This is a genomic window from Litoribacterium kuwaitense (assembly GCF_011058155.1).
GTDB classification, from domain to species: domain Bacteria; phylum Bacillota; class Bacilli; order Bacillales; family DSM-28697; genus Litoribacterium; species Litoribacterium kuwaitense.
On sequence record NZ_JAALFC010000030.1, the window covers coordinates 1 to 41,672 of the forward strand.

A 41,672-nucleotide genomic window follows, 5' to 3' on the forward strand; every position below is an offset into this window, starting at 1 on the left:
GTAAAAGTCCATACTTCGTCCCCAGAAGGTGAGATTTTCTTTACAGTATTGTCCTGCGCCCCACTATAGACGTACCCATCTGCATCTACTGCTACTGCATAGACATTGTGTGTGTGCCCTGTAAAAGTCCATACCTCAACACCTTGTGGCGAGATTTTCTTTACTGTATCGTCCAATGACCCACTATAGACGTACCCATCTGCGTCTACTGCTACTGCCCAGACAGAGCCAGTGTGCCCCGTAAAAGTCCATACTTCGCCCCCAGAGGGTGAGATTTTTTTCACTGTGTTGTCCTGCGCCCCACTATAGACGTACCCATCTGCGTCTACTGCTACTGTATAGACAGCGCTTGAATGCCTTGTAAAAGTCCATACCTCAACACCTTGTGGCGAGATTTTCTTTACTGTATCATCCGATGCCCCACTATAGACGTACCCATCTGCATCTACTGCTACTGCATAGACATTGTGTGTGTGCCCTGTAAAAGTCCATACCTCAACACCTTGTGGTGAGATTTTTTTCACTGTGTTGTCCTGCGCCCCACTATAGACGTACCCATCTGCGTCTACTGCTACTGTATAGACAGCGCTTGAATGCCTTGTAAAAGTCCATACTTCGTCCCCAGAAGGTGAGATTTTCTTTACAGTATTGTCCTGCGCCCCACTATAGACGTACCCATCTGCATCTACTGCTACTGCATAGACGTAACTTGTATGTCCCGCAAAAGACCATATCACAGGCAAATACTCAAAGTTTTTATCTTGTATAAAATCCCCTAGGCTATAATCCCCCCCTTCACCCTGTAATATAAAAGCATTCGTACTTGCGTTATACCTCACCGTATAAATGCCGTTAGCTTTAAGATCGTCAACCTGTTTGCCGTCCGACTTACGAATAGGCTTAGCGCCCTTACCGTTAACATTTAACGTCGTCACGCCCGTCGCCGCGTTATTTACCCGGAAAGACACCGACATACCGTCCGTCAACGAACCGGCGCCGGGTTAAGCGTTACAGCGTAGTTGTTCGTTCCGGTGGCTGACGCGTACGGCGTGTGGTTTACGTAGTCTGATACGTGGTTGTTGAACTCTACCTCACTCGCCTGTCTGACGTTTGTTACGTTGCCAAGCCCGACCTGCGCCTTCGTCACGCCATGCGGATTGTCCGTCTTGTCTGCGTGTCTCTTCACCTGCTCCGCCGCGTTTTCGCCTTGTAGGTAAAACACGTCGTCTACCGCACTAAAGCGCACCGGATATACGCCGCCTGCGCTGAGAATGACGTCCGTACCGTTGCCGTTTTTAATCGGTTTTGCCGGCTCATTCGTCAGCTTGAGCGTTACGGCGCCAGTCGAATCTGCGTCTACCTTTAGCGCTAAGGACAAGCCGTCCGGTAACGATGGCATCGGTAGGTGTACGCTGTATTCGTTGCCGTTTGCGGTCGCGTCGATAAACAGCGTGTGAGAAACTATGTCGTTAACGTGATCGGCAAACTGGTCGTAAAATGCGTCATACTCCGCTTTTGAAGCTTGTTTAACGTTATCGACGTTGGATAAACCGACCTGCGCTTTCGTGACGGCGTGGGGGTTCGTGGTGTCGGTGATGTGAGTATCAAGTTGCTCTGCGCTGATAGATTTTTCTACGATTTCTTTTAAAGATTCATAGGTTTGGTGGAAGAACCAGTTATGCCACTGCGCCGGAGGTTTATCCCCTTCTTGCCACCCTGCGTCTAACTTTGATTGCGGCGGCTTAACGCCTTGCGCATTCCATTCTGGAAGTTCTGTATTGAGTTCCATTTAAAAACCCCTTTCTACACAGGAATTTCATCAGGATTATAGAGCGCTCCATAATAACCACCGTTATTAGAATCTATGCTCCCAAATCCTTTGGTTAAATCATTTTCAAGTGGTACACCGCCATATTCAAAAGTGCCTTGCAGATCGACAGATTTGACCGCTACTCCTGCAGCCACCGTTCCTGCGACGAATTGAACGAATTGCTTACTAGACATTCCGACTTCATTTAATCTTTGAATCGGTATTTCGATGATTCTTAACCCGGCTGGCTCAGGACTATCATCTGTCCATGTTTCTTGTATGCTGATCTCTGATGGATCGGCATCTATCGCCATGGACAGAACCTCAATGATTGTATTTGTGTCGCCTTCCGACATGTCACGAGCTGTTTTTGAACGAAGCATGATGCGGTATATCTCATCTGTCGCTTTTCCTCTGTGCTGATCCGAGTCACGACCTATATCATCTAGCGTTTGCCCTTTTGCATTATCAATCACACGCCACGCTTCTATTTTTTCAAATGTGGCTGTCAGTTCGTCCAATTGTGATGTGACAAGACCTATTACCTTCCTTAAATTAGAGTTAGGATTTTTGTTGTAAGCATCTGAAAGAAGATTCAAGAGTTTCATGACACAGTCACCTTTTCGTAATCTGTCATAGCTACTTGAGTAGGGTTAATTTCAATTGTGTTCATCGGCAATAGGTTGTCAGGATCAGTACCTATCTCTAACACAGGAATGCTTGTCACTCCTGTAATTTTGTGTATTTCATAAACAACCATCGTAAAAATCATATCCTGACCTGCTGTTAATCCTGTGTACACATTGCCGTCATAGTCAGTTCCGCCAACATATTGAATAATCGCCGTACGGACTTGCTCATATCCATCGGCAGGGAATTCATTGTCTGTTTCAACTTGCACATTGAAGTAAATATAAACTTCTTCAGCGCGTGAGAACCCAACAGGCACTATGTTCCCTGAATCGTCAACGATGTCTATAGTTATTTGGCCATACGGTTGTATTCCTGCAGCTCTTCTTCTAAAGATCGCTTTTGCAATATCGTTATCTTCTCCGCCAATAACAAACACTTCAAAGCTTCTGCCCGGTCTGCCGCTTTGGTCAGTCTCAAGTGATAGATTTTCCGCTACAGTAGCTGTGCGTACACCTTCAACCCCTAACACCTCAGCCCTTATTCCATTTGTAGAAGGTGAATTACCTGTGCTGTGGGACTGGTCATATCTTTCTTTTAATTCTTCATCTGTTTCCTCATCTCGACCGCCTGAAATTGGGTCAGGGTTAACAACATCACTTACACCAACAAGAGGCGTCACGATGTCTGTTACGGTGTTAGCTTCTGTATTGCTATCACTACCTGCGAGTTGAGCTATAACAGGAATCTCGACAGTGCCTGCTCCGGATATGGTTGCGTTCTCTGTTGTCTCGTACGTTTGTTTTCCGTTACTGACGATAAACCCTGATTCAATTAACGTACCTTCGTCGCCAGTTACTTCAATGAGACCTTTTGCTTTTTCGGCAGGTCTGCGTCTCATCAGGCGATTGTCAACCAAACCGTCGAGAGTTCGGCCAGTAGCTTTGTGTACAAAACCGCCATTGTATACCTTTTCTGCTAGTTTCCATACACCTGATAAACCGAAGGCAATCAAAGAAATAAGTTTTCCGTTGATTCCGCTTTCTGTGCTTGAGTTTTCACCGAACAACCTTTTCCATTCACTTGATAGTTCAGCGCGAATATCGACATAACGCTTACGTTTAAACCCATCTTTCGTAAGACCAAACACTAAAACACCTCCCTCATCTCCAACTCATCACCATTTGTTAAAACAACAATAAAAAAGATCGAAAGCGTTCGTTTGCTCCGATCTGATTCTAAAGTTAAATTTTTTATTCTATCTACTTCTTCAACCTGTTCTGCTACGTCGTCCAAAGCATCTTGAACATACTCTGTGTCTACGTCCTTCCCTTGCACAACCGAATAATCAAGACCTTCTAGTGGATCAAGGAACCACTCATTCTTGTTTGTTTTGAGTGTATCGCGAAACCTTTGCCTGATTTCCTCTTTTTCTGCAACTTCCGTGAGCTGATTATCCACTAAGACTAGATCACCTGTTTCATCTACGTTCAACGCCTTCAAGTCATATCACCTACCAGTCCTGTGATGATCGCTGAGGTTAATCCATGAGGCTCCTTTGAATCGCCGTTGCCTTTTCTGCCTTTTATAGCATCTGACAAATCATAGTCTGGTATAGACACAAGAACTATGTCGCCTTTTTCGTAGAAAGGAAATAAAATCACATCTTCGGTTTGACTGTCTTCATATGAAACGGTTATATCACCGTTGTTAATCGTGTGAGATGTACCCATATCAGGGATTGGAGAATGATTCACCGATCCACCTTCCAAAACAATTTTCTTTGGCATCTTAAACCTTTGCCTTTGAGCGCGTGCATTAATGACCTTCGGTAAAGGACTTCCGTTCTCATCCAGAAACAACGGCTCTAAATCAGCAATTCCGGTAGACTCTTCATATTTTTCGATTTTGCATATAACACTTGTGTGAATCATACAACCACTTCCATTTCAGTGATCATTTCTCTATCTGAATAAGAGTGCGTACCACTCCGCACACGTCCCTTCACCTTCACATCTTTCGCTTCTATGTTAACGATGCTATTCGGTTGAATTCGGTGGTTCAACAAGGCTGATACGTTAAAACCCTTCAACTCATTTTCATCTTCGTCCTCATCGATAAAAGGCTCCGGACTTCCTATCAATCCTCGTTCCGGTGAGAAAATAAACTGCACATCATCACCACTGCCGGGCGGACGAAAATACGCCATACCTTTAGAAATATTGAACTTCGCACCACTATCCTTAGCAAGCAATTTTAACCTCTGTAGTATGACGCCTTGTTCGTTCTTTCCGTTTCTATATTGAACATCTTTAGGTAATTCCAACTTACCGATTGATAGACCTACAATCTGACATAAGTCTGCGATAATCTGAGAAGCTCTTGTTCCTTCTTTGTAAGTTTTATTGACCTTAAGCTTATCCCTTTGATCTGTCGCGTCTACAGCCTTGACTGTGGTCTCCCTATTAACGCCTCTTTTGATTGTATCCATATCATATACCGCGCCTAAAAACACGGTACCGACGTCATTTTCATATCCGGCGTTGATAATGATGGGTGTACCTTTTTTAATCGAGTTGATTCGATCATGAGATAGATTATAAAAAACCACTTCAGCTAAATCTTTTTTGGAAGTGTCGTCGAACTCAACATCAAACTCAAAATCATAGCGCTCTGACGACAGATTCGACGTCCCTAATATGATGTTCGCTTTCCGAATAAACTGGTTCATGCCACTTCCTCCACAAACAGTTTTACTGTCTCCGTGAAATTATCATATGTTATCTCATTTTCTTCACCAGACGGATCAAGGGGTGTGATTATTGATTTCGGTAAACGAATATCGGAGAGCGACTCAAACAATGGTCTTCCGTATACAATTTTTTCGCCCAAAATAATAATCTGCTCATTTTTGAGTAGATCAAAGGTGAAAAAGTCATAATCTCCATTGTAATGAATCTCAAAAGTGAACACCTCGCCTTGAATTTCAGTGTCAAATCTGTAGGGAATCCGATCCTTATATACAGGTAGAATCATGTCAATTGAACCCTCCCTGCATTGCCGATGTCCGATGTATCCGCTTTGAGGCTAACGGGCAAAAGATTTACTGTGGAAGGACGAGCTAAGCGCACTTGTTTGATTGTCATACTGAAGTTAAAACCATTCGCGATTTTTTCATCTACATCTGTTTTGAGCCTTTCTATGATGACGTTTTTAATTGTTGAACGTCCTTTATAATCTAGTAACGTTTTACTTGCTCTCAACCTCAGTAAATCACGGTGTACAGTGCTAGCGTCAGTTGTAACAATACCTTCTATCGCAAATGAAATAGGATCAGGTTTTACGTGGTCTGTTATCGTTTTATCGTCCTCTACTGAATGACTGGTCACTTCGTTGTTGTAGTTACGGCTTTCTGATATAACATTGAAATGTACCCCACCTATACTAGCCAATTCTTACGCCTCCCGAACCTCTATTTCACGGTGAAACTCTTCGTGCCACCTTCTTACTCGACGTTTCCATTCTCTTTCGACATTTCTTTTATCTTCTTCGTTCTCGCTTCCAGTAACGTATATTTCTGTAGAGAAACTATAGGAATTTCCTCTGTTGTAGTTCGTTGATCCACCTTGTCCAGGCGTGTAATAAGAGCTTGGATTTCCCCTTTCGGCGAGTGTTTGAGCGCTCCTGGCTACATTCATAGCTGAATCATCCAGACCTATTTGTAAGCCTGCTCCTATGTCGTCACCGTAACCCATCATAAGCCTTGACGGTGAAGCTATTCCAAAGAAGCTCGTGATACTATCTTTGATACTCGCTCCTATATTCGTCACTGTTTCAATAACTGCTGTAGCTTTGTTTTTAATCCCTTCGATAAGCCCTTGCATAATATCAGATCCTACACTCATCAAGTTAATGCCACCGAAAAAACCCATGACATTTCCCCAAATGTTTTGGATCGTCGTAAAGGCGTTATTCATCCAGTTCGATATTGTTGAAACCATATTGGTGAATATCGTCGTGACGGTCGTCAGCATACCGTTTAAGATTGTTGAAACTGTATTAGATATTGTTGTCCAGATGTTTTGGATCGTCGTCCAAATCGCTGTCATAATCGTCATGATCGTATTTCGTATGAAGTTGAATATACTCACGATGAAATTCCAGATGCTTGTGACAACAGTAATTGTTGCATTGAAAATTGTCATCCAAATGCTTACATAGAAAGTAAAAATTGCTGTGAAAATCGTTACAATTGTTGTCCAAATCCAATTTAGTGCAACACCAACAGCGTTAACGATGCTATTCCAAACGTTAACGAAGAAGTCTTTTATTGCTGTGAATATATCGGTTATAAACGTTCCTATGGCAGTGAATACGCCGATCGCTGTGGTTTTCAGCCATTCCCACGCTGTTATTAACGCCGCCGAAACGGTATCCCAGTTTTTCCATAGAAGTATGACGACGGCTATGAGCGCGACGATTCCTGCGACTATCCATGTGATTGGTGATGTCCACAACGACGCATTAAAGATTTTTGTCGCCACTGATACCGCTTTGATCGCCGGACCAAGAATAAATAATATCGGAACTAATGCTGACGCCGCATTTATCAAATCGCCATATTGATAAGTCATTTCAGATGCTGCATGCTGGAGTTTTTGAAGCACCGTGTATGATTCCGCGTGATTATCTGCATTCCTTTGGATTATATCTGAGGATTCACTCACACTGTTTGAATAGTCGTCAAACGTGTCTTGAGTTATTCCTAGGGTTTCAAACAGCTTCCCCATATCCCCATCTGCTTCATTTACTGCAGAACGAAATTCTTGTCTAGCTGTTCTTCCAGCCATCCCAAATTCATTTTCAAGCACTCCTATGATCGCGGCGGCATCATCTATGTTCATGCCCATATCTCTTAGTTCTGGACCCGTTTTTTCTATAAAATTTAAAAATTCCATTACATTCGAAGTGGTGTTTTCGGTTATATAACCAAACGAAGACAAAGCTTCGGATTCCTCGCCTGCTGCGATACCGACAGATCGCAAACCAACTGACGCTTTACCTAGTTCGGGACCAGCCTGTCCGGTCGCATCCCCTACAGTATCCCAAAACGAAGCGTACTCTTTTAACTGATCAGTGCTCTCTATTCCTTGTTGTCGTCCTGTTTCCATTAGGTCAAGGGCATCTTCGAGAGGAAACGTAACATTGGCGATGTCGATTGCCGCCTGCCTCATTTCTTCACTATTGTTACCTGTGGCCATTGCTAATCGATCTGTTTGCTCTGTTAGCTCATTTTGCGTTTGAGCCAAAGACTCTATCCCTGCACCTGCACCTGCAGCTCCTATGGTTACTTTATCCCAGTTATCAGCGAGAACATCAAATAAACTCTTTGAAGTTTCCTCTAAACCCTCCATGCTACCTTCTGTGTTTTCGGCAGCATCTCCGATATCTCCTAAGGCTCCATCTCCTACTGATCCCATACCTGCCAAATTAGACGTAAGGTCATCCGTGTAATCGTTCATGGAATCTAAAGCGCCTAAATCAGCTTGGAAGTCTATACTTACCATCAAATCTCTTACTGACATTCAAACACCCCTTTTTAAGGGAACTAAAAAAGCACCCTCAAGGAGGATGCTTCTTATTTGTTATATATAACTTTTCTTAATTGCTCAGCGGAGTTTTGAGAACTTTCGATTGCTCGTATAAGTCGTTCTTCAGTTTCTTCGGTGGATTCTTCTATTACATCATTAATGGCGTTTGCTAAATAATCGCTATCAGCGTTCAATTCGTAAAGTGTATCCGCCAAATCCTCACCTTGTATATCCCATTCCATATTTCCGCGTGACATTTTTATCTGCCATTCTTCAAGTTCCTCTTCAGATATTCCAGCTATAGAACCATCTTTCCAGTAATTGTCATTGATGGATTTTATCTTATCTGCATACTCTTCGGCTGATTCGTTCAATTGTTCATTTTCAATCTGGGCAATCAACTCAAAGTTTGTTTCTTCCACCAACGGAATCATTTCGTCTGCGTAGTTATTAACTTTTTCAAATCCCTCTTCATCAAATGAAGGACCACATGCCACTACCAATAACAACAAAGGTAGCAAAACGATTAATCGCTTCATTCCCTCACCCTCTCGATAGCATATATTTACTATTTTAGAGTATACGAGGAATCGTTACAATTATTTCTTCTTCATTTTCTTCTCTTGTTGCTCCGCCGCAATGTCTATTGCTGCATTTAACATATAAACATGATCTGCATCCATTTCTAAAACCTCGCTGTAAGTAACTGACAAGTCTGAAAGGAGTAGCCTTATCCAAGGCCATTCCCTTCTTGCTGCTTGTCGGTATCCCTGTTTACTTTTTCTTGCCTCGAAAGAAGGCGACCGCTTCGCCCACCACCTCTTTAAACTCATTATCCTTAAAGAATTTAGCTGCCTCATCGATCACTTCAAAGAACTCGCCTACTTCATCTGATTCTTCAAAGAAATCAAAGCTCACCTCTTCACCGTCCACTCGAATGATATGCTTCATAAGTTGCTCATGAGTTTTCAATTCAGAAGGCGCGCCTCTACCGTCCTGCATGTCATATTCCATCTCGGCAATCTTTTTCGCTCCCGGATACACAAAAGTGTACTCGGTGTCGTATGGTTTGAAAGTTTTTTCTTTATTCTGTTCAATCTCATCAAAGAAAGAAAAATCAACATTAGGAGAAACAATGACATTCTCCATGATTTTACGATAATACTTCTCTGGAATTAGACGTCCGTTTTGATCTTTGCTGTCGTCTGTCATTTTGCCGACATAAGACAAGGGAGGTCGTTGAAAGATGTATTTTTGTCCGTTTGATTCAAATTCTTTTTGTTTAGCCAATGTTATTCCTCCTTGTAGTCAAACACTTTGATTTCAATTTCTACTTCTCCTATTTCAGTTCCACGCTCGAACCCGGGTGTCTTTAGGATGCGCGCTTCACTTCCACCTGCTTTCATTTTGCTTGAATCGTTTGAATCAACAACAAAACACGGCACAGTTGCTCTTCTATTCACTAAACTGCGAATGTAAGAAATGCTAGGCGAAGTGTGTTGTAAGGTTACTGTAACCGTCCCTAGAGTGTTGTGGCTTTCCGCAACGCTATATTCACCTTGCGCTCCATATGTTGGCGTAAAGTCATCCTCGTCCTTTTCGGCAGATACCATCGTTTCTGCAAAGCCAGCGAGGTAAGTTCCTCCTAAAATGACGTTCACTTCTTTTGGATCGTAGTTCATTGTATAAAACCTCCTTAAACTCTAATGACGCCATGAATTTTCGTCTTATGAATAGCTCCGCTTAACTCAAATTCAAATGTTACATCCGGCAAAACGCGATTTTTTCTGTCAGTGGATGAAATTTCATTCCGACTTGGCGTTGAAACACTGTACAAGGCTTGACCATCGTCATCCGCTGCGATCATGCCGTTGCTGAAGGCGGTTTTCAGCACGCTTTCAATAGCAACTTCAATCATCGCGATTCCTCGGCTGTCATAAGGGACTTTAGGAGCTGAAACAAGGGTCTGAAATACAGATTCTTTAATTCTCTCTTCAATAAAGTGTTGTGACCGAATTACATCGATCCACTCACCGCTTGTCGTGCGTCCGTCGTAAGTGTGCAAAACGCCACCTTGACGAATGTATGTGTTCCCTCCGTCCTCAACAATCTCATCAATTTCTGATGCCGAGTAATCAGCTTCAGTGATACCTGTAATAGTTTTAAACTTCCATGTGATTGATCCTGGGTCTTGAGGAGCGCACACACCAACCCAACCTTCTGCAAGGTATGACTCTGCGTCAGTGTGAAGTGCTGCGACTGTGTAATCACTTTGTAATGTCCCGTGAATAGAAGGGTCATCTGAATTGAAGAAATAGAGCTTTTTATTCGCTTCTGCCCAACCAGACAACTCTTGAACTACTGCTTGAGTTTCTACTTCACAAAACAAGAAATAGAAATCTTTTTGCGCGTTATCATTCAAGGTGGTTGTAAATGCTGTAGGATCAGCAGTTTCAGAATCATAAGCTACCCCCAACACCGCAATTTTTTCTGGTCGTGGATTCTGCGAGAAGATTCTGTTTGCCCTTTTATATATTCCTGTAGATTCATCAAAATCGGCAGATAATGCTTCAATTGTGCTGTATGTGGTGAAAGGGTGATCTTTAGTGCTCGCTAGTATTAGAGGCGTACCGAAACCAGTCTGTGAAACTGATTGAGTCCTTCTGTCAATAACGACCTCGACATCCCTGATGGTCATCGTCTCACTCTCCTATTTGTTCTTTATTGAGATCAACCTTACTAATTAAGTCTATCTCTCTAACTTCTTGATCAACGACACGAATTGTCGCATCAAATCCTACTCTATTGTCATATCTAGTCTCCAAGAATGTTGTGCGATCTTGGATAGCGCTGGTTGAAACAATGATCAATTCGTTCTCTTTTAAGTACTCGTAACCATGAAATGCAAACCACTGCTTTAGTTGGTGCGCCTTGTTAAGCGCGTCGCCTTTGCTAGAGCTGTAAACAGTTAACGAAAGCGTCATGGTTGGGTGAGTTACATAATTAAGGTCATCCGCGTTATTCGCTTCATACCCCTTTTGCGGGATATAAGGACTTGTGAACTTGTGGCTTATAAATGTGTCGATGTCATCTTGATTGTCTGGTCTTGGGTCTCCGTTCTCTAAATCCACAAAAAAGCACCCAAGATCGTTCCAGATGACTGCGCGTAACGTTTCTTTTATTTTATTGTAATCAATCATACAGACTCCCTCTTTATATACACCTTCATAAAATGGCTATATAAGCTGTATGGAGCAATTTTTCTAACTTGGTAGATTTCCCCTTGGACAACCACTTTTTGATCTCTGTGTAAGCTGTAATGATCTGTGTCGATGAGTATCTTCTTATCTTCAACAGTAAGAAGACCACCCTCGTCATTTTTTAGGTCATCATCACCTACTTGGGCGATAATGCCCATCATATTTTCTTCCTTGGGTTCTTGTGGAGGTACATACTCACCAGTTTCTTTGTCGTAATAACCTTCAGTGCCGTTTACCACGGCGACAAACGACTTTCCGTATCGTTTAAATTGACGTTTGTAGTTAAACATATCTATTTCACCCTGTGTGTTATGGAATCCAACAAGCTTCCCTCTCTGCCGACGAGTGGATTACTTGAACCCTTTTGTTCTTCAGTGAACGGGTGGTTAGGCGGGTCTGAAACCTCGATCAATCGATCTTTCAGCCTGCCCACAACTTCAAGACCTATCATATCTATAAATGTCTCTGGGTCTATGTCTAGATCAAGCACTTCCGGTAACAAGTCTTCGATTTTCTTAGATATGTCATCTTCGTTTTCGTCCCACCCTGAGCGTAGGAAGCTCCTTTCCGGAATGCGAATCACCGTTGTGTCTTTACGCAAGTGCAAGCCCATTGCTGATAGATAGCCTCGCATCTCGTCTGTTACATCAATATCGACGCCGTATTCGTTCACATGAGCAATCATGGCTTGTTCGCCGTCTTCAAGCACACCTACTTCTAATTGACGCTTTTTCATGCCGGACAGATTTTTCATGAGGTCAGGAATTTTGTTGTTGTCTTTGATTTTCACACCCATCAGTGAAACACCACCCTCACATATGGCTTAAGATAATGAGAGGCTGTTGCTGTGGTATTAGTGTCATACGAGACAGATAATTCGCCAGCCACACTTTCGCTTGCCACGTTAGGCATTTGTTCAGCGCTTGCCACAAGTACCGCAATGCCTTTTTTAAATCCTGCCGGCGCATCCTCTTTGGTGTAATTAGTTTTACAGTATTGGTTTGCGTACTCTAATGCAGCGTCTACTTCCAAGCGATAAACAGGAGAATCTTCCACGCCTGCTAACGTCAGAATATCTTGATAAAACTGCTCTTCAGGTGACATCTCGAAGCACCTCCACAAGTTCTTTTTTCTTCATGGTGGAGTGACCTTCTATGTCTTGCGCTTTTGCTAATTCCTTTAATTCAGGAACCGTCATTTCTTCGATTTCTTTCGTCGATTCTTTCGGTTTTGCTTGAGTCGCTTGTCCTTCGGTGCTCCGCGTTTCACTCGACCTTTTTTCAATGCGCTCACGCTCCTTTTGCAAGAGCCTCATGCGTTGGAAGCTAGCCAATCCCATTATGCTCCTGCTCCTTCTAAGGCTTCTAAGCGAGAAATGATGTCATTGTATTGTGCTTCTGTTCCAAATCCGTCCGTGCCATCAGCGCCCGGGTCACCTTTGTCGCCTTTTGGACCCTTTGCGCCTGTATCTCCTTGTGGTCCTTGTGGACCTGTATCGCCTTGGGGACCTTGATCTCCTTTAGGTCCTTTTAAATTCCCAACAACATTCCACGACCCGTTTTGATTCTGATAGAAGTCGCCATTTGAATTATTTAAATAAACATCACCGGGTGCACCTAGACTAGCGTCTGGGGCTGTATCACCAAAAAGAAACCTCATGCTAGAACCTCCTCCACCGCCTCCGCCATCGACTAATTTAACTGGCAGAGGATTATTTTCTTGGACAGGTTTTCCGTGCGGATCATGTAATACACTGTGCATTCATCAACCCTCCAATTAAAAAGAGAGCGCAATGCGCTCTCTTACAGTAGTTTGTGTTTAAATGCGACCATACGGATGTTTTTAGGTTCATATACCGCCTGCCAGTTTGTTTGATCTGTTAACTCAGCGTTGGTTGGTGCTTCACCTGCTACACTTTTATCCATGAAACGTACGCCTCGCGGATGCATGATAAAGTGACGGCGGTTGATCAAGATGTCTTCCCCTTGCAAGCTGTCACGATCAGTTTCTGTAGGCACTGGCGCGCCTCCTTCTCCGTATCCGATTGCGCCTTGTCCAAACAAATACGTGGTATAAGCTTTGTAAGGATCGCCCTCGGCAGGTGTAACCTCTTCGACAGTCATAGAATCATCAATGATTAGTCGTTTCCCCATGTAACTAGGAAAGTCAATGTTATTGTCTTGATCTCGAATAAATTCAATCAACCCTTGTTTACGCATTGAGGCATAAGTAGCTGAGTGTACACCTAGAGCCGTTAAACGTGATTCTGCATCACCCATGCGGTGCAAAGCATCAATGAAGCTATCACCATCAAACACGCCGTCCGTCTCTCCTGAAACATCTAGTACATTGTCAGACATAGAAGGTGCAGCGAACACCCCTTCAAGTGTTGCGAGCGTTAGCTTCTGCCATTGACGAGCCCAGTAGTCAGCAACTAAATCGGCGATAGCTGCCATTGGGTCATCTCCACTTAATGCTTTAGCCAAATCGTTAACACCCCAAGCCTTACCTCTCAAATGAAGGACAGCGGCATCTTTACTAGATTCGATTCTATTCGGTTTAAGTGGCGTTTGATCCGAAAGAACCTCATCATCACCGTTCAAATCTTCCCAGAACGGCATGTTGAGGATTCTGCCACCGCTAGTTGCAAGTCGATTCAACTCTTCGTTATTGGAAATAATTCCGCTTTGATAAAAAGCAGAAAGTTCGGCTGTTCTTTCTACGACATAAGGGTTAAAAACATCAGGTACGATTACATCAGCAATTTTTGTTGATGGCATATTGATTCACTCTCCTGTTTTATTTTACGCCTGCTTGCGTTTTTAGTTTTTGTGCTAATTCTGGATTTTCTCGCAATATACGACCTTGTTCCGTGAGATTACGAGTTTCTTTTTTCCATGGGTTGTAAGTTCCTTTATTCTTGGTTCCGACACTCGGTGTGTCTGTTGCTAGTCGTTTGTTCACCTCTGCCTCAATAGCTTCTTGCCATTCCTCTTGAAATGTCACGATATTGTTAAGTGTGTCCTCTGAGTCTTCACCAAGCACGAGAGATGCGAATTGTGGCGGTAATTTGCGCTCGCGAAGCACTTCAACGGTATCCATTTCAAGTTTCTTGCGCTGAAACTCTTTTTCCTTTTCGTTAAGCTCTTCTTCGCGTTGTTTGAGTTGCATCTCTTTCTTCTCAGCTTCTACCTTGAGACGTTCTTCCTCGCTAAGCTTTGCTAGTTCAGCAGCTTCTTTCTTTTCTTGTTCGATTTGCTCACGCATTTCTTTCTCTTGCTTCTTACGTTCTTGTTCGAATTTCTTCTTTTCTTTCGCTAGACGTTGTTGGATAGCGTTGTCCATGTCCTCTTGCGTAAACGTCTTTTCCTCCCCCTCGTCAGGAGTGTCTGTCTGATCTTGGCTGTCTTCCTCTTCGCCTTCTTCGGCAAAGTATTGAAGATTCAACTTTAATAGTCGTTCAAATGTATTTGATTTCATTGTTATTCCTCCATCCGTTTAACGCCCGTCGGCTGATATCCTTACAGCTTTTAACGTCCTCAGTAAGTTTTGGACATAAAAAATACGCCTTATTCGGCGTTTACCATTCATGCTTATTCAATTCAATTTTCTTTTACGGCGTAATCGTCAATCGCGAAACAACGACCAAACCACATCTTCCATACGACGAATCGTTTAACTCCTGTCTCGTCTTTATAATTAGTTCTGTATGTCAAAGGTAATAGCTGTTTTAAATACCACAAGACATTGTTATTAATAAAGATTTTTAAATTTTCCATTGTTATTCCCCTCTCGAATGTTTTAAAAGCTTATTCACCTTCATTTGTATCCGAAAAGTACCACACCCCTTCATGTTCATACATCGCATGACCGCGAAGCGAAGCCTACTTCAAGAGATCATCTCCTTTTGCCATTCTGCAAAAGCTAATTCTTTCGCCCTTGTGTTTTTGGGACGTTTTACCTTTTCGATTCGATATGTGAGGTAGCATCGACAATTTATGTCTAATTCTGCAACTCCGAATTGCGAAGGAGCTTCGGCAGTATAGCCATCGATCTCAAATACACCGTCAACCTTATTAACCTCAACACCATCTAATCTTTCATGCCTTTCGCGCACTCTCTCGTCTTTAACGGTGTTCCAGACTTTTATCGTGATGATGCCTTTTGCTTCAGCGTACGTGGCGCTATTTAAACTAGCGGCCTCCCTGATGCGGTGAGCTTCAGTTCTAACGATACGTTGCGCTTTAGCTCTATCGCCTTCCAGTTCATTTTGAATAAGTTTTATCATCTTGCTATATGTCTGCCCTTCGTGAAGTCCTCGTACTATTGTTTCTCTCATGTTGACAATTAGCTCAGCGCGTCTTTTTGATAATCGGTCATTTAATGTGAGTCCTGTGAAATTCGTATTCACTGCTTCATCGATAACCTCGTCACGTAGAGTTGTATATGACGCCTTAGCTTCCGCTTCTGTTTCGATCAAATAACCTGTTCTGTAGTACGACTCTTTGTATTGATCTGTTAAGTGACCGTGTATTTCGTTTCTTAATCCGGTTTCTTTTGAGTTGACCGCGCGAATGATATCTTTCTCAAGCTTCTTCAAGCGATTGTACTTCGCCATTTCGGTATAGGTGAGCTTACCGTCTTGCTCGTATTCTTTATATCGCTTAGATACCAACGCTTGAATCTCTTTTAGTAACAAAGCGTATCTTTTGGCGACATCCCTTTCTTTTCGATCGGTCAGTTTCTCTAGTCTCTCTTTTAAATCACGGAAGCTCTTCATAAGCCTCGTCCTTTAAAGCTTCTTCGATCGTATATTGTCCTTCTTGTTCTAGTAATTCCTCGTGTTCTTGATCGATTTTCTCTTTTTCTAGCTGAGAATCATCGACAATCGATAGATAATTTCGCAATGTATCCATGCTGACTAACTTAGTGCCTGCGAGCTTAATAACACTATCGATCTCTTCTTTCTCGTTAACAGGAAGGTTGGGTGTAAATGTCATTTGAACATCACGCCAGTTGTAATTGTGACCTTGTTTATTGAGCATGTTTGTGATTAACCGAATACGACGTTGTAAGCCCTTTTTGAATTCCCTTTCCTTTTGAGAACGGTTGTTTTCAAATGGCAGGAGCTTATATCGCATTGATACACCACTAGCATTCCCTGCAAAATTATCATCCGTCACATCAGGAGTTCCGCTTATCTTATGAATATCCTCGACAATGCGGTTTTTGAGATTCTCTTTCCATGCGTCATTGAGTTGTTTGGTTAGCCACTGGACATCTCCGTCTTCTGTTACTTCGATAGCGCGTTTCTCTTTCATTTCAGATACATCTTCAGGCTTAACATCCATACCTTTTATGATCAAATAAGCATCGTTGGAATAATTACTCTCGTTAATGTCGTCAGACTGAAGAAGATTATAAGCGTCATTAAGGCTTAGAATGTCTTCAAAATCGCCCTTTCCGCCTTCTTCCTTATTCCAATAAGGCACGATAGGAACTTCTTCAAAGAAATGTGGTTGCTCATCAACAAAATAAACATCCTCATTCTTTTTCTCATACCGAAAGATACGGTCTTTTGTGTAGACATAAATTTCTGTTGTGTCCTTGTCACTTACAATATCCTCGTACGTGAAAAAACGAATGGCCATGACTATTTTTTCTCAATTGAGCGATCATACACGATGATGACGTTTTGCTCTTCTTGATCTAACTCCGCAAAACGTATTTGTAGCTGCCCGCTATCATCAGTCGTTGTGTATACAATCTCGAATGCTTTTGAACGGATGCTAGCTGTGCGCGCTAGAGTAGCGTTGACTTGTTGCTCGTTATTGAAATTAAATATGTCTTGTAACTGCTGCATGTAATCTTCGTCTTCGCTAGAGTAACTAACAGGAACGCCGATAAAGTTACCTACCGACACGTTAGTGATGTACTTACAGAAGTTCGTCACAATCTTGTTGTTGGGCTTTGAATCATCCTCGAACTTACGTTTGAGAATGTCTTGGTTGCCGTCATAGTAGTTTTGCAGTTTTTCTGCAGTCGAATCATCGTACTCATCTATTAACTTCTTAATAACCTCTACTGTTGGTTCTTCAATGTCCAATCGATACACAAACTCACCACCTTATAATCCAAATGCTGATTTGTTTCTGATTTTCAATCTATTGTTTTTGTTACTAAACCTATTCAACGCCTGTGACATACCGTCAACTTGGTCGTCATTAGCTCCATTAGGGAAGGACGCCGTTTCCTCTACAAAATCATTAATCCAAGGCGCTATGGTCGGATCAGGTAAATAAACATTTCCTGCCTCCACCTCAGGCGAAACAGCTTGGGCGCGAACTACCTTACCACCCTCCGGATTGACTGGAATAAGCCCTGTGATCTCACGTTTAAGCATTTGAATAACAGCCGGACCATTTGCTTTATCCTCAATCAATTTACTTTTTGCCTCAGGGTATTCGCTCGTCAGGTTACGTATCGCCTGCATGGTTGTTGGTAAATCCATACGGCCGCGAACTTGATCGATTAAGTAACGATCAGCACCTACACGCCCCCACACTTGACCGACTACATAGTCAGAGCTGTCACTATCTTTAAACGTACAATCCCAAGACTGCAAGACCTCATCAAAACGTGTCGGAAGCTTCTTATAATACTTCCACCATCCGCGATTGAAGATGTTCCCTTGACCTGGCGACGGCCTTTGTTGATAAAGTGCCGTCCAAGTACGACTTCCGACCTCTATTTTCTTGTTTTTCGCCCATTCCTCGTCAAACCCAAGTTCTGGGCATAGAGGCTCGTCAACCTGACGTCCGAGCAGGTCGTCTGAATCCTCGGCAAGTGCCGGCATCCGAATGCGCTCCCAGTTGTAAGGGCTTCGCTCTAAGAGACGTCCCACAAGATCATCCTCGTGCCACCGCGTCATGATGACGATGACAGAGCCACCTTTGTGAAGCCTTGTTGAGAGTGTTGCTTCCCATTCTCCCCATACTTTTTCGCGAATTGTTTGAGAGTCGGCTTCTTCTTTGTTCTTAAATGGGTCATCGATGAGTAGGAGGTCTGCCCCTTCACCGGTGATTGAACCACCGATACCTGTTGCAATCATTCCGCCTCGATACCCCTCGATACCCCAGTTATTTTGCGCTGCATTAATTGTCGATAAAGATACAGAAAAAAGACGACTACCGTACTCATTGAGTTTTTCACGGTTTAGTCGTCCGAATTTGCGTGCTAATGAATCTGAATATGAAGCTGTGATAACACGTTTGCTAGGGTTTTTCCCTAAATAATACGAAGGAAACGATTCTGTTACGGTCATTGATTTACCATGACGCGGCGGCATTTCTATAATGATGTGCTTCTGCTCACCGTTGGCGATAGCTTCAAGTCGTTCCGCGACATATGACGTGTGTTTAAAGTGCCTGTAGTTACCTCTATGCACACGAACTAAATAATCTCTGAAAGAACGTCTTGCAAGTTCATCTCTGGCTGCTTGTGCTAGTGCTTCGCGTTGTTCAGTTGTTATCGTCGGAGTTCGCAAGCTTTTTCAACTCCTCAACACTCAGTCCAGATAAATCCACTTGGTTAGTAACGCCGCCGGAATGCTCGATGTCCTGCTTGTCACGCCAATCAGCAGGCTTTCGGTTTTTAAGCCAGAATATTTGTGCTGTTACATCAGGGGATATTTGCTTTTTGACTTTCTTCTCCAACACTTGTTTGGTCTTAGGAATGGACATAATAAAAGAATCCCTTTCCGCTTGTGTCGCGTTGGGATTCTTTTCATTCCATTTCTCTAGCTCAATATCCACTTTTAGATCGTACTCTTCGCGGTTCATTTCTACAGCAACATAGGTTTCTTCTTCGTATTCATAGCCTAATGCCCTTTTAAATAAAGCATCTTCAACAGCGTAATCAGCTTCCTGTTTGCCTGTTTTTAAGGCTTCCTGTAATTCTGGATAATCATTCTTGTACACATTAAAAGTGGAGACCGCCACGCCTAGACGTTTGGCAATCTCCTCTTCAATCATCCCATCTCTACACCAATGCTCTATGTCCTTTAGGTGCGGTGCAACATGGGTTTGATATTTACTTTTTCGCCCTCGCCCAGACATGACTTCACCACCTTTGTAAGCTAAAGCAAATTTTTCTCTACATAGTCCTTATACGCTTTGATTTGTTTCTCGTTAGCCATCTACATTCACCGCCGCCTCCTTGTTGTTAAGTTTGTTTTGAAACTAGCACTTTTGCTGTTTGTCTCTGCGTTGCTGTCCTATTTTGAGTACCTTTCTCACTACTAGTCCGCGAGCATCGTCATATGAAATGATTCTAGTTTTATAGAGCGCTTTAGCAACATATACATACAAAAATAAACTCTTCGGAATCTTAGCGTGCAGTGTGTTTTTCAATGGTCTATCCTCCATGTTTCACCCTCCCGCCAAACTTAAAATCGTTATCACAAAGCACTTGATAGAGCACTTTGGACACTCTATCAATTACCTCTTCGTCATGCTCTTTGTACCCGGCTTCGAGATAGATTGCATGAAGCATCTCATGCACAAGTACTTGCTCTTGCTTTCGTTGTTTTAGGCGTGGGTCAACTCTGATTAATAGCTTGGTGTATAAACACGTACCATAGTTCTCTTCGTCTTCAAATGGCTCAACATCGTAATGAACTCCTGCAATTTTTATGCGTTCGGGTAGATTCACCGCAAGAACCCCCGTTCTTTTCTTCTCTGCTCCATTCTCATGCGCTGTTCATCGATCTCATTGCTAATTTTCTTGTATTCTTTATCAGTTTCGTTTTCCTGCTCAATCAAACGAGCCGTGAAATCTTCAAAGAAGTTTCTGTCCATGCTTCTACCTCCTTGTTTTGGAACATAAAAAGAGCGATCAATGCGCTAATTGCGCTTGTCGCTCAAATTCATCTAATCATCTTTTTCTATTTTATTTCTACAGTACGAACACAAATCATCTTCAATAGCCGACAACATTTCATTCCAACTAATTTCTTGCATGCACCATTTACAATACTCGGTGTAAAGATGTTCACTTAATCCATATTTAGCAAATAGATTCTTTTGTTTGGGTGTTAATTCTTCAGGTCCTTTATCTACAATTAACTTAGCTATCCCATTAACTGCAGCGTCATCTTGGAATTGCCCCAAAGACAAAAGGTCGGAAACATAGAATCTAAAATCATCATCTTGCTCATGCGCTGGAGTCATTCTTTCTATAATGCGCTTAACGGTCAATGTTTTCACCTCCCCCACCACAATCATGAGGGAAAAGGTGACAATTTTCTATAATGAGAGATCGACAGGTTTCGACATAGACGCTTTTGCGTGACGTAGTGCAAATGCGTTACAAATTAACCTGTCCGTCCTGCCCTTAATTTTACTCCCACGTGTGAAAACTTTGCAATTACCCTGCCAACCCTGACATTCCTGACATTCCTGACATTTTATCCACTACGCTGTCACGAAGTCTAAAAACATGACGCTCTGACAATCCCATATGACGTGATATAGCAACCATGCTCATCCCATCCAGCATACATTCAAGCACTGCCTTTTCTCTTTCAGCCTGGATCACATGGATTCTCTCTTGAACAAACGTCACACGCTGCTCTAACTTCTCGACCCACTTATATTTTCCGTATCTCCGTTCCACTTCACGAGCTACCGGATCGCCAGTTTGGTACGGAGCTTTTGGCTGTGTCGCCTCGATGCCGTATTTGCCAGTGGTAGCGCCGGGGAAATCCTTTAATAGCTCTCTCTGCCTCTTAATCTCATTGACCATCCAGTGATAATCCTTGAGTAATTGCGCAATCTCCTGTTTATTCATCAGATCACCCCTTATATATTAGTCCGTGCGTGTGTTCTGTGTGGTCTGCGATCAATGACTTGGTGAGGCATATAAAAACGCTGTGCGCGCCATCCTTGGCGTTCGTGTCGATGTTTAGTAGGCTTTGGCTCGTCATATAATGCGGACAAGTCTTTGATCTCTCCGAATAGATTTTCAAGCCTTTTTGCAATCTCCATTGCTTGCTCATGTAACCTTCTGACTGCCTCGTTCCACTGTTCACTGAATTGCTGTATTTTTGGATTCATCACTTCCCGCCCTTTCGTCTGAGTGCTCCGCCTCGTCGTTCGTATGTCTGCCTGTTCATGCCCATCAATTCTTTTAAATCCCAGTCCGTGAGCTCTTCCTTCTTCTGTGGCTTCTGCTTCGTCTCCATGTCTGTCTCCTTTCTGAATAAAAAAGAGGACACCAACAGACACGGATTGCTCCGTTATCTGAAAGTGCCCTCGGTTCTTCCGCAGGACGTATTTTTTAGGTATTTAACTTTGAGAGTGAAAACTGATGTAAAAACATCAGAAATCACCTCGTTTGAATTTATCGGTTTGTGTGGTTTTTAGGTCTTTGTTAGTCCAACCGACAACTCCATAACCTGCTACGGTTACGATATATCTACTTTCTTTAATTCTTTTGTCGAACCCGTAAAATTTTATATCTATATCATGTTTATTGAGAGGAACACCAAAACCCATTAAATACTTTTTAATAACCTGATACAATTCCTCGAAGTCATTGACACTAACTTCGTTATTCACACTTTCATCTAAAGAACCTCTATGCCAATAAAACTTATTCATTAGAATCTACCTTCTTCCAAAATCTTATTAAGTGTGTCATAGAACAAGGGTTGGTAAATACACCGGAATCATTCATCATGCCACCAATCTCGGACGCCAAGCCTTAATAAAATTCACTGCTTCTTGATAATCTTGAGTGCGTATGTCCCGGTATGACGGAACTGCAAAGCTATCTTTGATTGCTCTATGAAGCTGTGAATATAACTTCCTTTTCGCCTTATCTCTTTCAGGTGATAAAGCTACTAACTGCAAATGTCTTTCATCCAATGATTCTAGTAAGGTTGCGACTCGTTTTGATACCTCTTTTTGTAGAAGGCGTTGTTGACCTGCGGTCAGCGTGACCATATTATCCACCTTCGTCTCTAATGCCGTGATATTGCTACGGATTCCTTTTAGCTCTTCGTCATGCATCATGGAAAGGCGCATAGTAGCTAAAAGTTGTTCTTTTTCTGATATAGGGGCATTATTTGATATAATTTGCTCCATCTCCTGAAATTTTGAAACATATTCTGCTGTGAACCGTATACCTTTATCACCAGTCATTTTATTCGCTACGAATTCACACCCTTTTCTGGTGAGCAAGTATCGCTTGTAGTTCTTCCCAGTCCCTACTTGATACGTACTTGCAATGAAGTATTGGTCAGCCCCCAAATCTGGGGTTTGATCTAAAACGGCTGAATAGCCTTCAATGTCTCTTATCAAATGGTCATGCCTCTTGTCGATCAAAGAAGCCACGTCACGGCTATCAGCAAGTAGCTGACCATTTTGATTTACAATCGTTAATTCGTTCATTGTAAAACCTCCTTATTGTCTAACTCGTGTTTCTCGACAATCAACGGTTGTGACAGTCCCTTTTTTCCAGCCAACTTCATGCCTTCCGTAGCCGGTCGAAGGGGCGACATAACATTCTACATCTCCGTCACAAACGACATAAACGGCATTCTCGCTGACATCAATCTCTGCTTTCATAGATTCAATATCGACAGGGATTTTTTTCACTGCTGACCCCTCCTGTGGTATAATAATTGCAGTCACGCGTCCCAGGAGGGGCGTTTTTTATTTTTTCATTCAACATCCTCAAATTTGATTAAATGTGCTTCAGGTGTAGTGATACTTCCATCTTTCCTTTCCACTACAGCAAAAACGCCTATTCCGTCATCTAAGTCTCCCTCGTGCGCAAAGCAATGAAAATAACCCTCAATCTTTCCCTCGATTTTCGTTACAGTGACTGGCCTTAATCCGTTCCTGCGTTCCTTCATCCTCCTCTCCCCCTCTCAATAATGTCGCTGATATTATTCAGCATCCCGTACAATTTTTGCTTTTCGTTATTCTCGTATTGCACGACACTCTTGTAGTCGTTAATTGCCCTTATAGAGTTGCGACAAAGATGTCTAAGCGACATGCTGTTAAGCTCTGACAACACCTCTCTCAGCTCATCCTCCGACAGTTTGAGTAATTCGTTGACGCTAGGCGTGATCGGTTTGCCCATTTTTAATCCCTCCTGAATGTAAAAACAACTCCTTCTTCGTATTCACCAAGACCGATCTCGTCTTCTGTCCAATCGCCTTCGTCTTGGTCATATCTAAAACAAATAACATCGCCCTCCTCAGTGACAAGTGGATTAGTATAAGTGTCATAGCAAGGCGTTCCTTTCTTCCAGTACGTCATCATTTCTTTCCCTTCAAGATGCGGGCAGGAAATAAGTCCCCATTCTCGACCATCAGACCAACTAAGTTCCTTCACGATGCCGTTTGGTAGTGACAGCTTCTCAAGCGTCTTTTCCGCCTGCTCGATCGACATCTGATGAATCTCATCGAACTTGTATCCGCCCATGCCGATGAGTTTTGCTTTCGCCTCGCCGAAACGTTCTTTTAAAAACGCATATGCCGTCGGATTATTCATTTTGAAGCCTCCATTCGCGCTTTTTCGCCTTTTCTTCAATGTGCGGAATGGCGTATTCTTCGCGTATCACTTGCCGTTGCCACTCCTCTTGCGTGAGTTCTTCTTTCTTTTCAATTAATGATAGAATCATTATCCGAATCCTCCTTGTAGAATAACTTTCCGTCCTTGAACACTAGGTCATTTCTTTTTTCTTCGATTAGGATATGACCCTCATCGTTCAGAGGAAGACTTTCCATTTCCTCAAAGTAGTAATGCAGAGCGCATTCGTGATTGCAAAAGAACTCACCTAGAGCATTGCTGTATTCTATCTGGGTTTTTGCCGTCAGTGGCTTATCGCACTTTTGGCATTTTACTTGCATTTAATTTCACTCCTTAACCTTCAATCGTTGCGATTATTTTAGGACTTTTAACGTTTAATCGCTCAATTGCTTCTTCGTAAGTGATGAGTTCGTTGTCGCAAAGCATCTTTTCTTTCGCTGACAGTTCTCCCTCAAAAACTCGTTTATATCATCCGGGCTGTCACCGGTAACTTTTGCGTAAAATTCTTTAGCTTCCTGTTCTGTTTCTGCGGCCACCCAATCAATGTCATTCATCTTAAAAACTTTCATTTTCGTTCCTCCTATAAACGAATTACATACTTATATTCAAGCCCGATCTGTTCTTCATATCTCAACGTGTTTTTGAAGAGCGAGCGCTTATACGAATCTAAATATTTCCAAATCCAGTCAGCGCTGCTGTAACACCATATGCGGATGTCTTCGGCGTAAACAGCTGGATGCACATAGGGATAATAAAGATCACGGTCTTCTTTTAGCCAATCACAAATGTCTTCGTATTCATCAAATACCGCATAATTGCTCTCTCGCTTGAAATACACGAGGTGTGCTTCTGCGTTGCTCTCTTCTCTAATTTCCTTGACCCTTCTCATCGCTTCTAGCAGGCTTGCTGTTTGAAGTGGCATCTTAAATCCTCCTAATCTTTGAAATCGTACTGCTCGCCACAACGCACTAGGACGCCGTGACGCTTAGAATATATGTTTTGTCGCCGTACCGACTGCTTATTGACGCCTTCCTCATATACCGTGATGACGAGAAGTTTTTCACGATCTGGACTGACCGCGCCTGTCTCAACCACTCTGCGCGTCATGACGCAAATGCTTCACTTGGTGATCGTGAATATTCTTGAGGTCGAACCGTGTCGGCGTCTGCACCGACTTAGCCTCGAAGTTGATCGACCTGCCTTGATACACGCCGTCATAGTCTACTGTAGACTGTGACTCGTAATGCCCCATGACTTTGTTTTTGGTTACTTTGAGCACTTTGACTGGCGTAGGTCTTTTATTAATAACAGCGATCTTCTGACGTCGATACATGTCGTTTGACGTTGTGATCAGTCGTTCAAGAGGCATTCCTCTGTTTGCGTAGCTCCTCTTCATTTTTCTCAGCCTCCTAAACAGTGTTATTTTTGAAGAAGGCATATGCAATCTTGATGTTACGCTTTTGCTTTTCATCATCCTTGTTCCTAGCCAGCCCTTTATTTAGGAATCCTTCTAAGTTACCATCCCAACAACCAGCAAACACTTTATCTAGTGACGGGATGTACTTTACTTCGCCTCCGAAGGTACCGATGTTGCCGACAGAGAAAATCTCTACTCCACGCACCCTTTGTGTGTTTGCACCGCGTAGGTCTGCACCGCGTAGGTTTGCATAGCTTAGTTCCGCACCGCGTAGGTCTGCACCGCGTAGGTCTGCACCGCGTAGGTTTGCACGCTCGCCTTCTTTAAAAGATGTCTCTAGCCACAACTGGTGTTTATCTAAAATCTCTCTGATTTTATCCATTCTTCTCAGCCTCCCACAGAAAAAATGTACTGTATGTCATCGTAGAACTCGTATACATCCCCACCATTTGCTTCACATTCCAGCCAAGCCTTTTCAATTGCGTCTACTCTATTCTGTAGCCGTTCGATCCGAGCCATGTGCTCGACTTTTTCTTGAAGCAAACGTTCTATGTCCTCTTTCATTTGTTTGTGCTCTGAGGCAATATCAACTAGCGATAATATAGCTTTTTTATAGAGGGTTTCTTTTTCGTCACTCATACACTCACCCTTTCGTATTTTTCTCCAATCACGTCTACAATACTTTTTCCATCATTTACTTTCCGCACCAACTCATCGAGCTGCAAAAGCTCTTGCATTGTTAAGCGATCTAAATTGTCAGTGCTGATTAAAATGTATCTGCTCATTTAAGTCACCTCCAACAACTCAGGATTTTCGTAAATGTTTCCGACAACCTCTATTTCTTCTCGACGTGGCGACCCTGGTGAAAATATCAGTCCAGTACCATCCAGACGACGAATCCCCAGCCAAATTCCTTCTGCGTAGTAAATCTCACCACGGATAGTATCTTTTACTTTTTCAACTGTTGAGCGACTACAATCCGTATATTGAATCTTTTTGTAATCGACAACGTCACTCTTGTAAATCTCCATGCTGTGTCGGTCTTTCAACCCCGTAAACACGTCTCTTGATAACAATTCATAGTCCGCGAGAAAAGCAGGCGACAGTTTTTCTAGCGGTCTTTTTTCGATCTGACCCCAATAGTAGTGTTTAACCTCGATGTTTCCGGAAGCTTTGTGCCTTAGGATGTAACGAAATTTAATCTCCCTCATGACCATCCATCCTCCTCCAAATCCACGCCACTGAACTCCAATTCCTCCTTGAAACATTGCCAACAAGTCCACGGGTAGTGGTCTTGATAAAATCGATTTATTATTAACTGACTATCGCTTACATACTGCTGCGGTTTTGGCATTAAGAAGCTTTTTTCGTCGTCGCAATATGAGCACTTTTCGGGTTTATTCATCATCATCTTCTGCCTCCTCGAATGACAATGGTTTTAAAGTTAGATACTCTTCGTGCTTGACATCCCCTAATATATTTCCAAACTGCACCGCGCCAGCACACCACACACCTTGATGGTCTGTACGCAATGCAGTGAAAATACTGCCGTTTCCGTAAGTCCTATATCTATCACTGCGTGCGTTTACGATCATTATTTTCTCCCCTCGTTTGGCGTGTTCTTCGGAAAGTACGTATTGGCTATCTTCTAGTTTAACGACACCCCCAGCTTTGGGTGCTTTGGGTGTAGTATCCGATACGGGTGTGTTACCATCCACCTCAATCACTCGCACCGAGATGTTTTTGTCGTTTATATCTGATATATGGATGTCATGAATCTCACTGTATCGATCTACAACAGAGAGTATTTCTTGATTGTCCTCACCTACTCTGTAGACTAAAAACGCATCGTCATATTTTTTGCGGTCAGAATCCATGCCTCTCAAGTACACTACTTTTCCATACAACTCTTGATTAAACACTTCTTTCATCACTTTAATTTTCACAGTCTTCCGCCTCCTCATTTTCAAAAATCCCATTCCTCCGCCGTTTAATCCGGTTCTCACGCGCTAGATGCATCACTGCAAGCGCGCACTCGTCTATGTCTCGTCTGAAGTGTCCTGCGATGCCGACTAAGGACATTCCACCTCGCCACAGCTCAGCAAAATCGGAAAGGTCAGCGTCATCCCAAATAAAATCCATGTTCTCGCACACAAGTACAATCTTGCGCCTTTTATGCACCTGTCTTTGTAGCGTTGACGGCATCCGAATCACCCACCTTAATAATTGTCATCCCATCCGCAAAGTTGTTAGGAAAACTATGCGGATATTCATGCTTGTAATAGATTTTGCGTATTCCTGCTGCCCTTATTGCTTTTAAACAATCTGGACAAGGGTAGTGCGTTACGTATAATAACGCGTCTCGTGTTGATATGCCTTCCCTTGCAGCTGTGATTAAGCACTTCATTTCAGCGTGAAGCGTTTGCCTACAATGACCGCCAACCTCACACTTTTCTATAGCTTTGCAGATACTAGACGCTCGTTTATTTGAGCCAAAAGTTCGTTCATCTCTCTTATTAACAAGCACTGCGCCGACCTTCAGTTTCTGGCAGTCGCTGTGCTTGGATGCTCGGAGTGCTAAGTCCATGATCATCAATACCCACCTGCCTGACGTTCGTGATTGACTTTGTTCTTGTCGAAGTAGGCTTGTTCGATCTGGTCAAGGGTAAATCCTAATTCTTTACCCAATGACATAAAGTAATTAAATCCCTCATAATACTCAAACCATTGCTCGTCATCTAACGTGTCCCAGTTGACTGTAAAAAGATTTCTGAATAGCTGATTTACATTCTTTTCCGCCATGTAAGACCAACTTTTGTTATCTTCCAAATGTTCGTCTGCCCCTAATTCCAACCCGATACTCAATATAAAATGCAGGCAATCAACGTATTCTTCTAGAATCGGTTGCGCTTGATATTCTTGGATGCTCGCTCTAGTATTTGTACCAGGTCCGTCATATCCATGAATGTATATTTCAACGGTTTCGTATCTCGGCTCCTGATCCTCACTCCAAAATTTGAAACCTCGCCACTCATTAGCAAGCTCCCCAAGCTCAACCTGCAACGCTAAAACCTTTTTATCTAGCAAATACCGCCCTTGTAATCCTTTTTCCTCGACTATGTGATCATCCAATTGCTTTTGCATATTAAACAGTTTCCGTAAGTTCATCCCTTCACCTCATCCACTAATTTTTTTAATTCCGAGACAGACAGCTCCCACAACTGCCTGCCGTCCTCATGCTCGTAATACTCACAATCTAGTAACTGCTCGATGTATTGATCCTTGACGGTTTTTAATAGTTCAGCCAACTTTTCGTGCCTCTCTTTCCGCATCTAATAAGCGCTGTCTTAACGCCTCTATGTCTTGTTTTGATTGCTCTCTCAATGCCTGCTTTTGCGCATCTGAGCAATTAACACACGGCTGTATGTAAGCCATGACTGCTGTTGCCACCGTCATATCTCCTGCGCCTTTGCATGTTTTGCACATGTGATCATCCCCTATCTAATGATTTCAGGCGGTAGTCCTCTCCGTTCATCACGAGTATCTTTGCGTTATCTAACAAACGGGAAAACCGACGCTGTTGATCTTTGGTTTGTGTCATTTCAGCTTTTGTGAGGTTCGTTGTGTAAACAGTGTGCTTCCCGGCACGCTGATCAAGAACTTCAAAAAGCTTGCTACTGCCCCAGCCTCCTGTTGAATCCTCAGCCCCTAAGTCGTCAACGATCAGTAGGTCAACGGTAGCTAGTGCCTCCATAACATCAGCTTCAGTAAATTCCTTGTGGTTCCAACTGCTCTTTATGTGCGTGAACAGCCGGGGAACACTGACCATAATCGTTGAATAACCTCGTTCATGTACCCGGTGCTTAATAGAGGCGGACAGGTGCGACTTACCTGTGCCGAACGAGCCTTGAAAAAATAAGTTCTGTTGTTCTGTCTTTGGGAAAGATTCTGCGTAACGTTTGGCAGCCTCGTATTGCTTCTGGTGGGCACCTGGGTTAAAGCTGTCAAAGACGCCTGTTCCAACGCGGTGTTCATAAGGCTAAACTTGTCGAATATCTCCAGTTTTTTCAGCTTGCGCAGTCGCTTACTGCGTTCTTGCTCCGCCTTTGCAAGTTTCCTATCCTCGCATTTGCAATTGACATCAACCGTGATGACTTCGCCCTTTTGTGGCCCTCCGGCAATCAACATTTCGGAGCGCTGCACAAGCCGTCCACATCCATCGCACTGAAACTCTTTCAGTACTTTCGGTTTCTGGATTTTACCCAGAACTGATTGTAGGGATTGCATATTAGCACCTCCTAAAAGCCGAGATCGTAATTGTCGTATTGAGAACCACTAGCGCGTTTAAAAGGTGTTACGTTGTTCCGTCTTCCTTGGTTCTTCTTCTGTTGCTTTTGGCGCTCGTAAGCTCTCACATCGTCGATAGTTAAGAGAGACTTAGAATGCCAGTCACGCAGAATAGCTTCAGCGTAGTTAAAATGTGACTTGCCGTTTTTAAGTGTGACTTTAAGAGCAGCTATGACGTGTTCGTCAGAAAGGTCATCACACCAAGAATTTATAGATTCAGAGATGAATGGATTCAGCACACCAAAATTCTGCTCGAAGAAACTAAATGGATTCTCGCGCGCGTCTTCATCATCATATTTAGTTTTGTTTTGTTTATGTTTAGGTATGTTCAAGCTATCGGTATGAGATTGGTAAGTCGATTGGTAAGTTGATTGGTCAGAAGATAGGTCAAGTGAGTTGACCAATGAGACCATTTCATAAACTGGAGCCTGACCTTTTTTTCCTTTCTCATACTTAATCAAATTCTTTTCGATAAGCTTTTTACGGGCATCAACTATGCCTTGTTTGGAGAGACTTGTGAGTTGTTCCACTAGAGAGTTACTTGCGTTAAATCTACTTTTCCATCCAGCCATATTGTTTATGAGCATTAGTGAGTGCCACAAAGCAATTGCGCTGGTGGGGAGTTCGTTTAACAAAAGCCAGTCTCTAAATGCGTTCAACTCTTTAATGTAGTTCATGATCTCTCTCCTTTCTCTCGCAAATTGCGTACATGCCATCTATCTTGATCAATCTGAGTGTTGGGTTTGCCTTCTTTAAAAAATCCTCTACGTAGGCCGTATATGCCGCCCGGGGGTTTTTACAATCCCGAGCGAGCAAACCAGCCGTTGGAATTAATATTCGGTACTGCATTAGAACGGAAAGTCCTCATCATTTAGTTCTGTTTTAGTCTCTTTCTCTGGTTGCGACACAGGTTCATCCGGCATGTCAAAGACTTCGACTTCTGGTTGCTCCGACTCTTCATCTTCAGCAGGGGCTTTCTCGTCATCTTGGAAAGCTGTCTGCATATCGACCGAAAGGATACCCCACTTACTTAACATGTTTCTTAAGACTGTCTTTAGCGCCATCGCGTCGTAATTGTCTTTCCACCCGAAGTTCGACTTCGAGAATTTCTTTTTATGTTCGTCGATTGCATCTTTTGACCAGTACACCGTTTTACGGAAGCCATTTATTAGTTCAAAGTGCGCTGTGTAACCAACTACCTTATCTGACTTCCTACCTTCAAAATCAAGTTTCAGCTCTTCTGTGAGGGGGTTCCAGTGCTCTAATTGCCCCTCATAGATTGGTAGTGCGTTAATTGTGCGATACTGACCTGTCCTAAGCGCTAGTTGGACGTATCCTTTGTATCCAAGTTGAAAGGTGGCTTTATTGCCGTATGGAACCACCCACGCATAACCGAGATTCTTGTCAACTGGCAAGTCTAGGGTCGCGGCAACAACACAAGAACTAATGATTGACATTGGTTCGCACTTCATAAGATTTGTGTCGCCGCTTACTAGATTCACAATCGAAGTCATGTAGGAACTTGCTCGATCGTTCAACATGTCCTCAAACTTCTTCTTGATGCTCGGGCTATTCAGAAGTCCTTTTAATGAATAGCTGCCGACATCATTATTTGCAGGCTTTTTGTTTTGTAACTGGTTTTTAACTGATTTATTTGTAGCCATTTCATTCAACCGCCTTTACTAATAGTGGTCTGCTGATCGATTCCTTTAGGTACGTTTCATATATATCTGGTTGTTCTTGTTTGAGACGTTTCGCGTCTACTCTCATCGACGACCTGTTCTTCCAAGTTATTTGGAAGCCAGGCAGTGTAGCTTTTTCGTTTTCCTTCATTTCTAGCTTGATGCGGTTTTCTATCTTTGTGATTTCTTGCTGTATTTCTACTAATTGTTCTTTTAGTTGATCGCGATATTCTAATTGCTCTTTGTATGAAGCACTTAAAGCTATTTCAGTATCCTTGACAGCTTCAGGGAATCGCTCTTTCATGTACTTCTCTGCCGCGCTTGTGCCGTCCAATGCAGGAGGTACGCCGGCAAGTACATGCTCTTCCCAAAAGCGTTTTTCTTCGGCGATCATCATTTCAATTAATTCTTCATCACGTTCGATCTCCTTCCAGACAAAGCGCTGACCGCCGATTAATACGGCAATATATGCTTTGGGTGCTCCTAAAACAGCCATATAATGCTGAATTTGCACAAGATATTGAGCTGGAATGTCTTCGCCTTCCCAATCACTTGCTAGTCTTTGATTGGCTGTTTTGCACTCAAGAATGGCTTTCTCTCCCACCACCATTCGATCGACGTTTGCGATCATCCATTCATGCTTTGGGTGTTGTAGAATGGCGTTTCTTCTCCTAACTCGTTTTCCTGTTCGGTTCTCGAACTCTTTAGCGACCATATCTTCTAGCAAGTTGCCGAAGTATGCCGCTTCGCTTTCGACGTCTTCAGGAATGTAATCCCCGGTCTTTTCTGACCAGACTTCAAAGGCTGTACTGTACTTGTTTAGCCCTAAAATTGCAGAGGCGTCACTGCCCCCGATTCCTTGCCGGCGATTTTTTAACCACTCGACGCGGTTCATTTCCTTTGTCGGAATCAGTACGTTTGGCGCTGTCATTGTTTACCTCCTTGATATTTTTGGGAGGGTCGCATATAATTGATGTAGATATTTATTAGAGCGACCCTCTAACGATCAGCAGGCAGGCTGATCGTTTTTTTGTTGTCTCAAACTCTGTCGCTTTGTTCACGCAATCATTAACTCGCTATGTTTTAGCGTGTAATCAAACATGCACTCAGCGTCATCACAGATCGTGTGATCGTCTATGACGCGGTAGCTGTAGCCTTCTTTGATCGACTCGCCGCATACTTTACAGCGACCGATCTTGCTTGGCTCACACATTGAATCTGGGTTGATAAAATGAGGGTTTAACATCGTTTGCCTCCTATTGTTTTATTTGGTGTCAAATTCACACCGTCAAGCCAGGGCACTACAGACGAAGGGGGAAGGCGTCATCCCTAGCTTGACGGCAGGAACTTGCCTGCCTTTAGTGATAGTGTTACAATTGCTTTAGCGTATCGAGTCGATTATTTCGGCTCTTTTTTTATGTCTGTATAAGTTGCTTCTAGCAGTTTTGCTTGCTTTTCTTCATCTGTTAGTGCTAGCCATTCTGACACTTCCACGTTCATACAGATGCCTCCTGACCTTCTCAACTGTTATTCCTCTCTCTGCTAATGCTTCCGCAACCTGTTCTATTGTTTTTACCTCTTTAAAATCCGCCTGTTTCCTACCCCTCATCAGAATCGACCTCCAAACATTTTTGCGGCTTCAACTAACTTGTCTAGCTCCGCCTTTCTTGTTTGCATCTGCCTTAACTCTCTTAGATGCCTCAACGCTTCAACTGTTGCCGTGATCGCATCTTCTGTATATCCGCCTCTTGCTAGTCGCGTTGATGCGTCGATTGCTGTTTCATATTTCTCTAGGTGTCTGCACGCCTCTTTCATGTCGCCTGCTAGTACGTTCATGTCATTCACCCTTCTTTATATATTTGTTAGCGATTAATTTCGCCTTGTGCCTAGACCACACTGATAGCCAGTTGAATCCATATTCTTTGCAGCAGATTGCTATAAAGTGCTTCAGTGCAACGATTGCGTCACATGCCTCTTGCAAGGCTTCTTCCATGCGCTGACGTTCGTGCGCAACTGCATGCGACGGATGATTCGTCATTTGGAGCTTTTGGATAGCCACAAGCACTTCTTCAAGCTCTTCCTCGGTCTTCGACTTAACCGACATACGGTGTAAGTCTACAGCCGAGCCATCGAGCTTTCCGACGCCGTAACCAAGATATTTAGATACTGCTGTCAAGGCGATAAATGGGTCTCCGTATCGCTTTGTGAGAGCTTGTCCGATGTCCGCCGGAAGCTTTGCCCTCTCCGTCTCGTAGGACGAAAGTGCTTCGCGGCTTAGACCGAGGTCGAAACTTAGTTGCTCTTGGCTCTCCTTATGATCTTTTCTGGTGCTTTGTAGCACCTTACCAACTGACATTTTATTCCTCTCCTTTTTTGCCGGTGATATTGGTTTGTTTTGAGATAATTAAGCTAGAGAAACAGCAGGAGTGTTCGCTTGCTCTTGCGCTGCTATCCACTCATCAATGGCTCGTTTGGTGAAGAAGATGCGCGTCCTCACTCGGTGGTGAGGTATCTCCTTCGAGCGAACCATTGTGTAAATTGTTTTGTAGTGGACGCCCAAGTAGTCAGCACACTCGTAGACGTTGAATGTCTCTTGACGCATGTTGTCACCTCTTTTTTTATATGACCTTTTGTTCATTCTTAGTTTCTAAGAACTTATTCTTAAAAAAATATCCTGCATCTACTGATAAACCGTGGCAAATCGCTTCGTATTCTTCAATAGATAAAGGTGATTGCCCATTAATCAACCTGTAAAACCTTTTGGGGTTAATGCCTGACTTTTCTGCAACAAAGTTCAATTTAAGCCCGCTAGCTTCGATGTAAGAGCGAATTCTTTCGTGCATTTTCATGTGTGCCCCCTCCTTTTTCTTAAAATCTAAGATCGATGTAACTTCATATTAATTCTTATTATCTAAGAAGTCAAGTATTTATTCAAAGAATCTAAGAACAAAATTCCTTATTCTTAGGAAAATGTTATTATGTTCTTAGAAAGTAGGTGTAGATCATGTCCACATTGGGAGAACGCCTGAGGATCGCCAGAGAGCGAAAAGGGCTCAAACAAACCCAAGTAAAAGAAAGAACAAACATTAATAACAAAACACTTAGTGGCTATGAACATAACGTAAGTGAGCCTGATTCTAACACCTTGGCGACTTTGGCCGATCTATATGAGGTATCTTACAAATGGCTCATGACAGGTAAAGGCGAGCCTTCTGAAGAGCAGAAAGGTGATGAACTCACCGAAAAAGACGAGCGAGACATCGCCAAACGCATGGCTAAACTGAGAGAAGACTTAATGAATGGTGAAGATAGTGACGGATTGAGCTTCTCTGGAGAACCGATGAGCCCAGAAGCGATTGAGTCACTACTCGAGGCTTTAGAATATGCCGAGCGTCAAGCAACACGTATTAATAAGAAATACACCCCTAAAAAATATAGAAATAAAGAAGAAAAATAGAACCTTTGTAGGGCGTCCGTATGATTTATCTAAAGGAGCTTAACTTCTTTTAATGGCTCTTTTTGTTTTTTGATCAGCAGATGACTATATTAAAAGGGGGTCTTATCTAATTGCAATATATTGTTTATTGTGACGAGTCGATAAAACGAGGGGAGTATTTCAGCAATTTTTATGGAGGATCGTTGGTAAGGTCGATACATTTTAATGAAGTTAAATCCACATTAGAGCAAAAAAAGAAAGAACTTAACATAAATAGCGAAGTTAAGTGGCAAAAAGTTACATCTAATTACTTGGATAAATACATGAGTTTAATTGAAGTTTTTTTTGACTTTATTAAAAATGATATGGTTAAAATTAGAATTATGTTTACACATAATCTTCATGAACCCATCGAGTTATCAAAAACACAAAGGGATAACGAATATTTTTTGCTCTATTATCAATTTTTCAAACACGCATTTGGACTTAAGTATTCTAATAATACTTCAAACAAAATATCTATTTACCCATTTTTCGATCAGTTACCGGACACTAAAGCGAAAAATCAAGAGTTTATTGATTACATATACAATCTCCAAAGGACTGACGTATTCGAGAGTGCTAATTTATTTTTTAACAGCAAAGACGACATAGCTGAAGCAAAGTCTCACAATCATGTGATATTGCAATGTTTAGATGTAGTGTTGGGTTCAATGGAATTTAGGTTAAATGAGAAGCATAAAATAATTCCAGAAGGTCACAAAAGAAGAGGGAAAAGAACTATCGCCAAAGAAAAGCTTTACAAATTTATTAACTCGCAAATCAGGCAAATCTATCCTAACTTTAATATTGGAGAAAGTACAGGGATCCAAGGTGTGGTGGAAAATCGGTGGAATCATCCCTACCGACATTGGAAGTTTATATCAATAGATAGCAGAACTAATGGATCATATGTAAGTAAAAAGAAAAAAGTGAGCCCCATCCACTCTACTTAGTAGCCTACGTGGCACGTAAGCCTTCGAGGGGATCAAGCTCACCTATCTAAATAAAGTATACCCCCACAATAAATTAATGTAAACATTTTTTTGCTTTATTTATTATAACAGCCGTTAAGGCTTTTCTTTTCAACAACAAACAGAACATTAGTTCTTAAATGCCGAGGTATTAAGGAAAATAGTCTCAATTAAGGGTTCACTTTCTAGTTATTTTGTATGATAATGGGAGTGTCTTCTAAATCATTTCACAGAGAATTGAACACAAGATCAGCAGTGGTTGATATTTCAAGCACTTCTATCACGGACTATTACCCTAAGATTTAAAAATAGAGACAAGCAATCGTTTTTAGGGGTGAAAACGTGTGGATAAAAGAAACGGTTAAAAAGTTAACAACGACATACAAAACAAACGATCCCTTTGAGATCGCTTCTGCTAAGAACATAATAGTTTTTGAAAAAGATATGCATGAAGAGATCATGGGTTTTTACAAATACATTAGAAGAAACAAATTCATCTTTGTGAATGCCAACCTAAACGATGATACAAAGATATTTACCTGCGCTCATGAACTCGGTCATTCACAACTGCACCCAGGGATCAGCACCCCTTTTCTAAGGCGCAATACCCTCTACTCTATTGACAAAATTGAGCAGGAAGCCAACCGATTCGCTGTTGAACTTCTTATGCTTGATGAAGACTTATATCAATTAAACGACACAAACTTAACAATCTATGATGCTGCTGCTTTGTATGGTATTCCCGATGATGTGGCGCATCTTAAGAAGTACTAATATTCTTTTTTTGACTCGGATTAAAAGGGGGCATCAATAGCGATTGTCTTTTCCGCAATGAATTCTTCTAAGATAACCTAATGCAGTCATTTACTATGATAAAGGAGAGTACAATGGACCAATATAATATAACTGATTCTGATGTCATAGATATATTAGCACTTCACGGTTTAAAGGCAGTATCTATTAGTAAGTTACCTAAAAGTGGGCAAAGACAAGTATTTGAAGTTGTTTTTGACTCAAAAAAAGATAGCATCCTAAAGTTTGTTGATGTGTCTCCATATATCGCATATCAAAGATATACCTGGAATGAATTCTCGGTTTCTGAACTTGAGCAGGAAAAGGTCTATGAAATTGAGGCAAATTCCAAAAGGATAATTAGGGAGCTAGAAGCATCAAAAAAATGTGCAATCCTGCCCCAGCTTGAAATTTTGGATGATTATGAGATGTACATAAAGGAGAATTATCACTTTATATATTACTTTGAAACTAAATTTGAGGGACAAACACTAGATAAAAGTGAACTATATCAAAAAGAACAAGATATTGATGTGATTTTACAGTTTTTATTCCAAATGGTTAATCAAATAAGGGTTATGCATGATACGGGTTATGTACATAGAGACCTTACTCCACGAAATATCATTTATCATCAAGGTCGGTTTAAAATTATTGATGCAGGTTTAGTAAAATCAAATGAAGAAGAGAAGTTAACTGCTACTAGAGCATTAATAGGGACACCGTATTACATGGCACCTGAACAAGAAAGAAGAACCTCTGATTATACATGGGATTTTAGAACAGATTTATATTCTGTTGGTTTAGTAGCTATAGAAATATTCCTTCCGCAAACACGATATCTTGATATGAAGAAAAAAAGGGATATGCATTATGTTTTTCCAATATGGAAAAGTAAAGATGCAAGTTCTAAGTCATTATTATTATTTAGTAAAGTAATTGCTAGGCTTGCTATTGAACAGCGATCTAGAAGATGGGCGGATTTAGACAACTTATTACATGTATTAGAGACTTTAATAGGTCAGGAGGATGAATAAATGATTTTTGCACAGCATGGTCCCGCATGGAAGCCGAAGTTAGAGAGATTTTTTTCAAATCACCTAATAGATGGAGTAATTTGGGATCCTCGAGAAGAAAGGGTAGAAAGAATTAAAGAAATACGTAGCAATAATGATAATTATTCTTCAGTTGAGAATATCATAGATCTGAAAGTGTATTACAAACAGTTTCCTTCATCTCTTCCCAAAAGGTTAAGTGAATTAGATTACTTTCCGGAAAACGACATAGATAGAGCGTTTCTGAGAAATACAGAAAACCTAGAAACTTTAGTGGAAAAATCTATAGCTTTCCAAATAGACTTTGATGTGGACGTCATAATGGCACCATCCTTCTATCTATATAGTTTCAATGATAGGATAGTTGATAAGCTTTTGGACACATGGGAGATCTTTTATGAACAACTAGAAGAAAAAGAAGTTGATAAAGGCAAGTTTGTTTCAATAATATTTAATGAAACAGCACTTGAAAATAAATCATATATCGCTGATTTTTTAGATGACTTTAGTGATATTGCACAAAAATTTGATGGAATTTATATTACTATAGATAGAGAAAAAAATAATAATCACAGACATGATTTTAATCCAAATCGTCTAAATGGTATGCTTCAATTAATCTATGACCTAAAGAACTTAGGACTAAGAGTAGTAATAGGTTACTCTGGAATTGAAAGTATAATGTATTTTGCAGTAGGTGCTGATGCAATTGGTACTGGCTGGTTTTATTCCTTAAGAAATTTTAATAAAGAACAAAAGGGACTAGAACCGGTTGAGAGTATGGGAAGACAAAAAAGGAGATACACTTCAATGAGAATGTTGTTTGAACTTGCTATTGAAGAAGAGATATTAAGTATCCCTGGTTATCTAAAGGAAGAGTTATATGGAAAAATTCTTACTGGATGCGAATTAGATGCCAAGATCTTAGAGGGAAATATAGAAGACATAAGCTTTAATGAAATATATGAACAATACTTCGAATCATTAAAACAAGTTGTAGATGCTATTACCGAAAAAGATAGTATAGAGGAAAAATAAGCCTTGTTGAACAACTTCTCAATACAGCGGATTCAAACATAAAACGCTATAACGAATCGGAAACCCTGCAACGAATTAATAATAGACATATTAAAAACTATCAAAATGCTTTAGGCCAATTTAAGGAAGATAATTTTATCTTTATATAATATAGAGAGGAGCTATAATATTTAATTTAATAGCTCCTTCACCCCGTTTTAATTGAAAAAGTAGAGGTTTCAAGTTGATATTTAGCAACACTACTGATAAAAGAAGGATTTATGCTTAGTTTTACTCGGTCCTTCTTTGGTTTATAAAGGTATTCAATTCTATCTTTGGAAACCCCAATTAGCCCTACATTTTGATTTTGAAAATATTTAATGTTATTTTTTTGTAACCTTTTTGCTAATTCTAATGGTAAAACAACGTACGAGTATGAAGAAAATTTCTTATTTATAGTTGCTTGAAGTATTGCCTTTTTCCAATTGGTTAACTTAGCTTCAAATGAAATGAATTGTAAGATTGGGAATTGAAAGTCCTTTGAAATGACATACCTTTTTGGAATAACCTCTTTAATGATACTTGCTTTTATTAATTTAGATAATAAATTAGAAAGCACTTTTTCATTATAATCAGTACGTTTAACAAGATAGTCAAAAGTTCGAACAGCTTTCTTGTGTAGGTAACCAATTACTTTTGCAAATTGATAATTTGAAAGTAGGTCCGCTTGTTCATAATTCATTAGATGAGAATCTTCAACAATTACTTGAACTATATCTACATTCCCAAATCTAGCGTTAAATTCAGCAAGAACTTTTTCATTTTCTTTTAATTCATCTTCTTTAAGTTCTATAAATTTCTTTTGTAAACATAATTCGCTTGTAAACATTTTTAGACACCTCCTCTTTATGATACCCTAGATTCCTAAAAAGTTTAAGGAAAAATGCATGGTTTAATATACTGAGTCGATTTCATAATTTAGAGCCTTTGCGGCTCAAGGCTTTAGAAATTAGGTACCTCCCAAAGTCTTGTATAATGTAAGTTACCACAAAAAATTCATTTTAAATTACAAGCATAACCTTATTGATGAAAAGCTTATTCATCGTATAAAGGCAATGAATGAGTTGTTTATGGCACAATAAAAACGTAATGAACGGCAGTTAATTTATGCAATAAAAAAAGCCGCTTGCCAACACCTAAAAAAATACATACACTCCTTTTGGGCATTACTTCAAGGAGGGTATTTAGGAGATGTTAGCAATGGCTGAAATTGATTATATCAGATTAGAAACAAACGTTAAAGGACGGGCTTACGCCTCTGTGGCTAAACAAATCAATAGAGATGAGAGAACTGTTAAGAAGTATTCGGAGAAGGAGGACTTTAGCCCCGATAACCGCCCAAAGCAATCAAGGAAAGCAAAGGTTATGGATCCTGTCAAACCCGTGATTGATCAGTGGTTGAGAGAAGATTTGAAGAAGAAAAAGAAGTTCAGGAGAACAGCGAAGCGGATCTTCGACCTGCTTGTTTCCAACCATCATTTTGTGGGATCAGATCGTTCTGTGCGCGCTTATGTGGCCAGAAGGAAGGCAGAACTGTTGGAGGAAAGTGATGAAGCTGCCCTGCCTTTAGAATCAAGGGCGGGAACAGCACAAGTGGATTTTGGAGAAGCCCCCTTTAAGTACAAAGGAAAAGATATTGTGCTACCTTATCTTGTTCTGTCCTTTCCTTACAGCAACGCCTTTTTATTTCAGGTGTTTCCTGCGCAGAATAGAGAATGCTTCCTGCAAGGGCTGACCAATATGTTCACCGAACTCGGACATGTGCCACAAGTCATTCGCTTTGATAACTTGTCACCTGCGGTGAAAAAAGTTTTGCCAAATGGCGAACGGCAGCTAACAGATGTGTTCGCCAGATTCGTTGCCCATTACGGATTCCGATATGAATTTTGTAACCCTGGAAGTGGAAACGAAAAAGGTCATGTAGAAGCCATGGTTAAATACATACGGAATAACTACTTGCTTCCCGCAGTAGCGTATGATGACCTTCAACAACTGAATAAAGAGGTGATTTCCTGGTGCATCAATGACAGACAACGCCTTCATTACGAAAAGGGGGAACTCATTTCCGAATTATATTTGGCAGATCAGGATCGATTCTATCAATTGCCCGTAAAACCTTACGAGTGTGTTCGCTTTGAGCAGTTTAAAGCTGACAAGTACGGTTTTATCCGCACCGATGGAAAGCAGTATTCCACGTCTCCACGTTTTGCAGGCCAGTCTGTTACGGCGAAAATTTCGTTTGATGAGGTGATCCTATTAGATGAGAAAGAAGAAACGATTGTTCGGCATCCAAGGCTTTACGGAACAGCTAAAAAATCAATGGACTGGCAGCCTTATCTGGCACTGATGGCAAAAAGGCCAGCGGCCTTGAAGTATAGTTCATTGTATGATCAATTGCCGGAGGCGTGGAGAGATTTCTTCCAGCGATGCACAGTGGAGGAAAAACGGAGTGCCATTCAGCTTCTGGCGATTATTCTGAAAGACCAGGACTTCAGCTTATCCATAGAGGCACTCAAAATCGCATCAAAGCATGGCCACCCAACCGCTGAGACGATCAAGCACGTATACTATCAACTGGTAAACGGCAGAGGTATACGGGAGACCATTTCCCTGTCAACACCGTTGCCTACGACTTCGGGTACGCCAAGAGGATTAAATCATTATGACAAACTGATTCGACTGACAGGGGGTGACCAAACATGACACACCTCATTGAAGAACATGCGAAACGGTTAAAACTTAGCTGGATTAGAGAGCATTATCATGAAGTGAAGGCTGAAACGCATGAAGAGTTTCTTCTTACACTCTTCGAAAAGGAGATTGAGCAACGTGAAGAGAGAAAACTCAATCTTCTGATCAAGAAATCGTGCCTGCCAGATATATTTGGCAAACAAATGGAGTGGCATGGAATCCACATGAACGGTTCCATGACTAGAGATGAAATCCTTGGGGGAGGATTC

68 protein-coding genes and 2 pseudogenes are annotated in these 41,672 nt (G+C 41.7%); 7 read left to right on the forward strand and 63 right to left on the reverse strand.

What is annotated here, in order from left to right; all coding sequences use genetic code 11:
* From G4V62_RS13735 to G4V62_RS14040, 62 genes and pseudogenes are all read right to left on the reverse strand, one after another.
* On the reverse strand, positions 1–968 hold a 968-nt coding region (locus G4V62_RS13735), incomplete at its 3' end, for a WD40 repeat domain-containing protein (protein WP_165203139.1).
* 14 nt (positions 969–982) lie between these two features.
* The gene (locus tag G4V62_RS20870) at positions 983–1,789 is read right to left on the reverse strand and encodes a hypothetical protein (protein ID WP_165203137.1); all 807 of its coding nucleotides are present in this window, start codon (positions 1,787–1,789) and stop codon (positions 983–985) included.
* 14 nt (positions 1,790–1,803) lie between these two features.
* Positions 1,804–2,418 (reverse strand): hypothetical protein, encoded by a 615-nt coding sequence (locus tag G4V62_RS13745; RefSeq protein ID WP_165203141.1) that lies wholly within the window; start codon positions 2,416–2,418, stop codon positions 1,804–1,806.
* Positions 2,415–3,590 (reverse strand): baseplate J/gp47 family protein, encoded by a 1,176-nt coding sequence (locus tag G4V62_RS13750; RefSeq protein ID WP_165203143.1) that lies wholly within the window; start codon positions 3,588–3,590, stop codon positions 2,415–2,417. Before G4V62_RS13750 ends, G4V62_RS13745 begins: the two co-directional genes overlap by 4 nt.
* Positions 3,590–3,943, reverse strand: a complete 354-nt coding sequence (locus G4V62_RS13755) for a contractile injection system sheath initiator (protein ID WP_165203145.1) — start codon at positions 3,941–3,943, stop codon at positions 3,590–3,592. Before G4V62_RS13755 ends, G4V62_RS13750 begins: the two co-directional genes overlap by 1 nt.
* Positions 3,940–4,374 (reverse strand): hypothetical protein, encoded by a 435-nt coding sequence (locus G4V62_RS13760; RefSeq protein WP_165203147.1) that lies wholly within the window; start codon positions 4,372–4,374, stop codon positions 3,940–3,942. Before G4V62_RS13760 ends, G4V62_RS13755 begins: the two co-directional genes overlap by 4 nt.
* Entirely contained in the window at positions 4,371–5,171 is an 801-nt protein-coding gene (locus tag G4V62_RS13765) for a phage protein (protein WP_165203149.1), read from the reverse strand. Before G4V62_RS13765 ends, G4V62_RS13760 begins: the two co-directional genes overlap by 4 nt.
* Positions 5,168–5,476 carry a phage baseplate plug family protein gene (locus tag G4V62_RS13770; protein WP_165203151.1) on the reverse strand — a complete coding sequence of 103 codons (309 nt, stop codon included), beginning with the start codon at positions 5,474–5,476 and terminating at the stop codon, positions 5,168–5,170. The genes G4V62_RS13765 and G4V62_RS13770 overlap by 4 nt, the downstream gene beginning before the upstream one ends.
* Positions 5,473–5,892, reverse strand: a complete 420-nt coding sequence (locus tag G4V62_RS13775; protein ID WP_165203153.1) for a phage baseplate protein — start codon at positions 5,890–5,892, stop codon at positions 5,473–5,475. Before G4V62_RS13775 ends, G4V62_RS13770 begins: the two co-directional genes overlap by 4 nt.
* Before the next feature lie 3 nt (positions 5,893–5,895).
* Positions 5,896–8,025, reverse strand: coding sequence for a phage tail protein (locus G4V62_RS13780; RefSeq protein ID WP_165203155.1), 2,130 nt, complete (start codon positions 8,023–8,025; stop codon positions 5,896–5,898).
* A 53-nt stretch (positions 8,026–8,078) separates the two neighbouring features.
* Positions 8,079–8,570, reverse strand: coding sequence for a hypothetical protein (locus G4V62_RS13785; protein WP_165203157.1), 492 nt, complete (start codon positions 8,568–8,570; stop codon positions 8,079–8,081).
* A gap of 235 nt (positions 8,571–8,805) precedes the next feature.
* Complete coding sequence (locus G4V62_RS13790) at positions 8,806–9,321, reverse strand: hypothetical protein (RefSeq protein ID WP_165203159.1); 516 nt, start codon at positions 9,319–9,321, stop codon at positions 8,806–8,808.
* Between the two features lie 2 nt (positions 9,322–9,323).
* The gene (locus G4V62_RS13795) at positions 9,324–9,713 is read right to left on the reverse strand and encodes a phage structural protein (RefSeq protein WP_165203161.1); all 390 of its coding nucleotides are present in this window, start codon (positions 9,711–9,713) and stop codon (positions 9,324–9,326) included.
* Between the two features lie 14 nt (positions 9,714–9,727).
* Complete coding sequence (locus G4V62_RS13800; protein ID WP_165203163.1) at positions 9,728–10,729, reverse strand: DUF3383 family protein; 1,002 nt, start codon at positions 10,727–10,729, stop codon at positions 9,728–9,730.
* A gap of 4 nt (positions 10,730–10,733) precedes the next feature.
* Positions 10,734–11,231, reverse strand: a complete 498-nt coding sequence (locus G4V62_RS13805) for a phage neck terminator protein (RefSeq protein WP_165203165.1) — start codon at positions 11,229–11,231, stop codon at positions 10,734–10,736.
* Positions 11,228–11,581 (reverse strand): hypothetical protein, encoded by a 354-nt coding sequence (locus G4V62_RS13810; RefSeq protein WP_165203167.1) that lies wholly within the window; start codon positions 11,579–11,581, stop codon positions 11,228–11,230. The genes G4V62_RS13805 and G4V62_RS13810 overlap by 4 nt, the downstream gene beginning before the upstream one ends.
* A gap of 2 nt (positions 11,582–11,583) precedes the next feature.
* Positions 11,584–12,087 carry a hypothetical protein gene (locus tag G4V62_RS13815; protein ID WP_165203169.1) on the reverse strand — a complete coding sequence of 168 codons (504 nt, stop codon included), beginning with the start codon at positions 12,085–12,087 and terminating at the stop codon, positions 11,584–11,586.
* A complete protein-coding gene (locus G4V62_RS13820; protein WP_165203171.1) occupies positions 12,087–12,395 on the reverse strand; it encodes a hypothetical protein in 309 nt (102 codons plus the stop codon). Before G4V62_RS13820 ends, G4V62_RS13815 begins: the two co-directional genes overlap by 1 nt.
* The gene (locus G4V62_RS13825; RefSeq protein WP_165203173.1) at positions 12,385–12,630 is read right to left on the reverse strand and encodes a Rho termination factor N-terminal domain-containing protein; all 246 of its coding nucleotides are present in this window, start codon (positions 12,628–12,630) and stop codon (positions 12,385–12,387) included. The genes G4V62_RS13820 and G4V62_RS13825 overlap by 11 nt, the downstream gene beginning before the upstream one ends.
* Positions 12,630–13,052 carry a hypothetical protein gene (locus G4V62_RS20375; protein ID WP_281359576.1) on the reverse strand — a complete coding sequence of 141 codons (423 nt, stop codon included), beginning with the start codon at positions 13,050–13,052 and terminating at the stop codon, positions 12,630–12,632. Before G4V62_RS20375 ends, G4V62_RS13825 begins: the two co-directional genes overlap by 1 nt.
* A gap of 41 nt (positions 13,053–13,093) precedes the next feature.
* The gene (locus tag G4V62_RS13835; protein WP_165203175.1) at positions 13,094–14,071 is read right to left on the reverse strand and encodes a major capsid protein; all 978 of its coding nucleotides are present in this window, start codon (positions 14,069–14,071) and stop codon (positions 13,094–13,096) included.
* 19 nt (positions 14,072–14,090) lie between these two features.
* Positions 14,091–14,771 (reverse strand): capsid assembly scaffolding protein Gp46 family protein, encoded by a 681-nt coding sequence (locus G4V62_RS13840; protein ID WP_165203177.1) that lies wholly within the window; start codon positions 14,769–14,771, stop codon positions 14,091–14,093.
* A gap of 409 nt (positions 14,772–15,180) precedes the next feature.
* Positions 15,181–16,071, reverse strand: a complete 891-nt coding sequence (locus G4V62_RS13845) for a phage minor head protein (protein ID WP_165203179.1) — start codon at positions 16,069–16,071, stop codon at positions 15,181–15,183.
* Entirely contained in the window at positions 16,055–16,942 is an 888-nt protein-coding gene (locus G4V62_RS13850) for a phage portal protein (protein ID WP_165203181.1), read from the reverse strand. The genes G4V62_RS13845 and G4V62_RS13850 overlap by 17 nt, the downstream gene beginning before the upstream one ends.
* 2 nt (positions 16,943–16,944) lie before the next feature.
* Positions 16,945–17,406 (reverse strand): phage portal protein, encoded by a 462-nt coding sequence (locus G4V62_RS20650; protein WP_165203183.1) that lies wholly within the window; start codon positions 17,404–17,406, stop codon positions 16,945–16,947.
* Between the two features lie 12 nt (positions 17,407–17,418).
* Positions 17,419–18,837: a phage terminase large subunit gene (terL, locus tag G4V62_RS13860; RefSeq protein WP_212508792.1), complete on the reverse strand. Its 1,419-nt coding sequence runs from the start codon at positions 18,835–18,837 to the stop codon at positions 17,419–17,421.
* On the reverse strand, positions 18,812–19,408 hold the full coding sequence (locus G4V62_RS13865) for a helix-turn-helix domain-containing protein (protein WP_165203185.1): 597 nt from the start codon (positions 19,406–19,408) through the stop codon (positions 18,812–18,814). The genes terL and G4V62_RS13865 overlap by 26 nt, the downstream gene beginning before the upstream one ends.
* Before the next feature lie 298 nt (positions 19,409–19,706).
* Complete coding sequence (locus G4V62_RS13870; RefSeq protein WP_165203187.1) at positions 19,707–20,003, reverse strand: ImmA/IrrE family metallo-endopeptidase; 297 nt, start codon at positions 20,001–20,003, stop codon at positions 19,707–19,709.
* Entirely contained in the window at positions 20,000–20,149 is a 150-nt protein-coding gene (locus tag G4V62_RS13875) for a hypothetical protein (RefSeq protein WP_165203189.1), read from the reverse strand. Before G4V62_RS13875 ends, G4V62_RS13870 begins: the two co-directional genes overlap by 4 nt.
* Before the next feature lie 72 nt (positions 20,150–20,221).
* A complete protein-coding gene (locus tag G4V62_RS13880; protein ID WP_165203191.1) occupies positions 20,222–20,548 on the reverse strand; it encodes a hypothetical protein in 327 nt (108 codons plus the stop codon).
* 169 nt (positions 20,549–20,717) lie between these two features.
* A complete protein-coding gene (locus G4V62_RS13885) occupies positions 20,718–21,140 on the reverse strand; it encodes a LuxR C-terminal-related transcriptional regulator (protein ID WP_165203193.1) in 423 nt (140 codons plus the stop codon).
* A gap of 11 nt (positions 21,141–21,151) precedes the next feature.
* Positions 21,152–21,577, reverse strand: a complete 426-nt coding sequence (locus G4V62_RS13890) for a hypothetical protein (RefSeq protein ID WP_165203195.1) — start codon at positions 21,575–21,577, stop codon at positions 21,152–21,154.
* A gap of 93 nt (positions 21,578–21,670) precedes the next feature.
* Positions 21,671–21,952 carry a hypothetical protein gene (locus G4V62_RS13895; RefSeq protein ID WP_165203197.1) on the reverse strand — a complete coding sequence of 94 codons (282 nt, stop codon included), beginning with the start codon at positions 21,950–21,952 and terminating at the stop codon, positions 21,671–21,673.
* 75 nt (positions 21,953–22,027) lie between these two features.
* Positions 22,028–22,744 (reverse strand): Rha family transcriptional regulator, encoded by a 717-nt coding sequence (locus tag G4V62_RS13900; protein WP_165203199.1) that lies wholly within the window; start codon positions 22,742–22,744, stop codon positions 22,028–22,030.
* Positions 22,745–22,756: 12 nt separating this feature from the next.
* Positions 22,757–22,951 (reverse strand): DUF3954 domain-containing protein, encoded by a 195-nt coding sequence (locus tag G4V62_RS13905; RefSeq protein ID WP_165203201.1) that lies wholly within the window; start codon positions 22,949–22,951, stop codon positions 22,757–22,759.
* A 65-nt stretch (positions 22,952–23,016) separates the two neighbouring features.
* On the reverse strand, positions 23,017–23,211 hold the full coding sequence (locus G4V62_RS13910; protein WP_165203203.1) for a hypothetical protein: 195 nt from the start codon (positions 23,209–23,211) through the stop codon (positions 23,017–23,019).
* Positions 23,208–23,441 carry a hypothetical protein gene (locus G4V62_RS13915; RefSeq protein WP_165203205.1) on the reverse strand — a complete coding sequence of 78 codons (234 nt, stop codon included), beginning with the start codon at positions 23,439–23,441 and terminating at the stop codon, positions 23,208–23,210. Before G4V62_RS13915 ends, G4V62_RS13910 begins: the two co-directional genes overlap by 4 nt.
* 2 nt (positions 23,442–23,443) lie before the next feature.
* Positions 23,444–23,854 (reverse strand): hypothetical protein, encoded by a 411-nt coding sequence (locus G4V62_RS13920; RefSeq protein ID WP_246218447.1) that lies wholly within the window; start codon positions 23,852–23,854, stop codon positions 23,444–23,446.
* Positions 23,847–23,984, reverse strand: a complete 138-nt coding sequence (locus tag G4V62_RS13925; RefSeq protein WP_165203207.1) for a hypothetical protein — start codon at positions 23,982–23,984, stop codon at positions 23,847–23,849. The genes G4V62_RS13920 and G4V62_RS13925 overlap by 8 nt, the downstream gene beginning before the upstream one ends.
* A 283-nt stretch (positions 23,985–24,267) precedes the next feature.
* Complete coding sequence (locus tag G4V62_RS13930; protein WP_246218448.1) at positions 24,268–24,462, reverse strand: hypothetical protein; 195 nt, start codon at positions 24,460–24,462, stop codon at positions 24,268–24,270.
* A gap of 11 nt (positions 24,463–24,473) precedes the next feature.
* Positions 24,474–24,815, reverse strand: coding sequence for a hypothetical protein (locus tag G4V62_RS13935; RefSeq protein ID WP_165203209.1), 342 nt, complete (start codon positions 24,813–24,815; stop codon positions 24,474–24,476).
* A gap of 11 nt (positions 24,816–24,826) precedes the next feature.
* Positions 24,827–25,000 carry a hypothetical protein gene (locus G4V62_RS13940; RefSeq protein ID WP_165203211.1) on the reverse strand — a complete coding sequence of 58 codons (174 nt, stop codon included), beginning with the start codon at positions 24,998–25,000 and terminating at the stop codon, positions 24,827–24,829.
* Positions 24,981–25,289 (reverse strand): Holliday junction resolvase RecU, encoded by a 309-nt coding sequence (locus G4V62_RS13945; protein WP_165203213.1) that lies wholly within the window; start codon positions 25,287–25,289, stop codon positions 24,981–24,983. The genes G4V62_RS13940 and G4V62_RS13945 overlap by 20 nt, the downstream gene beginning before the upstream one ends.
* A 13-nt stretch (positions 25,290–25,302) precedes the next feature.
* A complete protein-coding gene (locus G4V62_RS13950; protein ID WP_165203215.1) occupies positions 25,303–25,692 on the reverse strand; it encodes a pentapeptide repeat-containing protein in 390 nt (129 codons plus the stop codon).
* A 5-nt stretch (positions 25,693–25,697) separates the two neighbouring features.
* Positions 25,698–25,949 carry a hypothetical protein gene (locus tag G4V62_RS13955; protein WP_165203217.1) on the reverse strand — a complete coding sequence of 84 codons (252 nt, stop codon included), beginning with the start codon at positions 25,947–25,949 and terminating at the stop codon, positions 25,698–25,700.
* Positions 25,946–26,095 carry a hypothetical protein gene (locus G4V62_RS13960; RefSeq protein ID WP_165203219.1) on the reverse strand — a complete coding sequence of 50 codons (150 nt, stop codon included), beginning with the start codon at positions 26,093–26,095 and terminating at the stop codon, positions 25,946–25,948. The genes G4V62_RS13955 and G4V62_RS13960 overlap by 4 nt, the downstream gene beginning before the upstream one ends.
* Complete coding sequence (locus tag G4V62_RS13965; protein ID WP_165203220.1) at positions 26,096–26,521, reverse strand: YopX family protein; 426 nt, start codon at positions 26,519–26,521, stop codon at positions 26,096–26,098.
* 186 nt (positions 26,522–26,707) lie between these two features.
* Entirely contained in the window at positions 26,708–27,256 is a 549-nt protein-coding gene (locus G4V62_RS13970) for a hypothetical protein (protein WP_165203221.1), read from the reverse strand.
* The gene (locus G4V62_RS13975; RefSeq protein ID WP_165203222.1) at positions 27,246–27,452 is read right to left on the reverse strand and encodes a hypothetical protein; all 207 of its coding nucleotides are present in this window, start codon (positions 27,450–27,452) and stop codon (positions 27,246–27,248) included. Before G4V62_RS13975 ends, G4V62_RS13970 begins: the two co-directional genes overlap by 11 nt.
* A gap of 31 nt (positions 27,453–27,483) precedes the next feature.
* Positions 27,484–27,903, reverse strand: a complete 420-nt coding sequence (locus G4V62_RS13980) for a deoxycytidylate deaminase (protein ID WP_165203223.1) — start codon at positions 27,901–27,903, stop codon at positions 27,484–27,486.
* Complete coding sequence (locus G4V62_RS13985; RefSeq protein WP_165203224.1) at positions 27,903–28,478, reverse strand: dUTP diphosphatase; 576 nt, start codon at positions 28,476–28,478, stop codon at positions 27,903–27,905. Before G4V62_RS13985 ends, G4V62_RS13980 begins: the two co-directional genes overlap by 1 nt.
* Complete coding sequence (fbpA, locus tag G4V62_RS13990; RefSeq protein WP_165203225.1) at positions 28,475–28,618, reverse strand: Fur-regulated basic protein FbpA; 144 nt, start codon at positions 28,616–28,618, stop codon at positions 28,475–28,477. The genes G4V62_RS13985 and fbpA overlap by 4 nt, the downstream gene beginning before the upstream one ends.
* On the reverse strand, positions 28,611–28,796 hold the full coding sequence (locus G4V62_RS13995) for a hypothetical protein (RefSeq protein WP_165203226.1): 186 nt from the start codon (positions 28,794–28,796) through the stop codon (positions 28,611–28,613). The genes fbpA and G4V62_RS13995 overlap by 8 nt, the downstream gene beginning before the upstream one ends.
* A gap of 4 nt (positions 28,797–28,800) precedes the next feature.
* A pseudogene (locus G4V62_RS14000) lies at positions 28,801–29,262 on the reverse strand (ATP-binding protein); the annotation flags it as partial.
* A 346-nt stretch (positions 29,263–29,608) separates the two neighbouring features.
* Positions 29,609–30,334 (reverse strand): DnaD domain-containing protein, encoded by a 726-nt coding sequence (locus G4V62_RS14005; protein WP_165203227.1) that lies wholly within the window; start codon positions 30,332–30,334, stop codon positions 29,609–29,611.
* 171 nt (positions 30,335–30,505) lie between these two features.
* Entirely contained in the window at positions 30,506–31,321 is an 816-nt protein-coding gene (locus G4V62_RS14010) for a recombinase RecT (protein ID WP_165203228.1), read from the reverse strand.
* 1 nt (position 31,322) lies between these two features.
* Positions 31,323–32,270 (reverse strand): YqaJ viral recombinase family nuclease, encoded by a 948-nt coding sequence (locus G4V62_RS14015; protein ID WP_165203229.1) that lies wholly within the window; start codon positions 32,268–32,270, stop codon positions 31,323–31,325.
* Between the two features lie 126 nt (positions 32,271–32,396).
* A complete protein-coding gene (locus tag G4V62_RS14020; protein ID WP_165203231.1) occupies positions 32,397–32,585 on the reverse strand; it encodes a hypothetical protein in 189 nt (62 codons plus the stop codon).
* 362 nt (positions 32,586–32,947) lie between these two features.
* A complete protein-coding gene (locus tag G4V62_RS14025) occupies positions 32,948–33,175 on the reverse strand; it encodes a hypothetical protein (protein WP_165203232.1) in 228 nt (75 codons plus the stop codon).
* 1 nt (position 33,176) lies between these two features.
* Complete coding sequence (locus tag G4V62_RS14030; protein ID WP_165203233.1) at positions 33,177–33,695, reverse strand: helix-turn-helix domain-containing protein; 519 nt, start codon at positions 33,693–33,695, stop codon at positions 33,177–33,179.
* Positions 33,696–33,743: 48 nt separating this feature from the next.
* Positions 33,744–33,941, reverse strand: a complete 198-nt coding sequence (locus G4V62_RS14035) for a helix-turn-helix domain-containing protein (protein WP_165203234.1) — start codon at positions 33,939–33,941, stop codon at positions 33,744–33,746.
* Between the two features lie 16 nt (positions 33,942–33,957).
* The gene (locus tag G4V62_RS14040) at positions 33,958–34,188 is read right to left on the reverse strand and encodes a helix-turn-helix domain-containing protein (protein ID WP_165203235.1); all 231 of its coding nucleotides are present in this window, start codon (positions 34,186–34,188) and stop codon (positions 33,958–33,960) included.
* Between the two features lie 155 nt (positions 34,189–34,343).
* Here G4V62_RS14040 and G4V62_RS14045 point away from each other — a divergent pair, with 155 nt between their 5' ends.
* From G4V62_RS14045 to G4V62_RS14065, 5 genes are all read left to right on the forward strand, one after another.
* Positions 34,344–34,796: a helix-turn-helix domain-containing protein gene (locus G4V62_RS14045; protein WP_165203236.1), complete on the forward strand. Its 453-nt coding sequence runs from the start codon at positions 34,344–34,346 to the stop codon at positions 34,794–34,796.
* 110 nt (positions 34,797–34,906) lie between these two features.
* Positions 34,907–35,770 carry a DUF3800 domain-containing protein gene (locus tag G4V62_RS14050; RefSeq protein WP_165203237.1) on the forward strand — a complete coding sequence of 288 codons (864 nt, stop codon included), beginning with the start codon at positions 34,907–34,909 and terminating at the stop codon, positions 35,768–35,770.
* 360 nt (positions 35,771–36,130) lie between these two features.
* Positions 36,131–36,562, forward strand: a complete 432-nt coding sequence (locus G4V62_RS14055) for an ImmA/IrrE family metallo-endopeptidase (protein WP_165203238.1) — start codon at positions 36,131–36,133, stop codon at positions 36,560–36,562.
* A gap of 113 nt (positions 36,563–36,675) precedes the next feature.
* Positions 36,676–37,617, forward strand: coding sequence for a protein kinase domain-containing protein (locus tag G4V62_RS14060; RefSeq protein ID WP_165203239.1), 942 nt, complete (start codon positions 36,676–36,678; stop codon positions 37,615–37,617).
* On the forward strand, positions 37,618–38,673 hold the full coding sequence (locus G4V62_RS14065; RefSeq protein WP_246218449.1) for a hypothetical protein: 1,056 nt from the start codon (positions 37,618–37,620) through the stop codon (positions 38,671–38,673).
* 187 nt (positions 38,674–38,860) lie between these two features.
* Here the strand turns inward: G4V62_RS14065 and G4V62_RS14070 are convergent, their stop codons facing one another.
* On the reverse strand, positions 38,861–39,541 hold the full coding sequence (locus G4V62_RS14070) for a hypothetical protein (protein ID WP_165203240.1): 681 nt from the start codon (positions 39,539–39,541) through the stop codon (positions 38,861–38,863).
* Positions 39,542–39,903: 362 nt separating this feature from the next.
* On the opposite strand from G4V62_RS14070, the gene istA reads away from it, so the two are divergent.
* Positions 39,904–41,415 (forward strand): IS21 family transposase, encoded by a 1,512-nt coding sequence (gene istA / locus G4V62_RS14075; protein WP_165203241.1) that lies wholly within the window; start codon positions 39,904–39,906, stop codon positions 41,413–41,415.
* Positions 41,412–41,672: pseudogene (locus G4V62_RS14080) on the forward strand (IS21-like element helper ATPase IstB); the annotation flags it as partial. The gene istA and the pseudogene G4V62_RS14080, both read left to right, overlap by 4 nt.

What these genes read in the sequence shown, in the direction of transcription:
- G4V62_RS20870 (WP_165203137.1), bottom strand. Translation starts at nt 1,789, where the DNA reads ATGGAACTCAATACAGAACTTCCAGAATGGAATGCGCAAGGCGTTAAG.
- G4V62_RS14010 (WP_165203228.1), bottom strand. Translation starts at nt 31,321, where the DNA reads ATGGCTACAAATAAATCAGTTAAAAACCAGTTACAAAACAAAAAGCCT.
- G4V62_RS13895 (WP_165203197.1), bottom strand. Translation starts at nt 21,952, where the DNA reads ATGAATAAGTTTTATTGGCATAGAGGTTCTTTAGATGAAAGTGTGAAT.
- G4V62_RS13820 (WP_165203171.1), bottom strand. Translation starts at nt 12,395, where the DNA reads ATGTCACCTGAAGAGCAGTTTTATCAAGATATTCTGACGTTAGCAGGC.
- G4V62_RS13900 (WP_165203199.1), bottom strand. Translation starts at nt 22,744, where the DNA reads ATGAACGAATTAACGATTGTAAATCAAAATGGTCAGCTACTTGCTGAT.
- G4V62_RS13885 (WP_165203193.1), bottom strand. Translation starts at nt 21,140, where the DNA reads ATGAATAAACAGGAGATTGCGCAATTACTCAAGGATTATCACTGGATG.
- G4V62_RS20375 (WP_281359576.1), bottom strand. Translation starts at nt 13,052, where the DNA reads ATGCACAGTGTATTACATGATCCGCACGGAAAACCTGTCCAAGAAAAT.
- G4V62_RS13980 (WP_165203223.1), bottom strand. Translation starts at nt 27,903, where the DNA reads ATGATCATGGACTTAGCACTCCGAGCATCCAAGCACAGCGACTGCCAG.
- G4V62_RS14040 (WP_165203235.1), bottom strand. Translation starts at nt 34,188, where the DNA reads ATGAAAATGCACGAAAGAATTCGCTCTTACATCGAAGCTAGCGGGCTT.
- G4V62_RS13745 (WP_165203141.1), bottom strand. Translation starts at nt 2,418, where the DNA reads ATGAAACTCTTGAATCTTCTTTCAGATGCTTACAACAAAAATCCTAAC.
- G4V62_RS13955 (WP_165203217.1), bottom strand. Translation starts at nt 25,949, where the DNA reads ATGAGTGACGAAAAAGAAACCCTCTATAAAAAAGCTATATTATCGCTA.
- G4V62_RS13840 (WP_165203177.1), bottom strand. Translation starts at nt 14,771, where the DNA reads ATGAAATCAAATACATTTGAACGACTATTAAAGTTGAATCTTCAATAC.
- istA (WP_165203241.1), top strand. Translation starts at nt 39,904, where the DNA reads ATGTTAGCAATGGCTGAAATTGATTATATCAGATTAGAAACAAACGTT.
- G4V62_RS13915 (WP_165203205.1), bottom strand. Translation starts at nt 23,441, where the DNA reads ATGGGCAAACCGATCACGCCTAGCGTCAACGAATTACTCAAACTGTCG.
- G4V62_RS13935 (WP_165203209.1), bottom strand. Translation starts at nt 24,815, where the DNA reads ATGCCACTTCAAACAGCAAGCCTGCTAGAAGCGATGAGAAGGGTCAAG.
- G4V62_RS13810 (WP_165203167.1), bottom strand. Translation starts at nt 11,581, where the DNA reads ATGTTTAACTACAAACGTCAATTTAAACGATACGGAAAGTCGTTTGTC.
- G4V62_RS13865 (WP_165203185.1), bottom strand. Translation starts at nt 19,408, where the DNA reads ATGTCTGGGCGAGGGCGAAAAAGTAAATATCAAACCCATGTTGCACCG.
- G4V62_RS13945 (WP_165203213.1), bottom strand. Translation starts at nt 25,289, where the DNA reads ATGAAGAGGAGCTACGCAAACAGAGGAATGCCTCTTGAACGACTGATC.
- G4V62_RS13985 (WP_165203224.1), bottom strand. Translation starts at nt 28,478, where the DNA reads ATGAACTTACGGAAACTGTTTAATATGCAAAAGCAATTGGATGATCAC.
- G4V62_RS14065 (WP_246218449.1), top strand. Translation starts at nt 37,618, where the DNA reads ATGATTTTTGCACAGCATGGTCCCGCATGGAAGCCGAAGTTAGAGAGA.
- G4V62_RS13795 (WP_165203161.1), bottom strand. Translation starts at nt 9,713, where the DNA reads ATGAACTACGATCCAAAAGAAGTGAACGTCATTTTAGGAGGAACTTAC.
- G4V62_RS13960 (WP_165203219.1), bottom strand. Translation starts at nt 26,095, where the DNA reads ATGAGCAGATACATTTTAATCAGCACTGACAATTTAGATCGCTTAACA.
- G4V62_RS13930 (WP_246218448.1), bottom strand. Translation starts at nt 24,462, where the DNA reads ATGAAAGTTTTTAAGATGAATGACATTGATTGGGTGGCCGCAGAAACA.
- G4V62_RS13800 (WP_165203163.1), bottom strand. Translation starts at nt 10,729, where the DNA reads ATGACCATCAGGGATGTCGAGGTCGTTATTGACAGAAGGACTCAATCA.
- G4V62_RS13780 (WP_165203155.1), bottom strand. Translation starts at nt 8,025, where the DNA reads ATGTCAGTAAGAGATTTGATGGTAAGTATAGACTTCCAAGCTGATTTA.
- G4V62_RS14015 (WP_165203229.1), bottom strand. Translation starts at nt 32,270, where the DNA reads ATGACAGCGCCAAACGTACTGATTCCGACAAAGGAAATGAACCGCGTC.
- G4V62_RS13760 (WP_165203147.1), bottom strand. Translation starts at nt 4,374, where the DNA reads ATGATTCACACAAGTGTTATATGCAAAATCGAAAAATATGAAGAGTCT.
- G4V62_RS14070 (WP_165203240.1), bottom strand. Translation starts at nt 39,541, where the DNA reads ATGTTTACAAGCGAATTATGTTTACAAAAGAAATTTATAGAACTTAAA.
- G4V62_RS13925 (WP_165203207.1), bottom strand. Translation starts at nt 23,984, where the DNA reads ATGATTCTATCATTAATTGAAAAGAAAGAAGAACTCACGCAAGAGGAG.
- G4V62_RS13815 (WP_165203169.1), bottom strand. Translation starts at nt 12,087, where the DNA reads ATGGGTGTGAAAATCAAAGACAACAACAAAATTCCTGACCTCATGAAA.
- G4V62_RS13825 (WP_165203173.1), bottom strand. Translation starts at nt 12,630, where the DNA reads ATGGGATTGGCTAGCTTCCAACGCATGAGGCTCTTGCAAAAGGAGCGT.
- G4V62_RS13770 (WP_165203151.1), bottom strand. Translation starts at nt 5,476, where the DNA reads ATGATTCTACCTGTATATAAGGATCGGATTCCCTACAGATTTGACACT.
- G4V62_RS13995 (WP_165203226.1), bottom strand. Translation starts at nt 28,796, where the DNA reads ATGTGCAAAACATGCAAAGGCGCAGGAGATATGACGGTGGCAACAGCA.
- G4V62_RS13850 (WP_165203181.1), bottom strand. Translation starts at nt 16,942, where the DNA reads ATGGCCATTCGTTTTTTCACGTACGAGGATATTGTAAGTGACAAGGAC.
- G4V62_RS14020 (WP_165203231.1), bottom strand. Translation starts at nt 32,585, where the DNA reads ATGTTAAACCCTCATTTTATCAACCCAGATTCAATGTGTGAGCCAAGC.
- G4V62_RS13920 (WP_246218447.1), bottom strand. Translation starts at nt 23,854, where the DNA reads ATGAATAATCCGACGGCATATGCGTTTTTAAAAGAACGTTTCGGCGAG.
- G4V62_RS14060 (WP_165203239.1), top strand. Translation starts at nt 36,676, where the DNA reads ATGGACCAATATAATATAACTGATTCTGATGTCATAGATATATTAGCA.
- G4V62_RS13785 (WP_165203157.1), bottom strand. Translation starts at nt 8,570, where the DNA reads ATGAAGCGATTAATCGTTTTGCTACCTTTGTTGTTATTGGTAGTGGCA.
- G4V62_RS13910 (WP_165203203.1), bottom strand. Translation starts at nt 23,211, where the DNA reads ATGAAGGAACGCAGGAACGGATTAAGGCCAGTCACTGTAACGAAAATC.
- G4V62_RS13835 (WP_165203175.1), bottom strand. Translation starts at nt 14,071, where the DNA reads ATGCCATCAACAAAAATTGCTGATGTAATCGTACCTGATGTTTTTAAC.
- G4V62_RS13965 (WP_165203220.1), bottom strand. Translation starts at nt 26,521, where the DNA reads ATGAGGGAGATTAAATTTCGTTACATCCTAAGGCACAAAGCTTCCGGA.
- G4V62_RS13875 (WP_165203189.1), bottom strand. Translation starts at nt 20,149, where the DNA reads ATGGACAGAAACTTCTTTGAAGATTTCACGGCTCGTTTGATTGAGCAG.
- G4V62_RS13845 (WP_165203179.1), bottom strand. Translation starts at nt 16,071, where the DNA reads ATGAAGAGCTTCCGTGATTTAAAAGAGAGACTAGAGAAACTGACCGAT.
- G4V62_RS14025 (WP_165203232.1), bottom strand. Translation starts at nt 33,175, where the DNA reads ATGAACGTACTAGCAGGCGACATGAAAGAGGCGTGCAGACACCTAGAG.
- G4V62_RS13975 (WP_165203222.1), bottom strand. Translation starts at nt 27,452, where the DNA reads ATGGATTTTATTTGGGATGACGCTGACCTTTCCGATTTTGCTGAGCTG.
- G4V62_RS14030 (WP_165203233.1), bottom strand. Translation starts at nt 33,695, where the DNA reads ATGTCAGTTGGTAAGGTGCTACAAAGCACCAGAAAAGATCATAAGGAG.
- G4V62_RS14045 (WP_165203236.1), top strand. Translation starts at nt 34,344, where the DNA reads ATGTCCACATTGGGAGAACGCCTGAGGATCGCCAGAGAGCGAAAAGGG.
- G4V62_RS14035 (WP_165203234.1), bottom strand. Translation starts at nt 33,941, where the DNA reads ATGCGTCAAGAGACATTCAACGTCTACGAGTGTGCTGACTACTTGGGC.
- G4V62_RS13805 (WP_165203165.1), bottom strand. Translation starts at nt 11,231, where the DNA reads ATGATTGATTACAATAAAATAAAAGAAACGTTACGCGCAGTCATCTGG.
- G4V62_RS13940 (WP_165203211.1), bottom strand. Translation starts at nt 25,000, where the DNA reads ATGACGCGCAGAGTGGTTGAGACAGGCGCGGTCAGTCCAGATCGTGAA.
- G4V62_RS13765 (WP_165203149.1), bottom strand. Translation starts at nt 5,171, where the DNA reads ATGAACCAGTTTATTCGGAAAGCGAACATCATATTAGGGACGTCGAAT.
- G4V62_RS14005 (WP_165203227.1), bottom strand. Translation starts at nt 30,334, where the DNA reads ATGAACTACATTAAAGAGTTGAACGCATTTAGAGACTGGCTTTTGTTA.
- G4V62_RS13950 (WP_165203215.1), bottom strand. Translation starts at nt 25,692, where the DNA reads ATGGATAAAATCAGAGAGATTTTAGATAAACACCAGTTGTGGCTAGAG.